Raw genomic sequence first — 56,959 nt, 5'->3', positions numbered from 1 at the left:
GGCGAGGATGCCGGTGAGCTGGCGGTGCACCTCGGTGCGGGTGAAGCGGGGGAGTTCGATGCGGCGGATGGTGCGGAGCCGGTCGAGTTCGGCGAGGAGCGGGCGCAGCGGGTGGCGGCGGTGGATGTCGTCGGCGCGGTAGCTGGCGACGACCACGATCCGGCCGCGCCGGAGGGTGCGCAGGAGGTAGGTGAGCAGGTGCCGGGTGGAGGTGTCGGCCCAGTGCAGGTCCTCCAGGACGAGCACGATCGTGCGGTCGGCGGCGAGCCGTTCCAGGAGCCGTACGGTCAGCTCGAAGAGGCGGGCGGTCGAGTCCTCGTCGGCGGGGTCGTGGCCGCCGGGGTCGCCCAGCTCCGGCAGCAGCCGGGCGAGTTCGCCGTGCTGGCCGTCGGCGGCGGCGGTCAGCTCGTCGGGGAGCCGGCGGCGGAGGGCGCGCAGGGCGGTGGAGAAGGGGGCGAAGGGCAGTCCGTCGGCGCCGAGTTCGACGCAGCCGCCGAGGGCGACGACGGCGCCCCGGTCGCGGGCCGTGCCGGTGAACTCCTCGATGAGCCGGGTCTTCCCGACGCCCGCCTCGCCGCCGATGAGCAGCGCCTGGGGCTCCCCCGCGGTCGCGCGGGAGAGCGCCTCGGTGAGGGCGGTGAGTTCGCCGGCCCGGCCGACGAAGACGGGGCTGACGGACCTGGTCTCCACGGATCCGAGCATCGCACAGGCACCGCCGGGGGCGCTCGTAAGGGGGCCGGGGGCCGGGCCCGGCTCGGGCGCCGTACCGAGGGCGGGTGGCACAGGGAGGGTCACGCGGCTCGGGTGAAGAGGGCCGGGCCGCTGTCGTCGTCCGTCGGTTCTTCCGCGGCCCGGTGGGCGGGGCGGGGCTTCCGGTTCGTGGACGCGGCGGCCTCGCGGGACAGGCGGCGGGCGGCGGCCTCGCGGACGAGCTGGGCGTGGTTCATGCGGTCGATCTCGTACTCGAACATCGGTGCTCCCGGGCGGGTCGGTAAAGGCGTCGCTTCTCGCGACGCCTCTACGGTCGTCTCCCAGGGGGCCCGGCCGCATCGGGCGAGTGCCGCATGTTCGGGGCGCGGGGGTCCTTAGGCCGCTCCCCGGAGGGGCCTTAGGAGCCGGCGGTCGGGAGGCTCAGGAACAGGTCGAAGTAGGTGCCGATCGACAGGAGCAGGCCGAGGCCGCCCAGGACGGCGCCCGCGACGGCGACGGCGCGGATCCAGGCGGGGCGCCGGGGAAGGAGCAGCACGGTGACGGCGACGATCAGGGCGAGCAGCGCGAAGACGCCGTTCACCAGGGCGGTGCTGTGCCAGGCGTCGCCGTAGATCTCGCTGATCTGCTGGGCGGGGGTGCCGGAGCCGGAGGTCTTGATCTGGCCGACGAGCGTCTCGCGCTCGGAGACGACCTTGCCGGTCCAGGTGCCGGTGAGCGCGACGGCGCCGAGGGCGGCGGAGACCACGGCGGCGGCACCGGCGCCGGTGCCGGCGTCCTTGCCGGCGGGGGTCTCCTCGTCGAGGTCGTCGTCGAGTTCCCCGGCCGAATCCTCCGCCGGCTCCGACGCCTCCATCGGCTCCGTCGGCTCCCCGGCGAGCGGGCCCGCGTCCTTCGCCGTCTCCGCCTCCCCGTCGACCTTCTCGGTCGTCTCGGCGGGCTCGGTCTTCTCGGTCGTCTTGATGTCCATGCGGCGCACGCTAGGGGTCCCGCATGAGAGCGGCCTTAACGCGCCCGCCCCGGGCTACTCCCCCGTCCGCTCCTCCTCCTTCGCCGCGCGCCACTCCGGGGCCAGGACCGACCAGAGCTCCGTGTCCGCGCGGGAGCCCCGGTGCGGGTAGTTCTCGCGCAGGACGCCCTCCCGCGTCATCCCGAGGCGGCGGGCGACGGCGACGCTGGAGCGGTTCTCCGTGGAGGCGTACCACTCGACGCGGTGGATGCCGCGCTCCTCGACCGCCCAGTCGATGATGATCCGGCAGGCCCGGGTGACCAGGCCCTTCCCGGCGGCGGACGGCTCCAGCCAGCAGCCCGCCTCGGCGGTGCCGTACGTCACGTCCATGGTCCGGAGCATGACGCCGCCGACGAGGGTGCCCCCGGTCCAGATGCCGAGGATCCGGCCCGCGTCGTTCGCGGCCTTCTCGGCGTACGAGCGGAGGAAGGAGCGGGCGGAGTCCAGGTCCGTGACGATGTCCGGGAGGCCGATGTGCCGTCCGATGTACTCCCGTCCCCGGTCCATGTGGGCCAGGAACTCCTCGGCCCGCCAGGGTTCCAGGGGCCGCAGCTCGGCGCCGTCGTCACCCAGCGATATCGCGAACATCCTCGTTCTCCTCCGTGGTCGGGACCGTCGGACCCTGTGCGGGGATCTTCGCACGCGCGTCGGCGGTGGCCCGGCACTCCGGCGGTTCGATGCTGATCCGGGGCAGCAGGCGGTCGAGACCCTTCGGCAGCCACCAGTTCGCGCCGCCGAGCAGGTGCATGAGGGCGGGGACCAGGAGGGTGCGCAGGACGAAGGCGTCGAGGGCGACGGCGGCCGCGAGCGCGATGCCGAACATCGCGACGACCCGGTCGCCGGAGAGCACGAACGCCAGGAAGACGGAGATCATGATGACGGCGGCGGAGTTGATCACCCGGCTGGTCTCGGCGAGGCCGATCCGGACCGCCCGCCGGTTGTCGCCGGTCTCCAGCCACTCCTCGTACATCCGGCTGACCAGGAAGACCTGGTAGTCCATGGAGAGTCCGAAGAGGACGGAGACCATGATCACGGGGAGGAAGGGCTCGATCGGCCCGGCGCTGCCGAGGCCGAGGAGCTCGCTCCCCCAGCCCCACTGGAAGACCGCCACGACGACGCCGAAGGCCCCGGCGACGGCCATGACGTTCATGGCGGCGGCCTTGAGCGGGATGCCGAGGGAGCGGAAGGCGAGCAGGAGCAGCAGACAGCCGAGGGCGACGACGACGCCGACGAAGAGCGGCAGCTTGCCGACGATGATCTCGGCGAAGTCGTCGTACGAGGCGGTGACGCCGCCCACGTTCACGTCGAGGGAGGTGCCCGCCCCGGCCCTCGGCAGGACGTCCTGGCGCAGCCGGTCGACCAGTTCGCTGGTGGCCTTGGACTGCGGCGAGGAGTCGGGGACGACGGTGAGAACGGCGGTGTCGCCGGAGCTGTTGTACGTGACCGGGGAGACGGCCGCGACGCCCTTGGTGGCGGAGAGCGCGGCCGGCAGTTGGTCCAGGGCGACCCGGTCGTCGGCGCCGTCGAGTCCGGCGACGAGGGTGAGGGGGCCGTTGACGCCGGGTCCGAAGCCCTCGGCGAGCAGGTCGTAGGCCTTGCGCGTGGTCGCGGTGGCCGGGCCGTTGCCCTGGTCGGAGGTGCCGAGGTGGAGCGAGAGGGTGGGCAGCGCCAGGACCGCCATGACGACGGCGGCGACGGCCCCGAGGAGCTTGGGGTGGCGCTCGACGAAGGCGGACCAGCGGGCGGCGAAGCCGGTGGGCAGCTCGGGCTGCGGCCCGTGCTCGGCGAGGGTGCGGCGCTCGCGCCGGGACAGGGCGCGCGGGCCGATCAGGGAGAGCAGCGCGGGGAGGAGGGTGACGGAGGCGGCGACCGTGAGGACGACGGTGAGGGAGGCGGCGACGGCGACGCCGTTGAGGAAGCTCAGCCGCAGGATCAGCATGCCGAGCAGGGCGATGCAGACGGTGGCCCCGGCGAAGACGACGGCGCGGCCGGTGGTGGCGACGGCGGTCTCGGCGGCCTCGGCGACGGACAGGCCGCGTTTGAGGCCCCTGCGGTGCCGGGTGACGATGAAGAGCGCGTAGTCGATGCCGACGCCGAGGCCCACGAGCATGCCGAGCATGGGGGCGAAGTCGGCGACGGTCATCAGGTGGCCGAGCAGCACGATCCCGGAGTACGCGATGCCGACGCCGACGAGCGCGGTGGCGATGGGGAGCGCGGAGGCGGCGAGCGAGCCGAAGGCGAGGAAGAGGACGACGGCCGCGACGGCGACGCCGACGACCTCCGCGACGTGTCCGCCGGGGGCCTCGGTGAGGGCGACGGCGGTGCCGCCCAGCTCCACCTGGAGGCCGTCGGTCGCGGCGGCCCGGGCGGTGTCGACGACGGCCTTCGCCTGCCCCTCGGGGACGTCGTCGGCCTGCGCGGCGAAGGTGACGGTGGCGTAGGCGGTGCGTCCGTCCTCGCTGATCCGTCCGGCCGTCTCCCCGTAGGGGGAGGTGACGGCGGCGACGCCGGGCAGGTCGGCGACCTCGCGGAGCACGCCGGTCATGCGCTCCTGGACGGCGTCGGCGCGGACGCTGCCCCGTTCGGTGTGCCAGACGATGGTGTCCTCGTCGCCGCCGAGGCCGTGGAAGCCGCGTTCGAGGAGGGCGGTGGCGCGGCCGGACTCGGTGCCGGGGACCTCGTAGTCGTTGGAGTACGCGTTCCCCGCGAGGATCGCCCCGGTGCCGGCCCCGCCGAGGGCGAGGAACCAGAGGAGGACGGCGACGAGGCGGTGCCTGATGCACCACCGGGCGATGGCTGCCAAAGGACGTGCTCCCTGGGTGGTTCGTGGATCTTTCCCGGGAACGGCCCGATAAAGAACGCATGACCTACGTGCGCCCACTCTCGCAGCCGAACGTGATCATTTGTCCCTTTCGTGTCAATGGTCACACGGGTGTGGTTCACCGGGGCGCGGGGGGGCGGCCCCGCGCCCCGGCTCGCCCTCCGCGCTCAGCCGGAGACGCTGGCGCGGCCGTTCTCGACGTGGCCCATGAGCCGGCGGCGGAAGCCTCCGGGGGCGGTCACCTCGACGTCGTACCAGCCGTGCGCGTCGGCGGCGGAGTGGACGACGGTACGGGTCCTCCCGGGCTTCACGGTGACGGTGCGGGTCCAGTCCGCGAGGTCGTCCTCGTCCACGTAGCCCAGCGGCCGGACGGTGAAGGAGACGGGGGCGCGGCCGGTGTTCCGTACGGTCAGGTGCAGGTCGCGGTCGTGGTGGTCGATCCGGGTGGCCAGCTCGGCGCCGCCCGTCGCGGGGCCCTCGAACTCGCGCCGGAAGCCGTTGGGGCCGGTGATCGTGAAGCGGTAGCGGTCGCCCGGGACGGGGACGGTCCACTCCCCCGTACCCCTGACGTCGCGGTGCTGCGGGACGGCGAACTCGCCCGCGTACGGGTAGAGGGCGACGTGCGCGCTCGCCTTCCCCCGGTTGCTCAGCGCGACCGTGACGGCGCCGGCGCGGACGGTGGCGGCGGCGTCCAACTGGTAGGGCAGGGGGCGGGCGGGGCGGACGCCGGGCTCCTGGACGGGCATCCGCTGCACGGCCGGGGGCTGGGGCCGCCAGCGGCCGGTGAACGGCGGGACCGGTCCCGGCCGCTCGACCTCCGGCCGCCTGCGGCCCCGGTGGAAGTCGAAGGCGGAGGTGAGGTCGCCGGTGACGGTCCGGCGCCAGGGGGTGATGTTCGGCTCGCGGACGCCGGTGAGCCTCTCCAGGAAGCGGATCACGGAGGTGTGGTCGAAGGTCTCGGAGCAGACGTAGCCGCCGACCGACCAGGGCGAGACGACCAGCAGCGGGACGCGGATGCCGAGGCCGGTGGGCTGCCCCTGCCAGCGCTCGTCCGTGTCGTCGGCGGGCGGGACGGGCGGCGGGACGTGGTCGAAGAAGCCGTCGTTCTCGTCGTAGTTGATCAGGACGACGGTGTGCCGCCAGACGTCCGGGTGGGAGCCGAGGGCGTCGAGCACCTTGTAGACGAGGGTGGCGGAGGCGATCGGGGAGGAGGAGCCGGGGTGCTCGGAGTCGATCGCGGAGGGCACGAGGTACGAGACCTCGGGGAGGGTCCCGGCGGCGACGTCGGCGCGGAAGGCGTCGGCGAGGGTGCCGCTCTCGACGCGGCGGAGGCCGCGCTCGAAGAGGGAGCGCTCGGCCTTCGTGAGCTCCGCGACGCCTTCTTCGAGAAGGCCGAGGAGCCGGGCCCGCTCGGCGGGGTCCTTCGTGCCGCGCACGGCGGCGTAGAAGGACTCCATGAAGGTGTGGCCGCCGGTGCGGGCGAGCGCCTTGCGGGCGATCTCCTTGAAGGTGGTGAAGAACTCGATGTTGTTGTCGGTGAAGTTCTCCCACTCGGTGTACGTCTTCCAGCTCCGCCCGGCGGCTTCGAGCCGCTCGGCGTAGGTGGACCAGCCGTAGCCGGGGTGGGTGGCCTCGGCGTAGGCGGCGTTGGTGACGGCCCGGCTGCCGTCGGCCTCGTGGCCGGTCCAGCCGGACCAGAGGTGGTTGCGGTTGGGGCTCGTCGAGGTGTGGATCGACGAGTGGTAGGCGTCGCAGACGGTGAAGGTGTCCGCCAGCTCGTAATGCAGGGGGATGTCACGGCGGTCGTAGTACGCCATGGTGGCGGCGGTCTTGGCCGAAACCCAGCCGTCCATCCAGCCGCCGTGCCAGGCCTTGGCGCCACCGCCCCAGGAATGGTCGAGGTCGCCGATGTACTGGAGGTCCTTCTTCTGCGTCTCGGCGGCGTCCCGGATCGGGAAGGGGAGGACGGTCTTGCCGGCTCCGGCGGGCTGCTCGAAGACCGGCCTGCCGGAGGGCAGCTCAATGGCATTGCGGTCGCCGAATCCGCGGACCCCGCGGAGGGTGCCGAAGTAGTGGTCGAAGGAACGGTTCTCCTGCATCAGGATCACCACGTGCCGAACCGCCGAAAGCCCCCCGGAGTGGGGCTCCGTGGCCATCGCGGCCTGCAGGGACGGCGGCAGCAGCGATCCGGCCGCGGCGGCGCCGAGGGCGCCTCCGCCCAGCGCGAGGAGCCTTCTGCGGGACATCTCGGACGACAAGACCGACCTCCAGTCGACGGCCAATGGTTCTCCTTCGAGCCATTGGGGGGTTCGTCGGGGACGGTAGTGAGACGGGGTGACGGCGAGAAGACCCGGCGGGGGCGCGGTGGTGAACGTCCAAGGGGACGCGAAGGGAATCCAAGCGATTTCCGGCCATCTCGCCGTGCCCCACCGGGGCCGCGGGAAGGCCGGGGAGCCCCGGCCGGACGGGGGCGCGGGACTGATCGGGCAGGTGGGCGGACCTGATCGGAGAGGGGGCGGACCCGGTCGGACGCGCGGACGAATCCGGCCGGGCGGGCGGCGGGGCGGGGGGATTCCGCGCCCGCGCAGTCGCGTTGACCCCGGGCCCACCGGAGCGGCAAGCTGAACGCCTGTCAATCACTGTGCCCTGGGGGAAACTTGAGCAAGACGGCACACCACATCGGCCCCGACTCCGCTCCCGACCGGTACCGGCTCCTGCGGTCCATCGGACGCGGTGGCGAGGCCGTGCTCTACCTGGCGGAGATCGAGCTGGCCGGCGGCACGGAGCCGGTCGTCGTCAAGGTCCTCGACTCGAAGACGACGATCACGCCCGAGATCTTCGAGCGGATCAGCCAGAAGTGGAACGAGCAGGCCGAACTGCTCCGCTTCGTGCACCGCCCCGGCGTCGTCGGCGTGCGGGAGCACTTCCAGGGCCCGCCGATCCACCGGCCCGGCGAGTCCGCGACGATCACCGGCCGGGCCCTGGTGCTCGTCATGAACCACGTCGACGGCCTCGACCTGCGCGACTGGCGGGCCGAGCGCACCCTCGCCTCCCCCGCCGAGCGGCGCGAGGTGATGCGGACCCTGGAGCAGCTCGCGGACGTCCTCGACTGGCTGCACTCCGGGAAGGCCACCCCGTCCGGGCGCACGGTCGTCCACGGCGACCTCTCGCCCGGCAACGTCATGGTGGACGAGTACGGACAGGCGACCCTCGTCGACTTCGGCCTCAGCAAGCTGACCGCCGACCACCAGACCGCCGAGGTGTGGTTCACCCCCGGCTACGCGGCCCCCGAGGTCTTCGACGGCAAGCGCACCCCGGCCACCGACCGGTACGCCTTCGGCGCCCTCGCCTACTTCCTGCTCAGCGGGCAGTCCCCGCCGACCGCGCCCGAGCAGTTGGTCTCCGCGTTCCGCGCGCTGCCGCAGATCGCCGGGCTGCCGGAGGAGCAGCGCGACCGGGTCCTGAGCATCGCCTCGGCCGACACCGGACGGCGCCCGATCTCCCTGTCGTCCTGGGTGAAGGACGTGCGGCACGGGGTGGTGTCCACCACGACGACCTCACGCCCGGCGACGGTCGCGGACGCGGTCCCGGCGGTCGCGGACGCGGTCCCGCCCGCCCCCACCGCCCCGCCGGTCCCGACCGCGCCGCCCACCGCGCCGCCGCGGCCCGCGACCCCGCCGCCGGCCGGCACGACGGACCCCGCGGCCGCCACGCCGGCGCCGGAGGACCGGCCGTCCGCGACGCCCCCGGCGCCCGTCGTGTCGCCGCCCCCGGTCGTGACCCCGCAGCCGGTGGTCGCCCCGCCCGTCGCCGCCCCGGCGTCCCCCGTCGCCCCGCAGCACGCCACGCACCACCTGTCCGCCGAGCCGCCCACCGTCGCCACGCCCGCCGCCGCCGGAGGGCCCGGCTTCGGGAGCCCCGGTTCCGGCCCCGGCCTCGGTGGCCCCGGTTCCGGACCCGGCTTCGGGGCGCCCGGCTTCGGTCCGCCGACGTCTCCCCCGGCGTCCGGCCCGGCCACCGCCCCCACCCCGGCCCCCGAGCCGCGCCGCCGCCGTCGCAAGGGCCCGCTGATCGGCGCCGTGGCCGGCGTCGTCGTGGTCGCCGCCCTCGCAGTGGCCGGCGTCCAGCTCCTCGGCGACAAGGAGGACGACGGCAAGAACGCCGCCGCCGGCCCGGTCGCCACCACGGAACCCACCCCGGACCCCGCCACCGAGAGCCCGTCGGAGGAGCCCACGAGCGAGGCGCCGACCGAGGAGTCCGCCCCGCCCTCGGAGTCGGCGAGCCCGACGGACGACCCCGGCTCGGTGCCGGACCTCCCCGTGGCCGATCTGACCACGCTCGCCTCCGTCAGCGATCCCGACGACTTCACCGTCGGCGCCGCCAAGATCAACACCAAGGAGTACGGCGCGGCCCTGATCGGCGACTGCTACAGCGGCGCCTACGTGGAGTACGACCTCAACCGGGAGTGGAAGAACTTCGAGTTCACCGCCGGGATCGACGACGGCTCGAAGATCGAGTCCGCCCGGGTCGTCGTCTCCGTCGACAACCAGCCCGCCCTCTTCAACGAGACGGTGGAGCTGGGCAAGCCGATCACGGAGAGCCTGAAGATCGACGGGGCCCTGCGGCTGCGCCTGAAGGTCGAGGCGACCTGCACCGACACCGGCAACGCCGTCATCGCCGCTCCGCTCCTCAAGCGATGACCGGGACGCACGACAGCGGCCCCGCACCGGAGTTCCGGTGCGGGGCCGCTGTCGTGTCCGTACGCGTACGGGACGGGGATCAGCCCTCGGAGACGCCCAGCTTCTCCAGGATCAGGTCCTTGACCTTCGCCGCGTCCGCCTGGCCGCGGGTGGCCTTCATGACCGCGCCCACCAGGGCGCCGACCGCCGCGACCTTGCCGCCGCGGATCTTGTCCGCGATCGCCGCGTTGCCCGCGATGGCCTCGTCGACCGCCGTGCCGAGCGCGCCGTCGTCGGAGACGACCTTCAGACCGCGCTTCTCGACGACCTCGTCCGGGGTGCCCTCGCCGGCGAGGACGCCCTCGATGACCTGGCGGGCCAGCTTGTCGTTGAGGTCGCCGGAGGCGACCAGGGCCGAGACCCGGGCCACGTCCGCCGGGGTGATCGCCAGCTCCTCCAGGGAGACGCCCTGCTCGTTGGCGTTCCGGGCGAGCTCGCCCAGCCACCACTTGCGGGCCGAGGCCGCGTCCGCGCCCGCCTCGATCGTGGCGACGATCGGGTCGACCGCGCCCGCGTTGAGGATCGACTGCATGTCCAGCTCGGACACGCCCCACTCCTCGCGCAGCCGGTTGCGGCGCACGCGCGGCAGCTCGGGCAGGCCGCCCCGCAGCTCCTCGACCCACTCGCGGGAGGGGGCCACCGGCACCAGGTCCGGCTCGGGGAAGTAGCGGTAGTCCTCGGCGTTGTCCTTGATGCGGCCGGAGGTGGTGGAGCCGTCGTCCTCGTGGAAGTGACGGGTCTCCTGCACGATCGTCCCGCCGGAGGACAGGACGGCCGCGTGCCGCTGGATCTCGAAGCGCGCCGCGCGCTCCACCGAACGGAGCGAGTTGACGTTCTTCGTCTCCGAGCGGGTGCCGAAGGTCTTCGTGCCGTGCGGGCGCAGCGACAGGTTCACGTCGCAGCGCATCTGGCCCTTGTCCATGCGCGCCTCGGAGACGCCCAGGGCGCGGATCAGCTCGCGCAGCTCGGCGACGTACGCCTTGGCGACCTCGGGGGCCCGCTCGCCCGCGCCCTCGATCGGCTTGGTGACGATCTCGATGAGCGGGATGCCGGCCCGGTTGTAGTCGAGCAGCGAGTGCGAGGCGCCGTGGATGCGGCCGGTCACGCCGCCGATGTGGGTGGACTTGCCGGTGTCCTCCTCCATGTGGGCGCGCTCGATCTCCACGCGGAAGACCTCGCCGTCCTCCAGTTGGACGTCCAGGTAGCCGTCGAAGGCGATCGGCTCGTCGTACTGGGAGGTCTGGAAGTTCTTCGGCATGTCCGGATAGAAGTAGTTCTTCCGGGCGAAGCGGCACCACTCGGCGATCTCGCAGTTCAGCGCGAGGCCGATCTTGATCGCGGACTCGACGCCGATCGCGTTGACGACCGGGAGCGAGCCGGGCAGGCCGAGGCAGGTCGGACAGGTCTGCGAGTTGGCGTCCGCGCCCAGCTCGGTGGAGCACCCGCAGAACATCTTGGTCCGGGTGCCGAGCTCGACATGGACCTCCAGGCCCATGACGGGGTCGTACTCGGCGAGCGCCGCCTCGTACGACAGCAGTTCAGTGACAGTCACGGTGAGACTTTCCCTCTCAGCCCAGCAGGACGTCGTCGTCGCCCAGGCGCTTCAGCTCCCGGTAGAGGATCGCCAGGCCGGTCGCGATGGCGGCGGCGGACACCGCGGCGTCGAGCAGCCGCAGGACGTCGTTGTCGGCGCGGGCCAGCTTGGCCTGCTTGGCGACGCTGACCGCGCCGAAGGCGGTGGTGGCCAGCGAGACGTACAGACCGGTCTTCGACTTCTTGAAGTTCTTGGCCTTCTTTGCCATGGCACTCACAGCGACGGAGCCTCCTCGAGCAGCGAATGTCCCCACTTTTCCACGAAGGCGGCCTCGACGGCTGCTCCGACCCTGTAGAGCCGGTCGTCCTTCAGGGCGGGGGCGATGATCTGCAGACCGACCGGCAGGCCGTCCTCGGGCGCGAGGCCGCAGGGCAGCGACATGGCGGCGTTGCCGGCCAGGTTGGTCGGGATGGTGCACAGGTCCGCGAGGTACATGGCCATCGGGTCGTCGGCGCGCTCGCCGATCGGGAAGGCGGTGGTGGGGGTCGTCGGGGAGACGATCACGTCCACCTCCTCGAAGGCCTTCTCGAACTCGCGGGTGATGAGGGTGCGGACCTTCTGGGCCGAGCCGTAGTACGCGTCGTAGTAGCCGGAGCTGAGCGCGTACGTGCCGAGGATGATGCGGCGCTTGACCTCGTCGCCGAAGCCGGCCTCGCGGGTGAGGGCGGTGACGTCCTCGGCCGAACGGGTGCCGTCGTCGCCGACGCGCAGGCCGTAGCGCATGGCGTCGAAGCGGGCCAGGTTCGAGGAGCACTCGGACGGCGCGATCAGGTAGTACGCCGAGAGGGCCAGGTCGAAGGTGGGGCAGTCCAGCTCGACGATCTCGGCGCCCAGCGACTTCAGCAGCTCGACGGACTCGTCGAAGCGCTGCACGACGCCGGCCTGGTAGCCCTCGCCGCGGAACTGCTTGACGACGCCGACGCGCATGCCGGCCACGGAGCCGTTGCGGGCGGCCTCGACGACCGGCGGGACCGGGGCGTCGATGGAGGTGGAGTCGAGCGGGTCGTGCCCGGCGATCGCCTCGTGCAGCAGGGCCGCGTCCAGGACCGTGCGGGCGCAGGGGCCGCCCTGGTCGAGGGAGGAGGAGAAGGCCACCATGCCGTAGCGGGAGACCGCGCCGTAGGTCGGCTTGACGCCGACGGTGCCGGTGACGGCGGCGGGCTGGCGGATGGAGCCGCCGGTGTCCGTGCCGATGGCGAGGGGGGCCTCGTACGCGGCGAGGGCGGCCGACGAACCGCCGCCGGAGCCGCCGGGGATCCGGGTGAGGTCCCAGGGGTTGCCGGTGGGGCCGTAGGCGCTGTTCTCGGTGGAGGAGCCCATCGCGAACTCGTCCATGTTGGTCTTGCCGAGGATGACGACGTCGGCGGCCTTCAGGTTCTTGACCAGGGTCGCGTCGTACGGCGGGATCCAGCCCTCCAGCATCTTCGAGCCCACGGTCGTCGGGATGCCGACGGTGGTGAAGATGTCCTTGAGCGCGAGCGGCACACCGGCGAGCGGGCCGAGCTTCTCGCCCCGGGCGCGCTTCTCGTCCACGGCGCGGGCCTGGGCGAGGGCGCCGTCGCGGTCGACGTGCAGGAAGGCGTGGACCTTCTCGTCGACGGCCTCGATGCGGGCGAGGTGGGCCTCGGTGACCTCGACGGCGGTCAGCTCGCCGGCGGCGATCTTCCCGGCGATCTCGGCCGCGGTGAGCTTGATGATGGTGTTGTCCGTCATGACTTCTTAGTCCTCCCCCAGGATCTGCGGCACCTTGAAACGCTGCTGCTCCTGGGCCGGGGCGCCGGAGAGCGCCTGCTCGGGGGTGAGCGACGGACGGACCTCGTCCGCGCGCATGACATTGGTCAGCGGCAGCGGGTGGGAGGTCGGCGGTACGTCTTGGTCGGCGACCTCGGAGACGCGGGCGACCGCGCCGATGATGTCGTCGAGCTGGCCGGCGAAGTGATCGAGTTCTTCGCCCTTCAGCTCCAGACGCGCCAGCCGTGCGAGGTGGGCGACCTCCTCGCGCGTGATGCCAGGCATGCGGATCCTCACGGGGTGAGCTTGATGTGTGGGTCCATCCTATGGGGCCGGTGCCCCGGCCCGTGAAACGGTTTCGCCGGACCGGGTCAGGCCCGGGGGACGACCTGGCCCGAGGGGTGGTCCAGGTCGGTCGGGGGCGCCAGGTCGGCGGGGCGGCGCCAGCCGTGCTCGCCGCGGGCCAGGAGCCAGGCGGTCGCCTCGTCGGGCGGCATGGCGGCGGCGACCAGCCAGCCCTGGACGGCGTCGCAGCCCAGGTCGCGCAGCCGCTCCCAGGTCTCGTCGTCCTCGACGCCCTCGGCGACGACGAGGAGGCCGAGGGAGTGGGCGAGGTCGACGGTGCAGCGGACGATCTCGGCGTCCTCGGTGTCGACGGCGAGCCGGGCGACGAAGGAGCGGTCGATCTTCAGTTCGCTGACCGGGAGCCGGCGCAGGTGGACGAGGGAGGAGTAGCCGGTGCCGAAGTCGTCGAGGGACATCTTGACGCCGTGGCCGGTGAGTCCGTTGAGCGTGTCGGCGGCCCGCTGGGGGTCCTCCAGGAGCACGTGTTCCGTTATCTCCAACTGGAGGGAGCCGGCCGGGACGCCGTGGCGGGCGAGCCGGGCGGCGACGGCGCCCGCGAAGCCGGGGGTGTGGACGTCGCGCGGCGAGACGTTGACGGCGACCGGGACGTCGAGGCCCTGGGCGCGCCAGCGGGCGACCTGGGCGAGGGCGGTCTCCAGGACGTACTCGGTGAGGTGGGGCATCAGGCCGGAGGACTCGGCGATGGCGATGAACTCGTCCGGGGGAACCTTTCCCCGCTCGGGGTGGACCCAGCGGACGAGCGCCTCCAGACCGGCGACCTGGCCGTCGAAGCGGACCTTGGGCTGGTAGTGGAGCTGGACCTCGTGGGCGTCGAGGGCGCGGCGCAGGTCGCCGAGGAGGCCGAGCCGGTCGGGGGTGTTGGAGTCGCGCTTGGACTCGTAGACCTCGACGCCGGTGCGGTCGCGCTTGGCCTGGTACATGGCGACGTCGGCGCGGCGCAGCAGCCCCTCGGCGTCGAGGGCGTGGTCGGGGAAGACGGCGACGCCGGCGCTGGCCTCCAGGACGAGGGTGAGACCGTCGAGGTCGAGCGGGGAGGAGAGCTCGGCGACGAGGTGGCGGGCGACGCGCTGGGCGCTGGTGGTGGAGTCGGCGGTGGGCAGCAGGACGGCGAACTCGTCGCCGCCGAGCCGGGCGGCCTCGGCGCCGCGGGGCAGGGCGAGGCGGAGCCGGTCGGCGATCTGGAGGAGCAGCCGGTCGCCCGCGAGGTGCCCGAGGGTGTCGTTGACCGAGCGGAAGCGGTCGAGGTCGATGAGGACGAGGGCGGCGCGGGCCCCCTGGCCCTCGGCGTCCTCCAGGGCGGTCCAGGCCCGCTCCAGGAGCCACTGGCGGTTGGGGAGCCCGGTGAGGGGGTCGCGCAGTTGCTCCTCGGCGCGGGCGCGGGCGATCCAGAGGGTGGAGTCGAGGGCGATGAGGGGGACGGCGAAGAGCGGCAGGAGGACCGGGCGGCTCGCGGCGACGGCGCAGATGAGCGGGGCGATGCCGAGGAGGGCGACGGCGACGAGGCCCTGCCGGAGGAGGGCGGTGCGGGCGGCGGTGGGCAGCCCGCGGCCCTGGGGGGCGAGCGTGTACCACAGGAGGAGCCGGGTCACCACGAGGTAGGTGGTCGCGGCGAGCACGACTTCCGGGAGGTCCCCGATCGTCCAGTCGAGGGGCTGCCAGGGCTGCTCGACGGTCGGCACGTCGCCGAAGAGGGCGAGGACGAGGGCGGCGCCGCCGACGCCGAGGACGTCGGCGGCGCCGTGCAGCAGGCCCTGTCGCCAGCGGTGGTGGCGGGCGGCGCCGACGAGGGTGACGACGGTCAGCGAGACGAGTCCGGCGGGCACCCAGCCGTACAGCAGGAGGACGGCGAGGGTGAGGGCGGCGCCGGAGCCGGTGCCGCCCCACCAGCGGTCGCGGCCGAGGGCGACCAGGTGGCCGACGATGAGGCCGGTGAGGACGGCGAGGGACCAGCCGGTGACCCCGCCGGGGAAGAGTCCGTGCCCGGTGGTGAGGGCCTGCTGGAGTCCGGCGGCGAGCAGGACGGCGGCGATGCCCACCACGATCGCGGGCAGCCGGGAGGTGGAGCCCCCGGGGGCCGTGCGGCCGTGTGGCCGGGGGACCGGGGCGGCGCTCTCGGTCGGTTCCATTTCCGTCCCTCTCACAGGCGGCGGTGCCGTCGGTGTGCCTTGGGCCGCGGTGGGGCGGCCGTCCGTCGTGCGGCCGCCGTCGTCCGGTGCGGGACCGCCGGCGGGCGGCCGCTCCTCGTGCCACGGGACCGTTGTCCTGACGCCACGACCGGCAGAGCCCTCGCGCGGTCGTGCAGGACGAGACGCACGGTCACCACACTAGGCCGCCGAGGGCTCCGACGGGCAGCGCTCTCCGTGTCTTGCCCGAATGAGACCCGGCCACCCCTCCCGGTCTGGTATGCGCCGAACGGGTGATGTTCTCCGGGACGGAAAGGGGCTATTGGGGAGTCTCGGGTACGGGGACCGCGGCCTCCCGGGCGGCGTCGGGCCCCTGTGCGAGCAGGATCGAGAAGCCCTCCTCGTCCAGAACCGGAACTTTGAGCTGCATCGCCTTGTCGTACTTCGAACCGGGGTTCTCCCCCACCACGACGAAGGAGGTCTTCTTCGAAACGGAACCGGTCACCTTCGCTCCGAGCCGCTGGAGCGACTCTTTTGCGCCATCCCTGGTGAACTTCTCCAGGGTGCCGGTCACCACGACCGTGAGCCCCTCCAGCGGACGCGGCCCCTCGTCCTCGCCGGCGCCCTCGTCCTCCAGGGCGACCCCGGCGGCCCGCCACCTGCGCACGATCTCGCGGTGCCACTCCTCGGCGAACCACTGCTTCACCGCCGCCGCGATGATCCCGCCGACCCCGTCGACGGCCGCCAGCTCCTCCTCGCTCGCCTGCTCGATCCGCTCCAGGGAGCGGAACTCGCGGGCGAGGGCCACGGCCGCGACCGGACCCACGTGCCGGATCGAGAGCCCGTTGATGAAGCGGGCCAGCGGGCGGGTCTTCGCCTCCTCGATGTTCTTCAGCATCGCCAGGGCGTTCTTCTTCGGCTCGCCCTTCTGGTTGGCGAAGACGGTGACGACCTTCTCCTCGCCGGTCTTCGGGTCCCGCTTGGGCAGCCCGCTGCTCTGGTCGAGGACGTACGCCTTGATCGGCAGGAGCTGCTCGATGGTGAGGTCGAAGAGGCCGCCCTCGTCCGCGAGCGGCGGCTCGGACGGCTCCAGGGGGCCGGTCAGCGCCGCGGCGGCCACCATGCCGAAGTGCTCGATGTCCAGGCACTGCCGCCCGGCCAGGAAGAAGAGCCGCTCGCGCAACTGGGCCGGGCAGGTCCGGGCGTTCGGACAGCGGAGGTCGATGTCGCCCTCCTTCATCGGCTTCAGCGGCGTCCCGCACTCGGGGCACTCGGCCGGCATCACGAACTCCCGCTCGCTGCCGTCCCGCAGGTCCGCGACCGGCCCGAGGATCTCCGGGATGACGTCGCCGGCCTTGCGCAGCACGACCGTGTCGCCGATCAGGACGCCCTTGGCCCTCACCACCTCCTGGTTGTGGAGGGTGGCGAACTCGACCTCGGAGCCGGCCACGGTCACCGGCTCCACCTGCGCGTACGGGGTGACGCGGCCGGTCCGGCCGACGCCGACCTTGATGTCGAGCAGCTTGGTGTTGACCTCCTCCGGCGCGTACTTCCAGGCGATGGCCCAGCGCGGGGCGCGGGCCGTGGAGCCCAGCCGGCCCTGGAGGGGGATCTCGTCGAGCTTGACGACGACGCCGTCGATCTCGTGCTCGACGGAGTGCCGGTTCTCGCCGAAGTACGCGATGAACTCCCGCACCTCGTCGAGCGTCTTCACCACCTTGTTGTGCCGGGCGGTGGGCAGGCCCCACTCGTGGAGCAGCTCGTACGCCTCCGAGAGCCGGGCGATGCCGAAGCCCTCGCGGGCGCCGATGCCGTGCACCACCATGTGGAGCGGGCGGGAGGCGGTGACCTTCGGGTCCTTCTGGCGGAGCGAACCGGCCGCCGCGTTGCGCGGGTTGGCGAAGGGCTTCTCGCCGGCCTCGACCAGGCGGGCGTTGAGCCCGAGGAAGGCCTCCATCGGGAAGTAGACCTCGCCGCGGACCTCTACGAGCTCCGGGATCCGGTCGCCGCTCAGCCGCTCCGGGACGTCCTCGATCGTGCGCACGTTGGGCGTGATGTCCTCGCCGGTGCGTCCGTCGCCGCGGGTCGCGGCGCGGGTCAGGCGTCCGTGCTCGTACGTCAGGTTCACGGCCAGGCCGTCGACCTTCAGCTCGCACAGGAAGTGGTGGTCGGGCGTGCCGACGTCCCGGGCGACGCGCTCGGCCCAGGCGGCCAGTTCCTCGTCGTCGAAGGCGTTGTCCAGGGAGAGCATGCGCTCCCGGTGCTCGACGGCCGTGAACTCGGTCTCGTACTGGCCCGCGACCTTCTGGGTCGGCGAGTCGGGGGTCCGCAGCTCCGGGTACTCCTCCTCCAGCGCCTCCAGGGAGCGCAGCAGCTTGTCGAACTCGCCGTCGCTGATGACCGGCTGGTCCTTCACGTAGTACCGGAAGCGGTGCTCCTCGATCCGCTCGGCCAGGTCCGCGTGCTTCTCCCGTGCCTCGGCGGGCAGGGCCCCCTCGTCGACTGCCACCTTCGTCCGTCCTCCCGTGCCTCGGTCCCCGGTCACTCCGGGTTGTCCGCGAGCGACTTCGCAGCCCGGACGCAGTGGGCGAGCGCCGCACGGGCGTGGGCGGGCGACGCGCCCGCGAGCCCGCACGTGGGGGTGATCACCACGGACTCCGCGAGGGTCCCCGGATTCAGCCCCAGCCTGCGCCACAGCGTCCTGACACCCATGACGCTACCGCCCGGGTCCGACAACGGGCCGTCGGTGGACGGCACCACACCGGCGAAGAGCTTCGTGCCGCCCTCCACGGCCTCCCCGATCGCCTCCTCGTCACGCTCGGTGAGCAGCCCGAAGTCGAACGAGATCCCGGCGACGCCGGCCCGGCGCAGCAGCGCGAAGGGGACGTCGGGGGCGCAGGAGTGGACGACCACCGGCCCGTCGTGGACCGCGGCCACGTCCCGCAGGGCGCCCTCCACGACCTGCCGGTCCACGGCCCGGTGGGTGCGGTAGCCGCTGGCGGTGCGGACCTGCCCGCGCAGCACGGCGGTGAGCGAGGGCTCGTCGAGCTGGAGGAGGACCCGGGCGCCGGGGACGCGCTTGCGCACCTCGGCCAGGTGCTGGTGGAGCCCCTCGGCGAGCGATCCCGCCAGGTCCCGGCAGGCGCCCGCGTCGCCGAGGGCGGCCTCGCCGCCGCGCAGCTCCAGGGCGGCGGCGAGCGTCCAGGGGCCCACCGCCTGCACCTTGAGCGCGCCCTCGTACCCCTGGGTGAACTCCTCCAGGGCGTCGAGGTCCTCGCCGAGCCAGGAACGGGCCCGCCGGGTGTCGCGGCCGGGCCGGTCGCTGATCCGCCAGCCGCTCGGCTCCACGTGCGCGTACAGGTCGACGAGCATCCCGATCGTCCGGCCGGTCATGTCGGCGCCGGGCCCGCGGGCGGGCAGCTCCGCGAGGAACGGGAAGTCCTCGAAGGAGCCGGTGACGGTCTTGGCGGCCTCGCGGGCGTCGCCGCCGGGCAGGGACCCGACGCCGGTGGCGGGGCCCCAGGGGAAGTCGTTCTTCTCGGTCGTGTCGCTCACCGGGGAAGCGTACGTCCCGGGGGCCCGGCCCTCTCCGTCAGCGTCCCGGGCGGACGGTGAGGTCGTTGATCTCGGCGTCGCCCGGCAGGTCGAGCGCGGTGAGGATCGCCGTCGCGACCGACTCGGGGTCGATCCACCGCGACGGGTCGTACTCCTTGCCCTCCTGCTGGTGCACCTTCGCCTGCATGGGGCTGGCGGTGCGGCCCGGGTAGACCGAGGTGACCCGGACGCCGTGGGCGTGCTCCTCGTGGCGCAGGGAGTCCGCGAGGGCCTTCAGGCCGTGCTTGGAGGCGGCGTACGCGCCCCACTCGGCGTGCGCGCTGAGCCCGGCGCCCGAGTTCACGAAGACGACGTGCCCCCGGGAGACGCGCAGTTGGGGCAGGAAGTGGCGGGTGAGCTCGGCCGGGGCGACCAGGTTCACGTTCAACTGGTGGTGCCAGGTCCTGGGGGTGAGCTCGCCGACCGGTCCGAGGTCGACGACGCCCGCGACGTGCAGCAGCCCGTCCACCCGCTCGGGCAGGCTCTGGTGCGAGAACGCCCAGGAGAGCCGGTCCGGGTCCGCGAGGTCCCCGACGAGGGTGCGCGCGCCGGGGAACCCGGCGGCGAGCTCCTTGGCCCGCCCCGCGTCGCGCGCGTGGAGCACGAGGTCGTCCCCGCGCGCGTGGAGGCGGCGCGCGACGGCCGCGCCGATGCCGGAACCGGCTCCGGTGATCACATGAGTAGCCATGGCTCCCATGCTCGCATCAGCGGGGGGCCGGGGAGGCGATCTCCTCCTCCAGGTAGGCGAGGGCCGCCGCGCCGTCGTCCGCGAAGAAGACGAGGTCGGCGAGGGGGAGCGGGAGGAAACCTTCCTCCTCCATGCGCCGGAACTGCTCCTTCAGGCCGTCGTAGAAGCCCTCCGTGTTGAGGAGGACCACCGGCTTGCGGTGCTTGCCGTGCTTCTTCAGCTCCAGGATCTCAGTGGCCTCGTCGAGGGTGCCGGTGCCGCCGACCATGACGACGATCGCGTCGGACTTGGCGAGGAGCAGGGCCTTGCGCCGCGCGAGGTCCTCGGTGACGACCATCTCGTCGGCGTTCGGGCGGGCCTTGTGGGCGAGGAAGTCGACGGAGACGCCGACGAGCCGGCCGCCCGCCTCCTGGACGCCGTCCGCGACGACCTTCATCAGGCCGGTGTCGGAGCCGCCCCAGACGAGGGTGTGCCCCGCCCTGCCGAGGAGCGTGGCGAAGTCACGGGCCGGCGCCGTGTACCGCTCGTCGAGCCGGGCGGCGGAGAGGAAGACGCAGATGTTCATGGCCTCCACCGTACGGCTCCCGGAAAAGTCCGGGCCGCGGCGATGAGTTCCGGTGACGGCCCCGGTCTGCCCTGCCATGGACGAGGTGAACAGGTTCGGGGGGCGCGTCACGTCACGGGACGGGACGACGGTCGCGTACGAGCGGTACGGGGAGGGGGGCGGGCCGCCGCTGGTCCTGGTGGGCGGGGCCCCGGGAGCGGCGGACGGGCGGGCGCTGGCCGGGCTGCTCGCCCGGCGCCTCCCGGTCGTGGCGTACGGCCGCCGGGAGCACGGGGGCGTCGAGCGGGAGGTCGAGGACCTGGCGGCCGTCCTGGCGGCGGTGGGTCCGGGGGCGGCCGTGCACGGCACGGGTACGGGGGGCGTCCTCGCGCTCGCCGTGGCGGCGGCCGGGCTGCCGGTGGACCCGGTCTCGGTGTACGAGCCGCCGCACGCGGACGTGCCCCTCGGGCGGGTCTCCGCGCGCGTGCTCGTGGTCGACGGGGGCTTCAGCCCGGCGGAGACCCGGCGCGCGGCCCGCGCGCTGGCGGCGGCCCTCCCCCGGGCCCGGCACCGCACCCTGACGGGCCAGACCCACGAGGTGGCCCCGCACGTCCTGGCCCCGGTCCTGGCGGAGTTCCTCGCGGAATCCCTCGCGGAGGGGCGGAGGTTCCCGGGCGGGTCCTAGGGGGCGCCGGTCACCGCGACGCCGCGGGCGCGTGCCGGACGCCCCCTAGCCTTGGCGCATGATCACATGCGTCGTGCGGTACACGATCGACCCGAGGAAGATCGCCGCCTTCGAGCGGTTCGGCCGCCGCTGGATGGAGCTGGTGCAGGCCCACGGCGGCACGCACCACGGCTACTTCCTTCCGGCGGAGGGGGCGAGCGACGAGGCCCTGGCCCTGTTCAGCTTTCCCGGCCTGGCCGCCTACGAGGAGTACCGGCGGCTCTTCGGACGGGACCCCGAGTTCATCGAGGCGGACCGCATCCGCGACGACAGCGGGTGCGTGCTGCGGTACGAGCGCACCTTCATGCGTCCGCTGCTGCCCGGCGACCTCGCCGCGTCCGGACCGGCGGCCGGGGAGCCGGAGGAGCCGCCCCGGGCCGGTTCCTAGGCGCCGGCCGGTTCCGTCGTCCGGCGGACCGTCGTGGCGATCGTCGCCGAGCCCACCACGCGCGTGCCGTCGTACAGCACGATCGCCTGGCCGGGGGCGACGCCCCGGACGGGCTCGTCGAAGGTGACCCGCAGTGCGCCGTCCTCCGTCTCCGCGCTCACCGGCGTCTCGCCGCCGTGGGCGCGGAGCTGGGCGGTGTAGCGGCCGGGGCCCTCCGGGGCCGTGCCGCACCAGCGGGGCTTGATCGCGGTGAGGGCGGTGACGTCGAGGGCCTCGACGGGGCCGACCGTGACGGTGTTGTTCACGGGCGAGATGTCGAGGACGTAGCGGGGCTTGCCGTCCGGCGCCGGGTGACCGATCCGCAGACCCTTGCGCTGGCCGATGGTGAAGCCGTACGCGCCCTCGTGGGTGCCGACCTTCGCGCCCGCCTCGTCGACGATGTCGCCCTCCGCCTTCCCCAGGCGGGTGGCGAGGAAGCCCTGGGTGTCGCCGTCGGCGATGAAGCAGATGTCGTGGCTGTCGGGCTTCTTCGCGACCGCGAGCCCGCGCCGCTCGGCCTCCGCCCGGATCTCGTCCTTGGTGGTGAGGGTGTCGCCCAGCGGGAACATCGCGTGCGCGAGCTGCTTCTCGTCGAGCACGCCGAGGACGTACGACTGGTCCTTGGCCATGTCGGAGGCGCGGTGCAGCTCGCGGGTGCCGTCCTCGCCCAGGACGACGGTGGCGTAGTGGCCGGTGCAGACCGCGTCGAAGCCGAGGGCGAGCGCCTTGTCGAGGAGCGCCGCGAACTTGATCTTCTCGTTGCAGCGCAGGCAGGGGTTGGGGGTGCGGCCGGCCTCGTACTCCGCGACGAAGTCGTCCACCACGTCCTCGCGGAACCGCTCGGCCAGGTCCCACACGTAGAAGGGGATGCCGATGACGTCGGCGGCCCGGCGCGCGTCGCGGGAGTCCTCGATCGTGCAGCAGCCGCGCGCTCCGGTGCGGAACGACTGGGGGTTCGCGGAGAGGGCGAGGTGGACGCCGGTGACGTCGTGGCCCGCCTCGGCGGCACGGGCGGCGGCGACGGCGGAGTCCACGCCGCCCGACATGGCGGCGAGGACCCGGAGGGGGCGGGCGTGGGGGCGCTGGGGCGGGGTCTGAGTCATAGCCCCACCAGGGTACGGGGCGCCGGGAACCACCGTCGCGGTAGTAGGCGTTCTCGAAGACATGGGGAGCAAGGGGAACGGGGCGGTGGGGCGGCGGGCCGTCCTGCTCGGCGGCGGGGCCGCGGTGGTGGGCACGGCCGTGCTCGCCCGGGAGGAGCTGGCGCGCTTCTGGTGGCGGCTGCCGGGGTCGCGGAGGAAGCGGGTGGAGGGGGAGCTGGACCACGCGGGCGCGGAGTGGACATCGGCGGCGCGGGCGAACTGGCGGCGGGCGGACCGGCCGGACGACTACACGATCGACCGGGTCGTGATCCACGTCGTGCAGGGCAGCTACGCGACCGCCCTGCGGGTCTTCAAGAACCCGGGGCACGGGGCCGCCGCGCACTACGTGGTCCGCAAGGACGGGCACGTGGCGCAGATGATCCGGGAGCTCGACGTGGCCTTCCACGCCGGGAACCGGAGCATGAACGAGCGGAGCATCGGCATCGAGCACGAGGGCTTCGTCGACCGGCCGAAGGACTTCACGGCGGCGATGTACGAGGGGTCGGCGCGGCTGACGGCCGACATCTGCGCCCGGTACGGGATACCCGTGGACCGGGAGCACGTCATCGGGCACGTCGAGGTCGAGGGCACCGACCACACCGATCCCGGTCCCCACTGGGACTGGGACCGGTACCTGAAGCTGGTGCGGGAGGCGTCGAAGAAGCCGGCGTGAGGCGGCGGGGCGGCGGGGCCGGGCTCAGGTGAGGCCGGCCGTGCGGGCCCGCTCCACGGCCGGGCCGATCGCGTCGGCGACCGCCGCCACGTCCTCCTCGGTGGAGGTGTGGCCGAGGGAGAAGCGCAGGGTGCCCCGGGCCAGGTCGGGGTCGGTGCCGGTGGCGAGCAGGACGTGGCTGGGCTGGGCGATGCCGGCGGTGCAGGCGGAGCCGGTGGAGCAGGCGATGCCGGCCGCGTCGAGCAGCAGGAGCAGCGAGTCGCCCTCGCAGCCGGGGAAGGTGAAGTGGGCGTTGGCGGGGAGCCGGTCGACCGGGTCGCCGCCGAGGATCGCGTCGGGGACGGACGTACGGACGGCGGTGACGAGTTCGTCGCGCAGGGCGCCGACCTCGCGGGCGAACTCCTCTCGGCGTTCGGCGGCGAGCCGGGCGGCGACGGCGAAGGCGGCGACGGCCGGGACGTCGAGGGTGCCGGAGCGGACGTGCCGCTCCTGGCCGCCGCCGTGCAGGACGGGTACGGGGGTGTGCTCGCGGCCCAGGAGCAGGGCGCCGATGCCGTAGGGGCCGCCGATCTTGTGGCCGGAGACGGTCATGGCGGCGAGCCCGGAGGCGGCGAAGTCGACCGGGACCTGCCCCACGGCCTGAACGGCGTCGGCGTGCAGGGGGACGCCGAACTCGGCGGCGACATCGGCGAGTTCGCGGATCGGCATGAGGGTGCCGATCTCGTTGTTGGCCCACATGACGGTGGCCAGGGCGACGGTCCCGGGGTCGCGGGCGATCGCCTCGCGCAGGGCCTCGGGGTGCACCCGGCCGTGGCGGTCGACGGGCAGGTACTCGACCCGCGCGCCCTCGTGGACGGCGAGCCAGTCGACGGCGTCGAGGACGGCGTGGTGCTCGACCGGGCTGGCCAGGACGCGGACGCGGCGGGGGTCGGCGTCGCGGCGGGACCAGTAGAGGCCCTTGACGGCGAGGTTGTCGGCCTCGGTGCCGCCGGAGGTGAGGACGACCTCGCTCGGCCGGGCGCCGAGGGCGGCGGCGAGGGTCTCGCGGCCTTCCTCGACGGTCCGCCGGGCCCGCCGTCCGGCGGCGTGGAGGGAGGAGGCGTTGCCCGTGACGGCGAGGTGGGCGGTCATCGCCTCGATCGCCTCGGGCAGCATGGGCGTGGTCGCGGCGTGGTCGAGGTAAGCCATGGTGGGTCGATTCTACGAGCCCGCCGCGGCGCTCCCCGCGCCCGGTCCGTCCGCGCCGCCGCACCCGGGTGTGCCGCCGCCCCGCCCCTGTGCGGCAAGGGCGGGGCGGTGGCGGTCCGGGCGTACGGACGTGCGTAAGGGGATACGGGCGTGCGTACGGGGACGGGCGTACGGGCTCAGCCGCGCGGGGCGCGGGCGAGCTGGCGGGACTGGGCGACCAGGCGGTCGGCGCTGTCCCAGACCTCGGCGTCCTCCTCCAGGAAGCCGCCGGCCAGGTTGCGGGTGGTGATGGAGACCCGCAGCGGGCCGGGGGCCGGGCGGCAGCGGACGTGGGTGGTGAGCTCGACGGTCGGGGTCCAGCCCTTGAGGCCCAGCTCGAAGGAGGTCGGCGGCAGGGCGTCGACGGTGAGCAGCAGGGACAGGGCGTCGGGCTCGCGCCCGTCGGCGAGGCCGAACCAGGCGCGCATCTCGCCCTTGCCCGAGGGGGCGCCGATCGCCCAGCCGACGCAGGCCGGGTCGAGGCGGATGTCGAGCCGCTCGGTGATGGCGGAAGAGCCGGGGATCTGCGGGGTGGGGCCGTCGGAGGCGCCGAAGCAGTTCTCGATCGGGGCCATCGCCGGGGGCGTCGCGCTGGTGCGGACGTCGTCGGGGAGGGCGTCGAGGTCGCCGTACGAGGCGAGGACGCGGATGCGCTCGACCTCGGTGCCGTCCTCGGCGTACTGGAAGAGCGAGGCCTGTCCGGTGGAGAGGGTCCGGCCGGTGCGGACGGTCTCGGTCCGGATCACCGCGGGACCGGGCACGGACGGCGTGAGGTAGTGCGCCGAGATCGTGAACGGGTCGGGGTGCGGGAGGTGGTGGCCGAGGGCGCGGCCGAGCAGGGCGAGGAGGTAGCCGCCGTTGACGGCGTGGATGATCGTCCAGCCGGCGGAGAGGTCGGCGTCGTAGACGCCGGGCTCCCGGAGGGTGACGGCGGTGTCGCGGTCGAACTCGTTCGCGACGACGGCGCTCGTCTCGGTGCTCGTCTCGGTGCTCGTGCTCATGGACCCGAAGGTACCGCAGGTTACTACTGAGCGGTAGCTTTCTCCGGCTCCTCGCTGGTGGAGGAGCGGCGGTTCCAGGCGCGGGGCGCGCGCCAGTGGTAGCGCATCGCGAGGAGGCGGAGCACGAAGGCGGTGAGGACGGCGGCGCCGCTCGTGAAGGCGTTGAGGGTGTCGAAGCGGATGCAGAGCACGACCGTCGTCGCGCCCACGATCGCCGGGACGGCGTACAGGTCCCGGTCCCAGCGCAGCAGCGAGGGCACCTCGTTGGCGAGCACGTCGCGCAGGACGCCGCCGCCGACGGCGGTGGCGAGGCCGAGGGCGGCGGAGGAGGTGAGGCCGAGGCCGTAGTCGTACGCCTTCGTCGTCCCCGTCACGCAGAAGAGGCCGAGCCCGGCGGCGTCGAACACGTTGACGGCGGCCTGGGTGCGCTCCACCTGGGGGTGCAGGAAGAAGACGAGGACCGTCGCGACCAGGGGCATGAGGAAGTAGCCGAGGTCGGTGAAGGCGGCGGGGGGTACGGCGCCGATGATCAGGTCGCGGAAGAGGCCGCCGCCGAGGGCGGTGACCTCGGCGAGGACGGCGATGCCGAAGACGTCGAAGTTCTTCCGGACGGCGAGGAGGGCGCCGGAGATGGCGAACACGAAGATGCCGACGAGATCGAGGGCGTGTTGGACGGAGGGGGTGAACAGGTCGTGGAGCACCGCCCAATTGTGCCGGTAGTTCCCGTGGGGGGGTGGGCGGGCGGTCTGCGGGTCCGGTGTCCCGGTGGCCTCGGCGGGACGGGAGCCGGTTCTCGTGTCCCGCCTCTTCCGGCGGGGCGGAGCCGTCTTGGCCCGGCCCCCTGGTGGGCGGGGAGGGGATCTCCCCCACCCCGCCCCTTCCCGAAACCCTGACGGGACCGGGGGCCGCGCCCCCGAACCCCCTGACGCGAGCGCTCCGCGAGCCGGCGCGGCCGGGGCGCCGTACGGGGCGCTCGGCCCCGCCGGGCGTGGAGTGCCGGGCGGGCGCCGCCCGCACACGCGAGAGACCCCCGGCCTGGCGGTACGGAACCGTTGGGCGAGGCACGCCGCCCGCACACGCGAGAGGTCCCCGTCGCCGGGCGGCGACGGGGACCTCTCGCGGTTCATGCCTTCGGCGTGTCGCCCTCGGCGGCGGGGCCGGCCGGCTTCGTCGTCCCGGCCGCGGGCTCGGCAGCGGCTTCGACCGCCCCGTCCGCCTCGGCGGGCGTCTCGGCAGGTGCCTCGGCCTTGGCCGCAGCCGCCCCGGTCGCTGGCTTCCCGGTCTTGGCCGGGTCCTCGGGCTCGGCAGGTGCCCCGCCCTCGGCCGCAGCCGCCCCGGCCGCGGGCTTCCCGGTCTCGGCCGGGTCCTCGGGCTCGGCAGGTGCCCCGCCCTCGGCCGCAGCCGCCCCGGCCGCGGGCTTCCCGGTCTCGGCCGGGGCCTCCGTTCCGGTGGTGACCGGCGCCGTCGGCTCCGGGCGCTTCGTGATCTCCACCGACTCCCGTGCGCCCGGCAGCGTCACGCCCTCCGCGTTCTCCGGGTGGTGGCAGGCCACGCGCTGGCCCGGGCGGAGTTCCAGGAGCGGGGGCTCCTGGGTCCTGCAGATCTCCGTGGCCTTCCAGCAGCGGGTGTGGAAGCGGCAGCCCGGCGGCGGGGCGATCGGGGAGGGGACGTCGCCGTTGAGGAGGATGCGCTCGCTCTTGACGCCCCGGCGGCGCGGGTCCGGGACCGGGACCGCCGACATCAGGGCCCGGGTGTACGGGTGCATCGGGGCCGTGTACAGGGACGTGCGGTCCGCGAGCTCGACGATCTTGCCGAGGTACATCACGGCGATGCGGTCCGAGACGTGCCGGACGACCGAGAGGTCGTGCGCGATGAACACGTAGGTGAGGCCCAGCTCGTCCTGGAGGTCGTCCAGGAGGTTGACCACCTGCGCCTGGATGGAGACGTCCAGGGCCGAGACCGGCTCGTCCGCCACGACCAGCTTCGGCTTGAGCGCGAGCGCGCGGGCGATGCCGATGCGCTGGCGCTGGCCGCCGGAGAACTCGTGCGGGTAGCGGTTGTAGTGCTCCGGGTTGAGGCCCACCAGGCCGAGGAGGCGCTGCACCTCCTTCTTCACGCCGCCCTCGGGCTCGACGCCCTGGAGCCGGAAGGGCGCGGAGACGATCGTGCCGACCGTGTGGCGCGGATTCAGCGAGCCGTACGGGTCCTGGAAGATCATCTGGATGTCCCGGCGGAAGGGCCGCATCCCGGACACCCCGAGGTGGGAGATGTCCTTGCCCTGGAACTCGACCGTGCCGCCGGTCGGTTCGAGCAGGCGGGTGATGAGCCGGCCCATCGTCGACTTGCCGCAGCCGGACTCGCCGACGACGCCGAGGGTCTCGCCGGGGTAGACCTCGAAGTCGAGGCCGTCGACCGCCTTGACCGCGCCGGTCTGGCGCTGGAGCAGGCCCTTCCGGATGGGGAAGTGCTTCTGCAGGCCGGTGACCTTGAGCAGGGGTTCCATGGTCTCGCTCACAGCTTCGGCGCAATCTCTTCGGTCCAGATGCGGGTGCGCTCCTCCTGCGGCATGTGGCAGGCGGAGTAGTGGCGCTCTCCGACGAGCTCCAGCTCGGGCCGCTGGGTGCGCGTGATGCCGCCCTTGGGGACGTCCGCGTACGGGCAGCGCGGGTTGAAGGCGCAGCCGCTCGGGATGTTGATGAGGCTGGGCGGATTGCCCTTGACCGGGATGAGGCGGTCGGTCTGCTCCCGGTCGATGCGGGGCATCGAGCCGAGCAGGCCCCAGGTGTAGGGGTGCTGCGGCTCGTAGAAGACCTGCTCGGCCGGGCCGCGCTCGACGCAGCGCCCGCCGTACATGACGAGGATGTCGTCGGCGAGCTCGGCGACGACGCCGAGGTCGTGGGTGATGATGACGACCGCGGAGCCGAACTCCTTCTGGAGGTCCCGCATCAGGTCGAGGATCTGTGCCTGCACGGTCACGTCGAGGGCCGTGGTCGGCTCGTCGGCGATGAGCAGCTCGGGGTTGTTGACGAGCGCCATGGCGATCATCGCGCGCTGCCGCATGCCGCCGGAGAACTCGTGCGGGTAGTTGTCGAACCGCTTGGCGGGCTCGGGGATGCCGACCCGGTCGAGGAGTTCGACGGCCCGGGTGCGCGCCGTCTTCTTGTTCACGTCGTGGTGGACGCGGTACGCCTCCACGATCTGGGCGCCCACCGTGTAGTACGGGTGCATCGCGGACAGCGGGTCCTGGAAGATCATGGCCATCTCGCGGCCGCGCATCCGGCGGACCTCTTCCGGGTCGGCCGAGAGCAGCTCGCGCCCATTCAACCAGATCTCGCCGGAGATCCGGGCCTTCTGCCGGCCGTACTGGCCGACCGTGTGCAGGCCCATGATGCCGAGCGAGGTCACCGACTTGCCGGAGCCGGACTCGCCGACGATGCCGAGGGTCTTGCCCTTCTCCAGTTGGAAGGAGAGGCCGTCGACCGACTTGACCAGGCCGTCGTCGGTCGGGAAGTGGATCTTCAGGTCGCGCACGTCGAGGAAGGCCTCGGAGGGGGCGGAGCCGCCCGCGGCGACGGCGGGCTCCTCCACCGCCGTTCCGGTCTTCGGCAGCTTGTCCGTCATGCGAGCCTCACTCGGGGGTCGATCACCGCGTACAGAAGGTCCACCACGAGGTTGGCGATGACCACGGAGGCGGCCGTGATGAGGGTGACCGCGAGGATCACCGGCAGGTCGCGGTCGCCGACCGCCTTGAAGGCGGCGTTGCCGAGACCCGACAGGTTGAACGCGGTCTCGGTCAGGACCGCGCCGCCGACGAGGGCGCCCAGGTCCATGCCGAAGATGGTCAGGATGGGGGTCATGGTGGAGCGCATCGCGTGCTTGCCGAGCACGACCGGCTCCGGCAGGCCCTTGGCGCGGGCGGTGCGGATGTAGTCCTCGCCGAGGACCTCCAGCATGGTGGCGCGGGTGAGGCGCGCGTACATCGCCGCGTAGAGGAAGGCGAGGGTGACCCAGGGCAGCAGGAGGCCGACGAACCACTCGCCCGGGGACTCGGCGAACGGCACGTACTTGGCGTCCAGCCAGCCGAGCTGGGTGCGGAAGAGGAACATCGCCAGCATGGCGGTGAAGTAGATGGGGAGCGAGACGCCGGCGAGCGCGGTGACCATCGCGGCCCGGTCGACCACGGTGCCGCGCTTCAGCGCGGAGACGACGCCGGTGGTGACGCCCATGAGGAGCCAGAGCACCGCCGCGCCGAGGACCATGGAGAGGGTGACCGGGATCCGGTCGACCAGCATGGTCCAGACGTCCTGCTCGGTCTTGAAGGAGTAGCCGAAGCACGGGGCCGCGCAGTGGATGCTGTCGCCGCCGCCGACGTAGTCGCGGCCGACGAAGATGCCGGAGACGAAGTGCCAGAACTGCACCAGGATCGGCTCGTCCAGGCCCAGCTTCTGCCGGATGCCCTCGATGGAGGCCGGGTCCGCCTGCTTGCCGACGAACATCGCGGCAGGATCGCTGCCGGTCAGCTTGGGAATGAGGAAGAAGATGCTGAGCGTCACGAGCGTGACGACGAGCAGCATCACGACGACCGCGAAGAGTCGCCGGACTATGTATGCAAGCATGCGGTCGGCCGGTCGGCGGCCGGGGCACCCGATCGGGTGCCCCGGCCGCCGCCCTCGGCCATCACCTGCCCTTCGGACCTGGCGGCGGGTGGTGCGCCGGTGGAGCGGGTCGGATTACTTGACGACGCCGAGCGACGCGTAGTCGTAGCGGCCGTTGTAGGCGTCCGCCGTGTAGACGTTGGTCAGCCGGGAGCTGCGCCAGATGATGTTCTTCTCGTGGGTGAAGGGCAGGTAGACCGCGGCCTCCGAGACCTTCGTGTTGATCTGCTTGTAGAGCTCGCCGGCCTTGACCGGGTCGGTCTCCTTCAGCGCCTGGTCGAACAGGCCGTTGACGGCCTTGTCGTTCAGCTCCGAGAAGTTGTTGTTGCCGCTCTGGAGGATGAAGCGGCCGTCGACCAGCGGCTGGAGGAAGCCCTGGCCCGACGGGAAGTCGGCGCCCCAGCCCATGATGATGATGCCGTAGCCCTTCTCCTTGACCACCTTCGGCGAACCGATGATGCCCGAGGTCTGGGCGCCGTCGAACTGGTCGATCTGGGCGTCGATGCCGACGGCCTTCAGCGACTGCTGGAGGGACTCGGCGGTGGCGATCTCGATCGGCTTGTTGTTGCGGACCGCGATGGTGGTCTTGAAGCCGTTCGGCTTGCCGCACTTGGCGAGGGCCGCCTTGGCCTTGGCCACGTCCGCCTTGCCCGCGAGCTTGCCGTACGGGTCGGCCTTCGGGTCGGCGCCCTTGATCGCCGGGGGCAGCATGTTGGAGGCGATGTCGCCACCGGCCTGCGGGCCGCCGCGGGCGGTCTGGAGGGACTTCGAGTCGGCCGCGTAGATGATGGCCTTGCGGCACTCGACGTTGTCGATGACCGTCTGCGGGAAGACCGCGTAGCGGATGAAGCCCGTCTGCGGGTTGTCGATGTTGCCCTTGTGCTGCTGGAGCACCTTCTGGCGGGCGGCGGCACCGACGCCGGTGGCGTTGATGTCGAGGTCGTACTCGCCCTCGATCAGGCGGTTGTCCATGTCGTCGGCGTTCGTGGTGAACGTGACGCTGATCTTGTCCGGCAGGGCCTTGCGGACGGTGTCCGACTTGGCGTCCCACTTGTCGTTGCGGACGAGCTTGATCGACTTGTTGGGGGTGTACGACTCCCACTTGTACGGGCCGGAGGAGAAGGGCTTCAGGCCGTACTTGGACTTGGTGTCCTTGTCCTGGCGGACCGGGGAGGCCGCGGGCATCGCCAGCATCTGCAGGAAGTCGCCGTTGGCGACCGGCAGCTTGAAGACGATGGTCTTGTCGTCCGGGGTCTCGATCGCCTTCAGGCCGAGCTTGTCCGCGGAGGTGTCCTTGTACGGGCCCTTGTACTCGCCCTTGGGGTCGAGGACCTGCTGGAGGTAGATCGGGCCGCCGGAGATGACGTCCTGGGCCCAGATGCGCTCGATGCCGTACTTGATGTCCTTGGAGGTGATCGGCTTGCCGTCCTCCCAGGTGATCCCGTCCTTCAGGGTGAAGGTGTAGGTGAGGCCGTCGGCCGAGACCTTGCCGGTGTCGGTGGCGAGGTCGGAGACCAGCTCGGTGGAGGCGGCGCCCGGCTCGGCCTTGAAGGTGACGAGCTGGCGCGTGTAGTAGCGGGCGAAGTCCCACACGAAACCGTAGTAGCCGCGCTGCGGGTCCCACGAGTCGGCCTCCTGCGAGCCGATGAACTTCAGCTCGCCGCCCTTCTTGTCGGAGGCGTTGAGGACCTTGTTGACGCCGCCGTTGAAGGCGAGGCCGTCCTTGCCCTTGTCGCCGCTGCCGCCGCCGTTGCCGCCGCCGCAGGCCGTGGTGACGACCATCGTGGCCGCCGCGAGCAGCGCGCCCGCGGCGATTCTGCGCCTCTGAGTGCTCATCAGGGTCATGGGTCTCGCAACCTCCGGGATAGTGGCGGCCGTCACGGCGGTCCGCCGGTGGGGATGGGCCTCCTGTCGCCAGCGGCAGGGGCGGGTCTTGCGGGTCGTCGGCGAACGGTCAGCGGGAGCCCTTCGGGTCCAGCGCGTCGCGCACGCCGTCGCCGAAGAGGTTGAACGCCAGGACGGTGATGAAGATCGCGAGGCCGGGGATCACCATGAACAGGGGGTCCGACTCGTAGGTGTTGACGGCCTTGGACAGCATCTGTCCCCAGGAGGCGGTGGGCGGCTTCACGCCGGCGCCGAGGAAGCTGAGGGCCGCTTCGGTGAGGATGTTGGTGGGGATCATGAGGGTCGCGTAGACCGTGATCGGGGCCACCAGGTTGGGCAGCAGCTCCTTGCGGAGGATGTAGAGCCGGCCGGCGCCCAGGCTGCGGGCGGCCTCCACGTACTCGCGCTCGCGCAGCGAGAGGGTCTGGCCGCGGACGATGCGGCCGACGTACGGCCAGCCGAAGAAGCCGATCACCATCACGAGGGCGCCGATGCGCACGCCCGAGCCCTCGATCCCGAACAGCTCGTTGGGCAGCACCGAGACGAGCGCGATCGTGAAGAGGAGCTGAGGGAAGGCGAGCATGACGTCCATGACCCGGCTGAGGGCCGCGTCGATCCAGCCGCCGAAGTAGCCCGCCACGATGCCGAGGACGGTGCCGAGGAGGACCGCGAAGACCGCCGCCAGGAAGGCGACGAGCAGCGAGATCCGCGCGCCGTAGACGATGCGGCTGAAGACGTCGCGGCCGTTGACCGGCTCGACGCCGAGGAGGAAGTCGGAGCTGATGCCGCCCCAGGAGCCGATCGGGGTGCCGAAGAGCGGGTCGATCTGGTCCTCGTGGAACTCGTCCGGCGGGTGGCCGAGGAGACCGACGATGAGCGGCGCGAAGATCGCGACCAGGATGAGGAAGACGACGACGCAGGCGCCGGCGAGGGCGAGCTTGTCGCGCTTGAGGCGGGTCCAGGCGATCTTCCAGGGCGAGCGGCCCTGGATCCCCTTCTCGGGGGTGCCGGGGGTGCCGGAGGAGCCGGGATCGGCGGGCACGCCGTCGACGGTGGCGGTCGACGCGCCCGCACTGGTCTCGTGCAGTGGTGCCGTCATCGTGGTGAGGACCCCTCTCGGCCGCCGGTAGCCGGCCCTTGCCCGCCGCGGGTAGCGGCTCGGTGGAACAACCTGCCGGGTACCTGCTCGAAAGGAGCGGAACACCCGGTGTTCCGGGGAGTCTTCAATGCGCTCGTGATCACCCGCCAGCCCTGACGGGGAATGTTTGCTCAAACGTGATGCGGTGCTGCGACTTCCGTTATCCGGACGTCGCGCGGGCGTGAGCGGACCATCTCGGCCCCTCTTCCCCCCAATCGGACATGTCACTCAACTGGGCGTTTGAGCTCTTCAATTGGGGCGAACGAAGGCTTCCGGCAGGACCCGTGGGGCGGACGGGGAGGAAGAGGCCGTCTCAGTATCCGGACGGTGCCGCCGGCGGGTATCCGTACCCCGGGGCGGGGGCCGGGCCGCGCCCCGCGTGCGCCTCGCGGTCGTAGAAGGGGCGCGCGTTCGCCCGCAGCCAGAGCGCCACCGGGTCGTACGGGTCGGAGAGGGCGACCGTCGAGACGGGCAGCCCGTCGGGGACGGAGCCGATGGACTGGCGCATCATCGACCGGACCGTGTCGACGGCCGCCGGGGAGGTGTCGTACAGGTCGAGCCCGATGACGAGGTACGGGGAGCCGAGCGCGGGCTGCACCCAGCCGCGGCGCAGCGCCCGGACGGCCGGGGTGCGGTGCGCGTTCTGCGTGATCAGGGCGTAGAACTGCGGGATCTCCAGGGCGGGCTCGGTGACGCGCAGCGGCCCGGCGGGCATCCGGTCGAGGCCGGTGGCGATCCGGCGCAGGTCGGCCCAGGGGATGCCGACGCCGCCGCCGGGGGCGTGCGGGTTCAGCCAGACGCCCCAGCGGTCGGGGTAGAGGGCGCGGGCGATCTCGCGGCCGGTGACGCGCTCGTGGCCGCGGTTCCAGCCGGAGGCGGCGAGCTCCTGGTCGGAGGTGACGCAGGGCGCGTAGCCGAAGCCGTCGACCTCCATGTTCCCGTACTGGGCGTCGGGCGAGCCGGGCGTGCCCTGCCAGAGCAGCATCCGCAGCTCGCCGTCGGCGAGGGCGTGCAGCAGCCGCTCGTACGCGTCGTAGCGTCCGGGTGCCACCTGGCGCAGCATGTGCTCGACCTGACCGGCCGCAGCGGTGCCTGACGCACTCACCCTGGGTCCCGCCCCTCTTCCGTCCACCGAATCAGTTCAGCTTAAACAGGGAGCCGCTCACACGGCGGCGCGCTGGTAGAAGGGGCGGACCCGCTCCGTCATCCAGTCCCCGACCGGGTCCTGCGCCATGTCGAGCAGGATGAGGTTGACCGGCCAGGCGACCTCGACGCGGCCGAGGGCCCGGCCGAGGGCGTCCAGGGGGGCGGTCCGGTCGGCGCCCTCCCAGTGGGAGAGCTGGACGCCGATGAAGAGGGCCGGCTCGGTGCCCTCGACGCTGGCGAGGGCGCGGCGGGCGGTGGCGACGACGCCGGTGGCCTCGAACTCGGCGGAGGCGGCGGCGAGGAAGTCGACGGGGTCGTCCTGCCAGTCGGGCTCGAAGAGCCGGACGCGGCCGCCGGACGCGGGGCCGTCGAGCGGGGTCCGGCCGGCGCGGCAGAGCTCGGCGACGGCGGGCGGGGGCAGCGGGACGCCGACGGTGCCGCCGGGGTTCACGGCGATGCCGAGCTGCGGGGGCAGGCCGCGGGCGAAGTCGCGGGCGGGCGCGACGGCGAAGGACATGTGGTCGCCCGCGCAGGCGCGGAGCTGCTGCTCGGAGCTGAAGACGGGGACGTAGGCCGCGCCCTCGATCTCCATGGTGGCGAGGTCCAGGTCGGGGCTGTCGGGGCCGCCGCCGTTGGGCAGGGGGACCCAGACCGGGCTGCGGCCCAGGACCTCCAGGAGGCGGCCGCCCGCCTCGGGGTTGCCGAGCGAGGCGGCAAGCACCTCTTCGAGCTCGTTGCCCGGCCACGTCACGTCCACGGTCCCGTTCCCCTTCTCGCGCGGCCTGCCGTACCCGGCCGCCCGGCAGCACCCTAACGCCGCCCGGGCGGCGCCGTGGCCGGAAGGGAGGGGTACGGGCGCCCGGGACGCGCGGGGGAAGGGGTCAGACCGCCTCCCCGAAGCCGATCGTCCGGAGGGCGTCCGCGGCGTCCCGGTCGAGCAGGGTCACCGAGGCGCAGCCGTGCGGGAGCCGGCCGTCCCCGGCGGCCCGCAGCAGCCGGCCGACCGCGCGGCGGTGCCGGGCGAAGGCGTACGCGGAGACGCCGCGGCCCCGGGCGTCCTGTCCGGCCCTGGCGGTGTCCGGGGTGACGTCGAGGAGGACCAGGTGCAGCTCGCTCCCCCGCCGGCGGGCCTCGCGGGCGAGCCAGCCGCGCACCCAGGACTGGGTGCCGCAGTCGTGCACGACCACGCTCGCGCCGGAGCGCAGGGCGCGGCGCAGCCCGGCGTAGTGCGCGATCCGGACCAGGGGGCGGTAGAGGGCGTACGGCAGGAGGCGGGGCATCCGGGCCTCCCAGCGCTCCCGGGCGTCCTGGGAGTCGATGCCCCGGTCCCCGGCCGCCCGCTTCATGAGGGTGGACTTGCCGCTGCCGGGCAGCCCGGAGACGACCACGAGGTCCCCGGCCGCGAAGGCCAGGGCGCGGGGGCCCCGGCCGCCGCGCTCGCGCAGGTCCCGCAGGATCCGGCCCCGTCCCCGGGACCGGGCGCGGGCCCGTGGGGACGGTATGCCGGTACTCGTCGCGTACGCGCCGGTGTGCTGGATCGTCATCGCCTTCTCCCCCTGCCGGGCCTCGGGAGACCCTTCCCAAGAAGTGTAAAGAAACGGTAATGGGGCACAAGCGATTTGCCGCGCCGACACCGCGTGCAATGATGTGCCCGCCAGGACCTGTCCGGCCCTGGGCGCGCACAGTCGCCGTACAACCGCATACCGGCCGTTCGAATCCGCGCGGGAGAGTTCCGGACCACGCACGTGACCACGCAGTCGTCACGGGGTGTGTCCGGGCGCCGAAGGAGCAAGACCCTCCCTTGAATCTCTCAGGCCCCGTACCGCGTGGATGAGGCAGATCTGAAAAGCGGGACACCGTCGTGTCCCCACCCAAGGTGCAAGCCGGGCTCTCGGTGACGAGGTGCCCCCGGTGAACCTCTCAGGTTCCATGACAGATGGGGAGGACGTCCTCGCCCGTCATGTCTTCGTCACCGAACGCCCTTGGGACCCGGGAGCCACCCCATGACCTCTGCCCCCCGCCTGACCGCCCTCGATGCGCTGCATCGTTCGCTGGGCGCGACCATGACCGACTTCGCGGGCTGGGACATGCCCCTGCGGTACGGCAGCGAGCGCGACGAGCACAACGCCGTCCGCACCCGGGCCGGTCTCTTCGACCTCTCCCACATGGGCGAGATCACCGTCACCGGGCCGCAGGCCGTCGAGCTCCTCGACTTCGCCCTGGTCGGCAACATCTCCACGGTGGGCACCGGCCGCGCGCGGTACACCATGATCTGTCGCGAGGACGGCGGCATCCTGGACGACCTGATCGTCTACCGCCTGGGTGAGACCGAGTACATGGTGGTCGCCAACGCCTCCAATGCCCGGACCGTCCTGGACGCCCTCACCGAGCGCGCGGCCGGCTTCGACGCCGAGGTCCGCGACGACCACGACGCGTACGCCCTGATCGCGGTCCAGGGCCCGGAGTCCCCCGGCATCCTGAAGTCGGTCACCGACGCCGACCTGGACGGCCTGAAGTACTACGCCGGCCTGCCGGGCACGGTCGCGGGCGTGCCCGCCCTGATCGCCCGCACCGGCTACACCGGCGAGGACGGCTTCGAGCTCTTCCTGAAGCCGGAGCACGCCGAGGGCGTGTGGAAGGCGCTGACCGAGGCGGGCGAGGGCGTCGGCCTGATCCCCTGCGGCCTGTCCTGCCGCGACACGCTCCGCCTGGAGGCGGGCATGCCGCTGTACGGCCACGAGCTGACCACCTCCCTCACCCCCTTCGACGCCGGCCTCGGCCGGGTCGTGAAGTTCGAGAAGACGACCAACGAGGGCCGCTTCGTCGGCCGCGAGGCCCTGGAGAAGGCCGCCGAGCGCGCCGAGACCGCCCCGCCGCGCCGACTGGTCGGCCTGGTCGCCGAGGGCCGCCGGGTCCCGCGCGCCGGGTTCTCCGTCGTCAAGGACGGCCAGGTCGTCGGCGAGGTCACCTCCGGCGCCCCGTCCCCGACCCTCGGGAAGCCGATCGCCATGGCGTACGTGGACGCGGCGCACGCGGAGCCCGGCACCCCGGGCGTGGGCGTGGACGTCCGGGGCACCCACGAGCCGTACGAGGTCGTGGCGCTGCCCTTCTACAAGCGCCGGAAGTGACGCGTCCGTCCCACCCGGCGTCTCACCCCGCAAGACCGACGTTCATCAGCACTCCCCCGATCCAGGAGAATCAGGTCATGAGCAACCCCCAGCAGCTTCGGTACACCAAGGAGCACGAGTGGCTGTCGGACGCCGTGGACGGCGTCGCGACCGTCGGCATCACGGAGTTCGCGGCCAACGCGCTCGGTGACGTCGTCTACGCCCAGCTCCCCGAGGTCGGCGACACGGTCACCGCGGGCGAGACCTGCGGCGAGCTGGAGTCGACGAAGTCCGTGAGCGACCTGTACTCGCCCGTCTCGGGTGAGATCGTCGCCGCCAACCAGGACGTGGTGGACGACCCGTCCCTGGTGAACACGGCTCCGTTCGAGGGTGGCTGGCTGTTCAAGGTGCGCGTCGCGGGTGAGCCGGACGACCTGCTCACCGCCGACGAGTACGCCGCGTTCTCCGCCGGGAACTGAGACCGGGCCCGAGACCCCTAGGGATCGATTCATGTCGCTTCTGAACACTCCCCTCCACGAGCTGGACCCCGACGTCGCCGCCGCCGTCGACGCCGAGCTCCGCCGTCAGCAGTCCACCCTCGAGATGATCGCCTCGGAGAACTTCGCTCCGGTTGCGGTCATGGAGGCCCAGGGCTCCGTCCTCACCAACAAGTACGCCGAGGGCTACCCGGGCCGCCGCTACTACGGCGGCTGCGAGCACGTCGACGTGGCCGAGCAGATCGCGATCGACCGGATCAAGGACCTGTTCGGCGCCGAGTACGCCAACGTCCAGCCGCACTCCGGTGCCTCCGCGAACCAGGCCGCCCTCTTCGCGATCGCCCAGCCGGGCGACACGATCCTGGGCCTGGACCTGGCGCACGGCGGCCACCTCACCCACGGCATGCGCCTGAACTTCTCCGGCAAGCAGTTCGACGTGGTCGCGTACCACGTGGACGGGGCCGGTCTGGTCGACATGGCCGAGGTCGAGAGCCTCGCCAAGGAGCACCGCCCGAAGGTGATCATCGCGGGCTGGTCGGCGTACCCGCGTCAGCTCGACTTCGCGGAGTTCCGCCGGATCGCGGACGAGGTCGGCGCCTACCTGTGGGTCGACATGGCCCACTTCGCGGGCCTGGTCGCCGCCGGTCTGCACCCGAACCCGGTCGAGCACGCGGACGTGGTGACCTCCACCACGCACAAGACGCTCGGCGGCCCGCGCGGCGGCATCATCCTGGCGAAGAAGGAGTTCGCGAAGAAGCTGAACTCCTCCGTCTTCCCGGGCTTCCAGGGCGGCCCCCTGGAGCACGTGATCGCGGCCAAGGCCGTCTCCTTCAAGGTCGCGGCCTCGGAGGAGTTCAAGGAGCGCCAGGAGCGCACCCTGGAGGGCGCCCGGATCATCGCCGAGCGCCTGGTCCAGGACGACGTGACCGCCCACGGCGTCTCGGTCCTGTCCGGCGGCACGGACGTGCACCTGCTCCTGGTCGACCTGCGCGACTCGGAGCTGGACGGCCAGCAGGCCGAGGACCGCCTCCACGAGGTCGGCATCACGGTCAACCGGAACGCGGTCCCGAACGACCCGCGTCCCCCGATGGTCACCTCGGGCCTGCGCATCGGCACGCCGGCGCTCGCGACCCGCGGTTTCGGGGCCGAGGACTTCCGCGAGGTCGCGGACGTCATCGCCGAGACCCTCAAGCCGGGCTTCGACGCCGAGAAGGCCGAGGCCCTCAAGGCCCGGGTGACCGCCCTCGCGGACAGGCACCCGCTGTACCCCGGCCTGAAGTGACACCTTAGTAATTTCGTACGCTTTTGTTCGTACGGACATCCGGGGCACCGCGCACACTGGAACGACGGGCGCGGTGCCCCGACCCGTGTCCCCCCGCCCCGCTCGCTCTCTGCACCACCCCGGCAGACAACGACGTCCAGCCCCCCACAAGGAGTCATCCCGTGGCCATCTCGGTCTTCGACCTGTTCTCGATCGGCATCGGCCCGTCGAGCTCCCACACGGTGGGCCCCATGCGCGCGGCCCGGATGTTCGCCCGCCGACTGAAGAACGAGGGCCTGCTGGCCCACACCGCGAAGGTGCGGGCGGAGCTGTACGGCTCCCTCGGCGCCACCGGCCACGGCCACGGCACCCCCAAGGCCGTCCTGCTCGGCCTGGAGGGGAACTCGCCCCGCACGGTCGACGTGGAGCACGCGGACGAGGAGTTCGAGCGGATCAGGGCGAGTGGCCGGATCAACCTGCTCGGCGCCCACGCGATCCCCTTCGACTTCGACGCCGACCTGGTCCTGCACCGGCGCAAGGCGCTCCCGTACCACGCCAACGGCATGACGGTCTCCGCGTACGACGCGGAGGGCGGGCTCGTCCTGGAGAAGACGTACTACTCGGTCGGCGGCGGCTTCGTGGTCGACGAGGACGCCGTGGCCGGCGAGAACCCGATCGTCCCGGACGACACGGTCCTGAAGTACCCCTTCCGCACCGGCGACGAGCTGCTCCGCCTCGCGAAGGAGACCGGCCTGTCGATCTCCGCGATGATGCTGGAGAACGAGAAGGCCTGGCGCACCGAGGACGAGATCCGCGCGGGCCTCCTGGAGATCTGGCGGGTCATGCAGTCCTGCGTCTCGCGCGGCATGTCCCGCGAGGGCATCCTGCCCGGCGGCCTGAAGGTCCGCCGGCGCGCGGCGAACTCGGCCCGCAAGCTGCGCTCCGAGGGCAACCCCGAGGCCCACGCGATGGAGTGGATCACCCTGTACGCGATGGCGGTGAACGAGGAGAACGCGGCGGGCGGCCGGGTGGTCACGGCCCCGACGAACGGCGCGGCCGGCATCATCCCCGCCGTCCTGCACTACTACATGAACTTCGTCCCCGGCGCGGACGAGGACGGCGTGGTCCGCTTCCTCCTCGCGGCCGGCGCGGTCGGCATGCTCTTCAAGGAGAACGCCTCGATCTCCGGCGCCGAGGTCGGCTGCCAGGGCGAGGTCGGCTCGGCCTGCTCGATGGCGGCCGGCGCCCTCGCCGAGGTCCTGGGCGGCTCCCCGGAGCAGGTGGAGAACGCCGCCGAGATCGGCATGGAGCACAACCTGGGCCTGACCTGCGACCCGGTCGGCGGCCTGGTCCAGATCCCCTGCATCGAGCGCAACGGCATGGCGGCGGTCAAGGCCGTCACGGCCGCGAAGATGTCGATGCGCGGCGACGGCAGCCACCTGGTCTCCCTCGACAAGGTCATCAAGACCATGAAGGAGACGGGCGCCGACATGAGCGTCAAGTACAAGGAGACGGCCCGCGGCGGGCTCGCGGTGAACATCATCGAGTGCTGAGCCCCCGGGCCTCCGGGGGCCGGGCCGGCCCCGGACGGGCGGGCGACCGGGGTCGCGCGGCCCGTCCGGGCGGGCGGGTCAGGCCTTGCTGAGGTGGGACCAGAACTCGTCCCACGACAGCTTGCCGTCGCCGTTGTCGTCGCGCTGCTTGATGAGCGCCTCGGCGACCGTCTCCGTGACGTGGAAGTCGCCCAACTGGGCCATCACGCTCTTGTACTCCGCGGCGGTGATGAAGCCGTCCCCGTCCACGTCGTACCGGTTGAATGCCGTGCGTGCCGACTCGATGTCCGCCACTGTTTCCGCCCCTTCATGGTGCTTGTCCGACGGGGTCAGATTAGCCGCCCCGGCCCGGCGGCCCGACGGGGGTCAGCGGAAGACGCCGGTGTGGCCGAGCGAGTAGCGGCCCGGCTGCGGGTAGACGGCGAGGCCGTGGGGGCCGTTGCCGACGGGGACGCGGGCGAGCTGCTTCCCGGTGCCGGTGTCGATCGCGTACACCTCGGAGTCGTAGCGCCCGGAGAGCCACAGGACCTTGCCGTCGGCGGAGACGCCGCCCATGTCGGGGGAGCCGCCGCCCGGGAGCCGCCACTTCTTCGTCAGCCGGTTCTGCCGGAAGTCGAAGACGGAGACCGTGCCCTCGCCCCGGTTGGAGACGTACATCTCGCGCGAGTCCCGGCCGACGTAGAGGCCGTGGCAGCCCTTGCCGGTGGGCAGCAGGGTGGGGGTGGTGAACTTCTCGCCGTCGAGGACCCACATGCCGTGGGCCGCCATGTCGGCGACGTAGAAGGTCCTGCCGTCCGGGGAGATCTTCACGTCCTGGGGCATGGCGCCCTCGAAGGGCAGCTTCTGCTGTCCGATCACCTCCATCCGCTCCGTGTCGACCTTGAGCAGCTCGCCGGAGAACTCGCAGGAGACGACGAAGTAGCGCCCGTCCGCGGAGAAGTCGGCGTGGTTGACGCCGTAGCAGTCGACGGGGACGGACTTCTTCCGCTCCATGGTGTGCGGGTCGCGGAAGACGAGCTCGCGGTCGAGCGAGGCCATGACGATCGCGTACCTGCCGTCGGGCGTGAAGTAGAGGTTGTACGGGTCGTGGACCTCGACGGGCTTGCCCGCCCTGCCGGTGGCCGGGTCGATGGGGGTGAGGGTGTGGCCCCGGTTGTTGTTGACCCACAGGGTCTTCAGGTCCCAGGACGGCACGACGTGCTGGGGCTGGTCGCCGACGGGGACGGTCGCGACGACCCGGTAGGTGGCGGGGTCGATGACCGAGACGGTGTTGGAGCCGGTGTTGGGGACGTAGATCCGGGAGGGGAAGTCCTTCACCACCGGGGAGAGCGTGCCGGGCCGGTCGGCGGCGTAGACGTCGTGCGGGTCGAGGAGCGGCGGCATCCCGGGCAGTCCGGCGGGGGCGGTCGCCCTGGGTACGGCGGGGGCCGCGGCCTTCTTCACGGGGGCGGCACCCTCGTCCGGGCCGCCGCCGCAGCCGGCGAGGAGGATCCCGGCGAGGACGGCGGCCGCACCCGCCCGGAGGGCCCGGCGGCGATCGGTCTGCTTCACCCGGCCATTCAAAGGGAGATCGGCGCCCTTTGTAACGATTGGGCCGATTCAGGACGTTTGTGGCCCTTCGTCGGCCGTCCAGTATGCGGACTACCCCGGGAAACAACCAATGAACCGCATAGCCATTCACTGTTTACAAGGCAGGTGCCACACGTCACCAACGATTCACAGTTAAAGTGTGAGCGTTTGCCCGTTTTTGTCACTCTAAGGACTTTTGGCGATGAGGGTACTCGTCTGACATAGTCGATGACACGACCCCCATTGACCCGGGCCAGGTCGACACAGCGGCCGTGGATACACCCCCCCGTCCACGGCGCATCACACGGAAGCCCCCAGCACGCCCCACCACGGCGCACGGGGGCTTCCGTGCGTCCGGGTCCGGGCCGGCGGGGGACTCAGGAGCGGTCCGTGACCCGCATCTCGAACCAGGTCGTCTTGCCGCGCGGCGCCAGGTCCACGCCCCAGCGGTCCGCCAGCTTGTCGACCAGGAAGAGCCCCCGGCCGCTCGTGTCCAGCTCGTGCACCGGCATCAGACAGGGCAGCCCGCGCGAGGGGTCGCGCACCTCGATCCGGATCCAGCCCCGGCGCCGCTGCAACCGCAGCGCGAAGGACCGGGCGCCGGTGTGCCGGACGGCGTTCCCCACCAGTTCCGAGACCAGGAGGACCGCGTGCTCGGCGATCTGCGGCCCCAGCGCCCACTGGCGCATCACGACGTGCTGCGTGAGCCTGCGGGCCACCCACGCGGACTCGGGACGGGACGGCAGCCGCACGTCGTCCTCGGCCGGGTTGCCGTACAACTCCACTGCTTCGGCGGCCTGTTCGTCGTCCGCGGCCAATGACCACCGCCCTGCGGCGGCGCTCGCGCGCTGCCGTGGTTGTTCTCTGCCCTCCAGGCCCGCCATGCCCCCCATCATGGCCGCACGGGGCGGACCGCGGGGGCCGTTCCGCGGGAAACGGCCCCCTACGGGCCCCGGAGAGGCGCCTTACGGGCTCCGGGCAGGTGCCTTACGGACACCTGGCCGACACCCGACGGCCCCCTTTCGGTCAGCTCAGCCGAATTTCGCCTTCCCGGGGCCCTCCTCGACGAAGCTGCGCATCCCGCGCTCGCGGTCCTCGGTGGCGAACAGGCCGGCGAACCAGGTGCGCTCGATGGCCAGACCGGTGTCGATGTCGGTCTCCAGGCCCTGGTCGATCGCCTCCTTGGCGGCCCGCAGGGCGACGGCCGGGCCCTGCGCCAGCTTCGCGGCCCACGCGTGCGCCTGCTCGTACACCTCGGCGGCCGGGACGACCCGGTCGACCAGGCCGAGGGAGAGGGCCTCGTCCGCCTTCACCATCCGGCCGGTGAAGATGAGGTCCTTGGCCTTGGAGGGGCCGACGAGGCGGGAGAGGCGCTGGGTGCCGCCCGCGCCCGGGATCAGGCCGAGCAGGATCTCGGGCTGGCCGAGCTTGGCGTTGTCGGCGGCGATCCGGAAGTCGGCGCAGAGCGCCAGCTCGCAGCCGCCGCCGAGGGCGTAGCCGGTGACGGCGGCGACGACCGGCTTGGGGATGCGGGCCACGGCGGTGAAGGCGTCCTGGAGGGCGCGCGAGCGCTTGACCATGGCCACGTGGTCCATGACCTGCATCTCCTTGATGTCCGCGCCGGCCGCGAACACCTTCTCGCCGCCGTAGAGGACCACGGCCCGCACGTCGTCGCGGTCGGTCGCCTCCTGGGCGAGCTCGCGCAGCCGGTCCTGGGTGGCGACGTCCAGGGCGTTCATCGGGGGGCGGTCGAGGCGGATCGTTCCGACGCCGTCGGCGACTTCGAGGTTCACAGTCATGGGAGAAGGTTAGAACTCGTCAACAGAAGAGGACCCGGTGCTGTTGCTCACAGCACCGGGTCCCGCCGAAAGGCTGGGGAACGCCTAGGCGGTCCACTCCGACCACGGCATGTTCCAGCCGTTGAGGCCGTTCTCCGGCTTGATCTGCTTGTCCTTGGAGTTCTTCACGACGACCACGTCACCGATGATCGAGCTGTCGTAGAACCAGGCGGCCGGGGTCGAGCTGTCCCCCGCGCCCCGCGCGTCCTGGAGGCCGACGCAGCCGTGGCTGACGTTCTCCGAGCCGAAGGTGCTCGCCGGGGCCCAGTAGTTGCCGTGCACGAAGGTGCCCGACTGGGACAGGCGCATCGCGTGCGGCACGTCCTTGATGTCGTACTCGCCGCCGAAGCCGACCGTGGCGCCGTTCATCCGCGTCACCTCGTACTTCTCGCTGATGACCATCTGACCGTTGTACGTGGTCGTGGAGGGCGCACCGGCGGTGATCGGCAGCGTCTTGACGGTCTTCCCGTCGCGCTCGACCCTCATGGTCTTCGCGCTCGCGTCGACGGTGGAGACCTGGCGGCGGCCGATGGTGAAGGTGACGGTCTTCTTCTGCTTGCCGTAGACGCCGGGGCGGCCCTCGACGCCGTCCAGGTTGAGGTGGACCGTCACCTTGGTGCCGGCGGCCCAGTACTGCTCGGGACGGAAGTCCAGGCGGTCGTTGCCGAACCAGTGGCCCTCGATCGGGACGGACGGCACGGCCGTCACCTTGATGGCCCTCTCGACGGCCTCGGGGTCGGTGATGCCCCGGGTGAAGTTGATGGAGACCGGCATGCCGACGCCGACGGTCGAGCCGTCCTCCGGCGTGTAGTGGCCGATGAAGGTGTTCTTCGGGACCAGGGTCGTGAAGGTGGTGTCCTTCGCCGACTCGCGGCCCGCGGCGTCCTTCGCGACGGCGTGGACCTTGTACTGGGTGCCCCCGGCCAGGTGGGCGGTCGGCTGCCAGCTCGTGCCGTCCGCCGCGATCCGGCCCTCGACCGCGGTGCCCTTGGAGTCGGCGACCGTGACCGTGGTGAGCTTGCCCTGCTGGGCGGTCACCTTGAGGACGCCGCTGGTGGCGACCGAGTCGGCGCCGTCCTTCGGAAGGATCGTCACGACGGCCTGGGAGGCCGCGTTCTCCTGCTTGGCGCCGCCCTGGGCCTCGGGGCCCTTCGCGCCGTCGGCGGAACCCCCGCCGCCGCAGGCGGTGAGCACCAGGAGCAGCGCCCCCGCCGCCAGGGCCTGGAACCGGACGCCCCCGCGTCGCCGGCCCCGTCCCGTGGTCCCTACCGATGCCCCCGATATCGGCTGCCCGTTCACTGTGGTCGTCTCCCCTCGCACGGCCCGGCACCGCCGCGGCCCCACCCCCGTGCGCATTCACTCGCGCACACGGCGCTAGATAATCACACCGCAGGACACGAAAGATCCTCGTGCATGTCACCGTTCCGTCCCGATCGACGTGCGAGGACGACGGAAGCGGCGGGGGTGGCGGAGGACGACGGGAGCGACGGGGGGCGGCGGGGGACGGACGGGAGCGACGGGGGGTGGCGGGGGACGGACGGGAGCGACGGGGGGTCAGCGCAGCGCGGAGCCCGCCCTCCAGCTCTTCCAGTCCGTGTTCCAGCCGCCGAGCCCGTTGTCCGGGGCGACCTGCCGGTCCCGGGAGTTGACCACCTCCACCACGTCGCCGACCAGGGTCCGGTCGAAGAACCAGCCGGCGGGCGAGCGCTCGCTGCCGCCCTTCTCGTCCCGGAGCCCCACGCAGCCGTGGCTGACGTTGGCGGTGCCGAAGGTCTCGGACGGGGCCCAGTAGTTGCCGTGGAGGAAGGTCCCGGACTCGGTGAGCCGCATCGCGTGCGGCACGTCCTCGATGTCGTACTCGCCGCCGAAGCCGACCGTGGCGCCGTTCATCCGCGTCACGTCGTACAGCTCGGTGACGACCATCTTCCCGTTGTACGTGGTGGTCTTCGGCGCTCCCGCGGTGACCGGCAGGGTGGCCAGGACCTCGCCGTCCCTGCGGACCTCCATGGTGTGCGCGGCGGCGTCCACGACGGAGACCTGGGAGCGGCCGACGGTGAAGCCGACCCTCTTGCGCTGGATGCCGTACACGCCGGGCGCCCCCTCGACGTCCCGCAGGCCGATGTCGACGGTGACCCGGGTGCCGGCGGCCCAGTACCGCTCGGGGCGGAAGTCGAGCCGCTCCCTGCCGAACCAGTGGCCGACGACCTCGACCGGCGGGTCGGAGGTGATCCGGACGGCGCGCTCGACCGCGGCCCGGTTCTCGACGGGGCGGTTGAAGGAGAAGGAGACGATCATGCCGGTGCCGACCGTGGAGCGGTTCTCCGGCGTGAAGTAGCCGATGAAGCGGGACTCGGGCACCACGGTGGTGAAGGCGGTGTGGCGGGCCGAGCGGCGCCCGTGCGCGTCGAGGGCGACGGCGTCCACGCTGTACTTGGCGGCCGGTGCGAGCCGGCCCGGGGCCAGCGGCCGCCAGCGCAGCCCGTCGGCGGAGACCTCCCCGGCGACCTCGGTCCGCCGGCCGTCCTCGATCCGGGCGACGGTCACCCGTTCGAGCCGTCCGCCGTCCACCCCCACCTCGACCGTCCGCCCGGTCGGGACCGCGCGGCTGCCGTCCTCCGGGGTGACCCGGATGACGTCGCCGGGGGCCCGTCCCTTGCCCGGCAGGGAGAGGTCGAAGCCCCCGCCGCCGTCCGTTCCGGTGCAGCCCGCGAGGCCCGCCACCAGTCCCGCCACCGCGAGGGCGCGTCCCGCCCGCTTCCATACAGATCTCACGCCCGGCCCAACGACGGCCACCCTCCAGGGGAAACGTGCGTGCGGGTCATGTTGGGAGCACGGCCGTACGGGAAGAACAGGAGGAGAACCGCGCCCGGGGACCGGTGGCAGGGACGCCACCGGTCCCCGGGCGCGGGCCCGACGGAGCCGCGGGAGGCCGGACGGTGGCGAGCGCAGCCGAGCAGGAGGCGGTACAGCAGCGTGCCCTGGAGCGGGCGGGGCCGCCCGTGTGGCCGGGGGCGCCGACGCCCCTCGGCGCCCGCTGCCGGGTCGGGCCCGGCGGGGTCGCGGGCACCAACTTCGCCCTGTGGGCGGGCGGGGCGGAGGCCGTCGAGCTGTGTCTGTTCGACGAGGACGGGACGGAGGCGCGGCTGCCGCTGACCGAGCTGACCCACGAGATCTGGCACGGCTTCGTGCCCGGGATCGGCCCGGGGCAGCGGTACGGCTACCGGGTGCACGGCCGCTGGGACCCGTGGACGGGCGCCCGGTGGAACCCGGCGAAGCTGCTCCTCGACCCGTACGCGCGGGCCGTCGACGGCGAGTTCTCCCTCCCGCCCGAGGTGTACGGGCACGTGCGGGACTGGCCGCAGCAGCACGTGGCCGACACCGTCCGCGACGAGCGGGACTCCGCCCCGCACGTCCCGAAGGGGGTCGTCGTCCACGACGACGACGACTGGTCCGACGACCGCAGGCCCAAGACGCCCTGGCAGGACTCGGTCATCTACGAGGTGCACGTCAAGGGCTTCACCAAGCTGCACCCGGGCATCCCCGAGCACCTGCGCGGCACGTACGCGGGGCTCGCGCACCCGGCGGCGGTCGACCACCTCGTACGGCTCGGGGTGACGGCGGTGGAGCTGCTGCCGGTGCACCAGTTCGCGCACGAGGACCACCTGCTGCGGCGGGGCCTGCGCAACTACTGGGGATACAACTCCGTCGGCTACTTCGCGCCGCACGCCGGCTACTCCTCCTCGGGGACGGCCGGACAGCAGGTCGGCGAGTTCAAGAAGATGGTGCGGGCGCTGCACGCGGCCGGCATCGAGGTCATCCTCGACGTGGTCTACAACCACACGGCGGAGGCGGGCGAGCTGGGCCCGACCCTCTCCCTGAAGGGCATCGACAACCGGGGCTACTACCGGCTCCAGTCCGACGCCCGCCGGTACGCCGACTACACGGGCTGCGGCAACACCCTGCACGTGGTGCAGCCGCAGGTGCTGCGGCTCATCACCGACAGCCTGCGCTACTGGGTGACCGAGATGGGGGTGGACGGCTTCCGCTTCGACCTGGCGGCGGCCCTCGCCCGCTCCTTCCACGACGTCGACATGCTCTCCCCCTTCCTCGCGGTCATCGCCCAGGACCCGGTCCTGCGCCGGGTGAAGCTGATCGCGGAGCCCTGGGACGTGGGCAACGGCGGCTACCAGGTGGGGGCCTTCCCGCCGCTGTGGACCGAGTGGAACGACCGCTACCGGGACGCGGTGCGGGACTTCTGGCGCGGGGCGCTGCCGGACGTGCGGGACCTCGGCTACCGGCTGTCCGGCTCCAGCGACCTGTACGCCTGGGGCGGGCGCCGGCCGTACGCCTCGGTCAACTTCGTCACCGCCCACGACGGCTTCACGCTGCGGGACCTCGTCACGTACGAGCGGAAGCACAACGAGGCCAACGGCGAGGGGAACCGGGACGGCACCCACGACAACCGCTCCTGGAACTGCGGGACGGAGGGCGAGACCGACGACCCGGAGACCGGGGCGCTGCGGCTGCGCCAGCAGCGCAACCTGCTCACCACCCTGCTCCTGTCGACCGGGGTGCCGATGCTGGTCTCCGGCGACGAGATGGGCCGCACCCAGGGCGGCAACAACAACGCGTACTGCCAGGACAACGAGATCGGCTGGCTCGACTGGTCGCTGCCCGAGGACCCCGGCCGGGCCGAGCTCCTCGCCCTGTCCCGGCGGCTGCTCGCGCTGCGCCACCGGCATCCGGTGCTGCGCCGCCGGGCCTTCTTCTCCGGCCGGCCGCAGCGCGCGGACGGGCTGCGGGACCTGGCCTGGTTCACGGCCGGGGGGACGGAGATGACGGAGGGCGACTGGTACGCGCGGACGGGGACGCTCGGCCTCTACCTGTCGGGCCGGGACATCCCGGGCCGGGACGCGCGGGGCGAGCGGATCACCGACGACAGCTTCCTCGCCGTCCTGCACTCCGGCCACCGCCCCCTGGACTTCCGGCTGCCGGGCCCGCCGTGGGCGGAGACGTACGAACTGGTCGTGGACACCGCCCGCGAGGACCAGTCCGGGCCGCCGGGCACGGTCCACCGGGGCGGCGAGGTGCTCCCGGTGGGGGCCCGGTCGGTGGTGCTGCTGCGGGTGTCCAGGTAGGGGGACGCGGGGGGGGATCCGGGCGCTCAGGAGCGGCCCAGGATCCCCCGGTCGTACCCGGCGGCGACGGCGGCCGCCCGGTCCTTCACGCCCAGCTTGCCGTAGATGTGGGTGAGGTGGGTCTTGACGGTGGCCTCGCTGATGAACAGCTCGGCGGCGATGGCGCGGTTGGCGGTGCCCCGGGCGACGAGGGCGAGGATCTCGGCCTCGCGCGCGGAGAGGGTGGTGTCGGCGGGCGGGGCGGCGGGGGCGCGGACGGCGGTGACGAGCCGGGAGGCCACGGCCGGGGAGAGGACGGTACGGCCCTCGGCGGCGGCCCGCACGGCCGCGAACAGCTCCTCGCGCGGGGCGTCCTTGAGGAGGTAGCCGGTGGCGCCGGCCTCGATCGCCGGGAGGGTGTCGGTGTCCGTGTCGTACGTGGTGAGGACGAGGACCCGGGCGCGGGCGCCGTGCCGGGCGAGCGCGGCGATGGCGTCGACGCCGCCGCCGCCCGGCATCCGCAGGTCCATGAGGACCACGTCGGGGTCGAGTTCCAGGGCGAGGGCGACGCCCCGGACGCCGTCGGGGGCCTCGCCGAGGACGCGGAAGCCGGAGCCCTCGGCGGCGAACATGCCGCGCAGGCCGTCCCGTACGACGGGGTGGTCGTCGACGATCAGCAGGGTGATGTCGGTCATGGTGTGGCCAACGGTACGCGGGCGGAGACCGCCGTGCCCTCGCCGGGGGCGGTCTCGACGGTGACGGTGCCGGTGAGGCGCTCGGCGCGGGCCCGCATGCCGTCGAGCCCGAACCCGCCGCCCTCGCCGTCCCGTTCGGGCCGGGCGAGCGGGTCGAAGCCGCGGCCGTCGTCCCGTACGTCCAGGGTGATCTCGTCGTCCATGTAGGAGAGGGTGACGCCGGCCCGGGCGGCCCCGGCGTGGCGGGCGGTGTTGGACAGGGCCTCCTGGGCGATCCGCAGCAGGGTGGCGGCGACCTCGCCGTGGAGCGGTGCCTCGGTGCCGGTGACGGTGAAGCGGGTGGCGACGCCGGTGCGTTCGGCCCACTCCTCGACGGTCTTGCGCAGGGCCTCGGGGAGGGCGTCGTGCTCCAGGGCGACCGGGCTCAGGTTCCGCACGGAGCGCCGGGCCTCGCCGAGACCGTGCCGGGCGAGGTCGGCGGCGCGCCGCAGGTGGGTCTCGGCGCGCTCCCGGTCGGGGGCGGCGGAGGCGGCCTGGAGCTGGGTGACGACCCCGGTGAGGCCCTGGGCGATGGTGTCGTGGATCTCGGCGGCGAGCCGGCGCCGCTCGTCGGCGACCCCGGCCTCCCGCGCCTGGAGCAGGAGTTGGGCCTGGAGGGCGGCGTTCTCGGCGAGGGCCTGTTCGAGGCGGCTGTTGGCGCGGGCGAGCTCCGCGATGGTGGCGGCGCGCTCGGCCGCCTTCTCCGCCTCCTTCGTGCCGAGGTGGGAGAGGCCGACGACGAGGCAGGCGTTCAGGGCGAACAGTCCGCCGAAGGCGAGCCACTGCACGAGGGAGGCGGGCGGCAGTCCGCCGGACTGGGACCCGGCCATGGTGACGGCGACGAGGAGGAGCCCGGCCCGGGAGAGGCGGCGGGGCAGCAGGTGGACGGCGTCGAAGTAGCCCGCGCAGGCGTAGACCGCGAAGAAGGGGTTGAGCCAGGTCAGCACGAAGGCGAGGGCGGTGCGGAGGACGAAGTACGCGGTGGAGGCGGGGCCGGGGGCACCGGGGACGAGGAGGGGGACGGGGACGGGGACGTCGGGGACGGGGGCGGGGTCTTCCGTCGGGGGGTTGCCTGCGGGCTCTTCCCGTAGGGGGCCGGACTCTTCCCTTACGGGGCCCGGTCCTTCCCGTACGGGATCCGGTCCTTCCCGTACGGGATCCGGTCCTTCCCGTACGGGATCCGGTCCTTCCCGTACGGGCTCCGGCTCGTCCCGTACGGGCTCCGGCTCGTCCCGTACGGGATCCGTCCCCTCCCGTACGGGCTCCGGGTCTTCCCCTGAAGGCCCGGAGCAGGGGCGGCCGGTCGTCCAGCCGTGGGCCGCGACGAAGCGGACACAGCGGCGGTCCCACACCGCGTGGAGGAGGAGGGCCATCGGCACCAGGAACCCGGCGGTCACCGTCTCCGCGCGGTCCGACAGCGTCCCCGCCGACGCCCCGGCGATCGCGGTGGCGATGCCGAGCAGGCCGTACGGCCCCCAGCGGAAGAACTGGCGCCAGCGTTCCTCGACGGTGGTGGCCGGCATCGGCCCCCCTCCCCTCACTCCCCGCGTCGCCCCCGACGTCACTCCCAGCGGAACCAGCGCACCGAGGCGCCGGTCAGGACGACCGCCCACAGGGCCATGACCCCGAGCGCGGCCCATTCGGGCCGGCCGCCCGACGCGGCCGCGTCGAGGGCCTCGGAGGCGGCGCCGAAGGGGGTGAGCCCGACGATCCGCTGAAGGGTATCCGGCATGGCCTGGACCGGGACCCAGACCCCGGCGGTGAACATGGTGGGGAAGAAGACGGCCGAACCGACGGCGGTGGCGACCTTCTGCGTGCGCGCGACGGCGCACACGGCCGCGCCGAGCGCGAGTCCGCACGCGACGGCGAGCAGCAGGGCGATCAGGTACCCCGCCGGGTCCTCCGGCAGGGCGACGCCGAAGGCGAGGCGGCCGACCGCGACCACGAGCAGCGCGGAGACGAGCGCGGCGGCGGCGTGCAGGACGAGCTGCGCGGTGAGCAGGGTCCCGGGCCGTACGGGAGTGGTGGACATCCGGCGCAGGATGCCGCGCTCGCGGTAACCGGAGAGGACCGGGGGCATGGCCTGGAGCCCGGACATGATGAGGGCGAAGAGGACGGAGACGGGGACGTAGAGGTCGATGACCCGGCGTCCGCCGAGGTCCTCGGACGCCTCCCGGAAGGAGGGGATCAGGCCGAGGATCACGAGGAGCAGGGCCGGCGAGAGCATCACCCAGAACAGGCTTCCGGGCTCGCGGCCGAAGAGCCGCGCCTCGGTCTTCAGGACGGTCGTGGTGGCGGTGCTCATCGGTGATCGGTTCCCGTCAGGTCGAGGTAGGCGTCGTCGAGGGTGGCGTCGGCGACCCGGAGGCGGGAGGCGGTGACGCCGTGGCGGGCGAGGAGGGAGACGAAGGCGGTGACGGTCTCGTCGCTGCCGCCGACGACCGTGCGCCCGTCGGCGGTCGTGACGGAGACGGCCCCGGGGAGCGCCCGCAGCGCGGCCGGGTCGAGCGGGGTGTCGGCGGCGAAGGAGATCTCCTTGGCTCCGGCGGCGCGCCCGATCAGCCCGTCGGGGGTGTCGAGGGCGGCGATCCGGCCGCGGTCGAGGACGGCGATCCGGTCGCAGAGGCGCCGGGCCTCCTCCATGAAGTGGGTGACGAGCAGGACGGTCACCCCGGTGTCCCGGACGGCCTCGACGAGCTCCCAGACCTCGCGGCGGGCGCGCGGGTCGAGGCCGGTGGTGAGTTCGTCGAGGACGACGACCCGGGGGTCCCCGATCAGGGCGAGGGCGATGAACAGCCGCTGCTTCTGGCCGCCCGACAGCTTCCCGAACCGCACCTTCAGGTGGGGCAGGAGGCCGAGCCGCTCGGCGAGCGCGTGCGGGTCGGCGGGCCGCTCGTGGAAGGAGGCGTACAGGGCGAGCGCCTCGCGGACGGTCAGTTTGGGCTGGAGCCCGCTCTCCTGGAGCTGGACGCCGAGGACCCGGGTGGTCTCGGCGCGCCGAACGGCCGGGTCGTGTCCGCAGACGCGGACCAGGCCCTCGTCGGGGGTCCGCAGCCCTTCGACGCACTCGACGGTGGTGGTCTTGCCGGCGCCGTTGGGCCCGAGGATCCCGAAGACCTCCCCCTCGCCGACCTCGAAGGAGACCCCGTCGACGACCTTCCGGCCGTCGTAGGACTTGTGCAGTCCCCGCACTTCGATCGCTGCTGTCGTCATGCCCCGAGCCTCCTGCTCCGGGCGGCCCTCCGGCATCGGCCGATCCGCTCGTACCCACCGTCAACCGATCGGAGGATGGCGGGTACGACCTCTCGGTACGGCCCCTCCGTACGGCCCCGGGGCCCGGTCGGCTCGGTCCCCGGCCGGCTCGGTCCCGGCCGGCTCAGTCCCGGCCGGCGAGCGTCGCTTCGAGCCGGGTCACGTACCGGGCCTCGGCCTCCTTGCGCACGGCGGCGAAGCGGCGGTCGACGAGGAGGACCGGCAGCATCCAGAGGTAGCCCCACGGGCTGAAGGCCCCGGCGATCCCCGCCTGCCGGAGCAGTTGGTTGGTGACCAGGGCGAGGCAGCCGGAGAGCACCCAGATCGCCCCGCGGTGGCGCCCGAGGAAGCGCACCGGAGCGTTCCGGGGGCCCGCGAGCGCCTCGGCGGTCGCGGCCCGCACGGCCGCCGCGCGGTCGGTGGGGTCGGCGGCCTCGGCGGCGCGGACGGCGGCGGCGCCGTCGGCGAGGTCGTCGGCGAGGGCCCGGGCCTGCTCCTGCGTCCGCCCGGCGGCGAGTCTCCCCTCGGCGGCGGCCATCCGCAGGTCCTCCCAGTAGCCCCGGCGGGCCCAGCGCTCGGCGGCGGCGAGCCGGTCGGCCTCGGCGGAGTCGGGGGCCAGTTCCTTCAGGCGCCGGGAGAGCTCGACGGCGCGGGCGGCACGGCCCGGGTGGTCGAAACCGTCGGCGCGCAGGCACAGTTCGGCGTAGCCGGCGAGGAGCCCGAGGTGGTCGCGTTCGAGGGCGAGACCGGCGCGGAAGGCCTCCTCGGCGAGGTCGTCGTGGTCGTCCTCGGCGGCGTGCCCGAGGGCGAGCCAGCAGTAGAGGTCGGCCTGCGGGCCGAGGGCGTCGAGCCCCTCCTGCGCGGCCCGGCGCACGGCCGCGTTGCCGCCCGCCAGGAAGAGCTGTTCGCAGCGGGTCCCATAGGTGTCGAGCGTGGTCATGCGGTCCCCTCCGTGCACACCCCGGTGCGGGGCCGGGAAAGTCTCCGGCCTGCGGCTTCGTCCGGTCAAGGCGGTTCCGGGAAGCGGTCCGGAGGAGCGGCCGGAGACGGGCCGGAGACGCAGTCGGAGAAGGGCCGGAGGCGCGGCCGGAAGCGGGCCGGAGGAACAGCCGGCGGGAGGCCGGAGGCGCGGCCGGAAAACCGGGTGAACGGTGTCAGTGGTGAACCGTAAGGTCGGACCTGATGCCCGAGAACCCCGTACCCCCAGCAAGCGCCCCCGACCGGTCGGCGGTGCGCGTCCTGCTCCGCCTGTGGCCGTACGTACGTCCCGTGCGGGGGCGGCTGTTCACGGCCGCCTTCGTCGCGATAGTGGCCTCCTGTCTGTCGCTCGTCATCCCGCTCGTCCTGAAGTGGCTGGTGGACGGGCCCGTCGCGGACCGGGACCCCGGGGGCGTGTGGCTCGGGGCGCTGTACCTGCTGCTGCTCGGGATCGCGGAGGCGGTGCTCTTCGGCTTCCGGCGCTGGCTGGTGGCGCGGCCGCTCGCCGGGGTGGAGGCGCGGATGCGGTCGGACCTGTACGGCAGGCTCCAGCGGCTGCCGATCGCCTTCCACGACCGGTGGGCGTCGGGTCAGCTCCTGTCGCGCGGGACGACGGACCTGATGCTGGTGCGGATGTTCCTCGCCTTCCCGCTGACCTTCCTCCTGGTCAACGGCGTGACGATCCTCGCCGGGTACGTGCTGCTGCTCTCCCAGGACTGGTCCCTCGGCCTGGTGCTGCTGACCCCGGTGCTGCCGCTCGTGGTCGTCTGCTCGCTCTTCGAGGGCCGGTACGGCCGGGTGGCGCGCAGGGCCCAGGACCAGGTGGGCGACCTGACGACGGTCGTGGAGGAGAGCGTCCTCGGCATCCGGATCGTCAAGGGCTTCGGCCGGCACCGCAGCCAGGCGCGGGCCTTCCGCGAGCTCTCCGAGCACCTGCGGGGCACGGAACTGGTCAAGGCGCGGCTCCTCGCCATGATCTGGGCGGTCATCACGGTCGTACCGGAACTGGCCATCGGGGCGGCGCTCGTCCTCGGCACGGTGCAGGTCGCGGACGGGGACCTGTCGGCGGGCACGCTCGTCGCGTTCCTGTCGACGGCGCTGGCGCTGCGCTGGCCGGTCGAGTCGATCGGCTTCCTGCTCGCGATGAGCCAGGAGGCGGCGACGGCGACGGAGCGGTACTTCGAGGTGATGGACGCCGAGGAGGAACCGGAGACGGCCGCCGCCCCGGAGGCGCCGCGGACCGGCGGCCCGGACGGGGTCCGCTTCGAGAACGTCACCTTCCGCTACCCGGACGCCCCGGAGGGCGTCCCTCCGGTCCTGGACGGCGTCGACCTGCACATCCGCCCCGGCGAGACGCTGGCCCTGGTCGGCGGGACGGGCTCCGGGAAGACGACGCTCACCGCCCTCGTACCGCGCCTGCACGAGACGACGGGCGGCCGGATCCTCCTCGACGGCGAGGACATCGCGCGGATGGAGCGCCGCCGCCTGCGCTCCCTGGTGTCGGTGGCCTTCGAGGAACCCACCCTGTTCTCGGCCTCCGTCGGCGAGAACGTGCTGATGGGGGCCGACGACGCGGCGGGCGGGCCGGAGCTGCGGCGCGCCCTCGCCGTGGCCCAGGCGGACGGCTTCGTGGAGCGGTTGCCCGAGGCCGCCGCGACCCAGGTCGGCGAGCAGGGCCTGAGCCTGTCGGGCGGCCAGCGGCAGCGGCTCGCCCTGGCCCGCGCGGTGGTCGGCCGCCCCCGCTTCCTGGTCCTGGACGACCCCCTCTCGGCCCTCGACGTGCACACGGAGGCGCGGGTGGAGGCGGCCCTGCGGGAGGTGCTGCGGGAGACGACGGCCCTGGTGGTGGCGCACCGCCCGTCGACGGTGATGCTGGCCGACCGGGTCGCGCTGCTGTCCGGGGGCCGGATCGCCGCCGTGGGCACCCACCAGGAACTGCTGCGGAGCAACGAGGAGTACGCCTGGCTGATGTCGGGCGAGAAGGAACGGCGATGACGGACACCACGCTCACGAAACCGCCCGTCCCCGCGCCGGACGAGCCGGACCCCTTCGACCGCGACGACCTGCCCGCTCCCCCGGGGGCGACGGGCGCCCTGCTCCGCTCCCTCCTGTCCGCGCACCGCGCGCGGGTCGCGGTCGCCGCGCTCGTCCTCCTGGTCAAGGAGGCCGCGGTCCAGGCGGGCCCGCTGCTCGTGGCGTACGCCATCGACCGCGGCGTCCCGGCCTTTCGCGCGGGCGACCACGGCCCGGTGATCGCCGTGGGCCTCGGCTACCTCCTCTGCGCGGCCCTCTCGGGCATCCTCCAGTACGCCTTCGTCCGGGGAGCGGCCCGGATCAACCAGGACGTCCTCCTGGACCTGCGCGGCCGGATCTTCCGCCACGCGCAGATCCTCAGCGTCGACTTCCACGAGCGCTACACCTCGGGCCGGCTGATCTCCCGCTCCACCACGGACGTGGAGTCCTTGCGCGAGCTGCTCTCGGAGGGCCTCCAGGAGCTGATCGGCGTGGTCCTCTCCTTCCTTTCGATCACCCTGGTCCTGCTCTGGCTGGACCTGGGCATCGGCGCGGTGGCGACGGCGTCCTTCGTCCCCCTCTACCTCCTGGTGCAGCTCTACCGCCGCCGGGCGGGCCGGGTGTACGGCGAGCGCTCCACCGCGATCGCGGGCGTGATCGTGAAGTTCGCGGAGACGATGAACGGCATCCGCCCGGTCAGGGCGTTCCGCCGGGAGAAGACCAACGACGCGGAGTTCGGCACGCTCAACCGCCGCCACGAACGAAGCAACGGCGACGCGCTCCTCGAAATGGCCCGCTACGTCGTGGGCTCGCGTCTGGTGGCGAACACGGCGGTGGCCGGAATGTGCCTCTGGGGCGCGTACCGGGTCGCGGAGGGCTCCCTGGAACTGGGCGTCCTGGCGGCGGCCGTCCTCTACATGCGGCGCCTGTACGACCCGATCGACCGCCTGGGCATGTTCCTCAACTCGTACGAGTCGGCGGCGGCGTCCCTCACCAAGATCGCGGGCCTCCTGGCCCAGGAACCGGGCGTCCCGGAGACGACGGCGCCCCGGGAACTCCCCCACCGCGAGGGCTCTCCGGGCCGGGAGGTGGTCTTCGACGCCGTG

General features: G+C 72.9%; 47 protein-coding genes, 1 pseudogene and 1 riboswitch (2 of these 49 cut by a window edge). Of the genes and pseudogenes, 10 read left to right on the top strand and 38 right to left on the bottom strand.

The genetic code is table 11. The annotated features are described in order from the left end of the window. The 6 genes from ACFYNX_RS04205 to ACFYNX_RS04180 all read right to left on the bottom strand — a co-directional run. A protein-coding gene (locus tag ACFYNX_RS04205; protein ID WP_388657445.1) for an ATP-binding protein crosses the window boundary here: on the bottom strand, positions 1 to 702 show its start. It extends 2,340 nt beyond the left edge of the window; only the first 702 of its 3,042 coding nucleotides appear in the window; the start codon lies at positions 700 to 702; the stop codon falls past the left edge of the window. A gap of 89 nt (positions 703 to 791) precedes the next feature. Beyond that, a complete protein-coding gene (locus tag ACFYNX_RS04200) occupies positions 792 to 971 on the bottom strand; it encodes a hypothetical protein (protein WP_388657442.1) in 180 nt (59 codons plus the stop codon). 137 nt (positions 972 to 1,108) lie between these two features. Further along, positions 1,109 to 1,678 (bottom strand): hypothetical protein, encoded by a 570-nt coding sequence (locus ACFYNX_RS04195; protein ID WP_365549195.1) that lies wholly within the window; start codon positions 1,676 to 1,678, stop codon positions 1,109 to 1,111. 54 nt (positions 1,679 to 1,732) lie between these two features. Continuing rightward, positions 1,733 to 2,305: a GNAT family protein gene (locus ACFYNX_RS04190; protein WP_365549192.1), complete on the bottom strand. Its 573-nt coding sequence runs from the start codon at positions 2,303 to 2,305 to the stop codon at positions 1,733 to 1,735. After that, complete coding sequence (locus ACFYNX_RS04185; protein WP_388657437.1) at positions 2,283 to 4,520, bottom strand: MMPL family transporter; 2,238 nt, start codon at positions 4,518 to 4,520, stop codon at positions 2,283 to 2,285. The genes ACFYNX_RS04190 and ACFYNX_RS04185 overlap by 23 nt, the downstream gene beginning before the upstream one ends. Positions 4,521 to 4,705: 185 nt before the next feature. Beyond that, positions 4,706 to 6,796: a phosphocholine-specific phospholipase C gene (locus tag ACFYNX_RS04180; protein ID WP_388657434.1), complete on the bottom strand. Its 2,091-nt coding sequence runs from the start codon at positions 6,794 to 6,796 to the stop codon at positions 4,706 to 4,708. A gap of 399 nt (positions 6,797 to 7,195) precedes the next feature. Here ACFYNX_RS04180 and ACFYNX_RS04175 point away from each other — a divergent pair, with 399 nt between their 5' ends. After that, positions 7,196 to 9,238: a protein kinase gene (locus ACFYNX_RS04175; protein WP_388657431.1), complete on the top strand. Its 2,043-nt coding sequence runs from the start codon at positions 7,196 to 7,198 to the stop codon at positions 9,236 to 9,238. 79 nt (positions 9,239 to 9,317) lie between these two features. On the opposite strand, the gene gatB is transcribed toward ACFYNX_RS04175, so the two are convergent. The 9 genes from gatB to ACFYNX_RS04130 form a co-directional block, all read right to left on the bottom strand. Further along, positions 9,318 to 10,829 (bottom strand): Asp-tRNA(Asn)/Glu-tRNA(Gln) amidotransferase subunit GatB, encoded by a 1,512-nt coding sequence (gene gatB, locus ACFYNX_RS04170; RefSeq protein WP_388657428.1) that lies wholly within the window; start codon positions 10,827 to 10,829, stop codon positions 9,318 to 9,320. Positions 10,830 to 10,845: 16 nt separating this feature from the next. Continuing rightward, positions 10,846 to 11,079, bottom strand: a complete 234-nt coding sequence (locus ACFYNX_RS04165) for a hypothetical protein (RefSeq protein ID WP_185893491.1) — start codon at positions 11,077 to 11,079, stop codon at positions 10,846 to 10,848. Between the two features lie 5 nt (positions 11,080 to 11,084). After that, complete coding sequence (gene gatA / locus ACFYNX_RS04160) at positions 11,085 to 12,584, bottom strand: Asp-tRNA(Asn)/Glu-tRNA(Gln) amidotransferase subunit GatA (RefSeq protein ID WP_365549178.1); 1,500 nt, start codon at positions 12,582 to 12,584, stop codon at positions 11,085 to 11,087. Between the two features lie 6 nt (positions 12,585 to 12,590). Continuing rightward, complete coding sequence (gene gatC / locus ACFYNX_RS04155; RefSeq protein WP_015036350.1) at positions 12,591 to 12,887, bottom strand: Asp-tRNA(Asn)/Glu-tRNA(Gln) amidotransferase subunit GatC; 297 nt, start codon at positions 12,885 to 12,887, stop codon at positions 12,591 to 12,593. An 86-nt stretch (positions 12,888 to 12,973) separates the two neighbouring features. Next, a complete protein-coding gene (locus tag ACFYNX_RS04150) occupies positions 12,974 to 15,094 on the bottom strand; it encodes a putative bifunctional diguanylate cyclase/phosphodiesterase (RefSeq protein WP_388657425.1) in 2,121 nt (706 codons plus the stop codon). Between the two features lie 316 nt (positions 15,095 to 15,410). Continuing rightward, the gene (gene ligA / locus ACFYNX_RS04145) at positions 15,411 to 17,600 is read right to left on the bottom strand and encodes an NAD-dependent DNA ligase LigA (protein WP_388657423.1); all 2,190 of its coding nucleotides are present in this window, start codon (positions 17,598 to 17,600) and stop codon (positions 15,411 to 15,413) included. 32 nt (positions 17,601 to 17,632) lie between these two features. Beyond that, positions 17,633 to 18,646 carry a methionine synthase gene (locus tag ACFYNX_RS04140; protein ID WP_125666390.1) on the bottom strand — a complete coding sequence of 338 codons (1,014 nt, stop codon included), beginning with the start codon at positions 18,644 to 18,646 and terminating at the stop codon, positions 17,633 to 17,635. 37 nt (positions 18,647 to 18,683) lie between these two features. Next, positions 18,684 to 19,382 (bottom strand): SDR family oxidoreductase, encoded by a 699-nt coding sequence (locus ACFYNX_RS04135; protein WP_388657421.1) that lies wholly within the window; start codon positions 19,380 to 19,382, stop codon positions 18,684 to 18,686. Positions 19,383 to 19,389: 7 nt separating this feature from the next. Continuing rightward, positions 19,390 to 19,938, bottom strand: coding sequence for a TIGR00730 family Rossman fold protein (locus ACFYNX_RS04130; protein ID WP_388657418.1), 549 nt, complete (start codon positions 19,936 to 19,938; stop codon positions 19,390 to 19,392). Positions 19,939 to 20,014: 76 nt separating this feature from the next. Between ACFYNX_RS04130 and ACFYNX_RS04125 the strand changes: the two genes are divergently transcribed. Both ACFYNX_RS04125 and ACFYNX_RS04120 read left to right on the top strand, forming a co-directional pair. After that, on the top strand, positions 20,015 to 20,602 hold the full coding sequence (locus ACFYNX_RS04125) for a hypothetical protein (protein WP_388657416.1): 588 nt from the start codon (positions 20,015 to 20,017) through the stop codon (positions 20,600 to 20,602). Positions 20,603 to 20,660: 58 nt separating this feature from the next. Beyond that, positions 20,661 to 21,029: an NIPSNAP family protein gene (locus ACFYNX_RS04120; RefSeq protein WP_388657413.1), complete on the top strand. Its 369-nt coding sequence runs from the start codon at positions 20,661 to 20,663 to the stop codon at positions 21,027 to 21,029. On the opposite strand, the gene mnmA is transcribed toward ACFYNX_RS04120, so the two are convergent. After that, positions 21,026 to 22,171: a tRNA 2-thiouridine(34) synthase MnmA gene (gene mnmA, locus ACFYNX_RS04115; protein WP_388657410.1), complete on the bottom strand. Its 1,146-nt coding sequence runs from the start codon at positions 22,169 to 22,171 to the stop codon at positions 21,026 to 21,028. The genes ACFYNX_RS04120 and mnmA overlap by 4 nt on opposite strands. Positions 22,172 to 22,232: 61 nt before the next feature. Here mnmA and ACFYNX_RS04110 point away from each other — a divergent pair, with 61 nt between their 5' ends. Then, positions 22,233 to 22,883: an N-acetylmuramoyl-L-alanine amidase gene (locus tag ACFYNX_RS04110; RefSeq protein WP_388657408.1), complete on the top strand. Its 651-nt coding sequence runs from the start codon at positions 22,233 to 22,235 to the stop codon at positions 22,881 to 22,883. 24 nt (positions 22,884 to 22,907) lie between these two features. On the opposite strand, the gene ACFYNX_RS04105 is transcribed toward ACFYNX_RS04110, so the two are convergent. The 11 genes from ACFYNX_RS04105 to ACFYNX_RS04055 form a co-directional block, all read right to left on the bottom strand. Continuing rightward, the gene (locus ACFYNX_RS04105; RefSeq protein ID WP_388657404.1) at positions 22,908 to 24,071 is read right to left on the bottom strand and encodes a cysteine desulfurase family protein; all 1,164 of its coding nucleotides are present in this window, start codon (positions 24,069 to 24,071) and stop codon (positions 22,908 to 22,910) included. Between the two features lie 176 nt (positions 24,072 to 24,247). Then, positions 24,248 to 25,111: a thioesterase family protein gene (locus ACFYNX_RS04100; protein WP_388657401.1), complete on the bottom strand. Its 864-nt coding sequence runs from the start codon at positions 25,109 to 25,111 to the stop codon at positions 24,248 to 24,250. A 23-nt stretch (positions 25,112 to 25,134) separates the two neighbouring features. Beyond that, a complete protein-coding gene (locus ACFYNX_RS04095) occupies positions 25,135 to 25,812 on the bottom strand; it encodes a trimeric intracellular cation channel family protein (protein WP_125663640.1) in 678 nt (225 codons plus the stop codon). A gap of 422 nt (positions 25,813 to 26,234) precedes the next feature. Continuing rightward, positions 26,235 to 27,614, bottom strand: coding sequence for an ABC transporter ATP-binding protein (locus ACFYNX_RS04090; RefSeq protein ID WP_388657837.1), 1,380 nt, complete (start codon positions 27,612 to 27,614; stop codon positions 26,235 to 26,237). An 8-nt stretch (positions 27,615 to 27,622) separates the two neighbouring features. Then, positions 27,623 to 28,732 (bottom strand): ABC transporter ATP-binding protein, encoded by a 1,110-nt coding sequence (locus tag ACFYNX_RS04085; RefSeq protein WP_365549148.1) that lies wholly within the window; start codon positions 28,730 to 28,732, stop codon positions 27,623 to 27,625. Next, on the bottom strand, positions 28,729 to 29,727 hold the full coding sequence (locus ACFYNX_RS04080; RefSeq protein ID WP_365549145.1) for an ABC transporter permease: 999 nt from the start codon (positions 29,725 to 29,727) through the stop codon (positions 28,729 to 28,731). Before ACFYNX_RS04080 ends, ACFYNX_RS04085 begins: the two co-directional genes overlap by 4 nt. Positions 29,728 to 29,841: 114 nt before the next feature. Beyond that, positions 29,842 to 31,611: an ABC transporter substrate-binding protein gene (locus ACFYNX_RS04075; RefSeq protein ID WP_365551241.1), complete on the bottom strand. Its 1,770-nt coding sequence runs from the start codon at positions 31,609 to 31,611 to the stop codon at positions 29,842 to 29,844. Between the two features lie 109 nt (positions 31,612 to 31,720). Next, on the bottom strand, positions 31,721 to 32,749 hold the full coding sequence (locus ACFYNX_RS04070) for an ABC transporter permease (protein WP_125663630.1): 1,029 nt from the start codon (positions 32,747 to 32,749) through the stop codon (positions 31,721 to 31,723). Positions 32,750 to 33,101: 352 nt separating this feature from the next. Next, the gene (locus ACFYNX_RS04065) at positions 33,102 to 33,893 is read right to left on the bottom strand and encodes an enhanced serine sensitivity protein SseB C-terminal domain-containing protein (RefSeq protein WP_365551239.1); all 792 of its coding nucleotides are present in this window, start codon (positions 33,891 to 33,893) and stop codon (positions 33,102 to 33,104) included. 57 nt (positions 33,894 to 33,950) lie between these two features. Then, complete coding sequence (locus ACFYNX_RS04060; protein ID WP_125663626.1) at positions 33,951 to 34,691, bottom strand: enhanced serine sensitivity protein SseB; 741 nt, start codon at positions 34,689 to 34,691, stop codon at positions 33,951 to 33,953. Between the two features lie 124 nt (positions 34,692 to 34,815). Then, positions 34,816 to 35,478, bottom strand: a complete 663-nt coding sequence (locus ACFYNX_RS04055; RefSeq protein WP_365551237.1) for an AAA family ATPase — start codon at positions 35,476 to 35,478, stop codon at positions 34,816 to 34,818. Between the two features lie 168 nt (positions 35,479 to 35,646). Continuing rightward, a riboswitch (glycine riboswitch) is annotated at positions 35,647 to 35,769 on the top strand. A gap of 168 nt (positions 35,770 to 35,937) precedes the next feature. Here ACFYNX_RS04055 and gcvT point away from each other — a divergent pair. The 4 genes from gcvT (at position 35,938) to ACFYNX_RS04035 (ending at position 40,352) form a co-directional block, all read left to right on the top strand. Next, a complete protein-coding gene (gene gcvT / locus ACFYNX_RS04050) occupies positions 35,938 to 37,062 on the top strand; it encodes a glycine cleavage system aminomethyltransferase GcvT (RefSeq protein WP_365551235.1) in 1,125 nt (374 codons plus the stop codon). A gap of 77 nt (positions 37,063 to 37,139) precedes the next feature. Next, the gene (gene gcvH / locus ACFYNX_RS04045) at positions 37,140 to 37,520 is read left to right on the top strand and encodes a glycine cleavage system protein GcvH (protein WP_125663620.1); all 381 of its coding nucleotides are present in this window, start codon (positions 37,140 to 37,142) and stop codon (positions 37,518 to 37,520) included. 31 nt (positions 37,521 to 37,551) lie between these two features. Then, entirely contained in the window at positions 37,552 to 38,820 is a 1,269-nt protein-coding gene (glyA, locus tag ACFYNX_RS04040) for a serine hydroxymethyltransferase (RefSeq protein WP_365551231.1), read from the top strand. Positions 38,821 to 38,981: 161 nt separating this feature from the next. After that, a complete protein-coding gene (locus ACFYNX_RS04035; protein WP_388657392.1) occupies positions 38,982 to 40,352 on the top strand; it encodes an L-serine ammonia-lyase in 1,371 nt (456 codons plus the stop codon). Between the two features lie 78 nt (positions 40,353 to 40,430). Here ACFYNX_RS04035 and ACFYNX_RS04030 read toward each other — a convergent pair whose 3' ends face one another. The 6 genes from ACFYNX_RS04030 to ACFYNX_RS04005 all read right to left on the bottom strand — a co-directional run bounded on the left by ACFYNX_RS04030 (position 40,431) and on the right by ACFYNX_RS04005 (position 46,531). Continuing rightward, on the bottom strand, positions 40,431 to 40,646 hold the full coding sequence (locus tag ACFYNX_RS04030; RefSeq protein ID WP_365551224.1) for an EF-hand domain-containing protein: 216 nt from the start codon (positions 40,644 to 40,646) through the stop codon (positions 40,431 to 40,433). 72 nt (positions 40,647 to 40,718) lie between these two features. Then, complete coding sequence (locus ACFYNX_RS04025; RefSeq protein WP_388657390.1) at positions 40,719 to 41,903, bottom strand: YncE family protein; 1,185 nt, start codon at positions 41,901 to 41,903, stop codon at positions 40,719 to 40,721. 395 nt (positions 41,904 to 42,298) lie between these two features. Then, a complete protein-coding gene (locus tag ACFYNX_RS04020; protein WP_388657387.1) occupies positions 42,299 to 42,805 on the bottom strand; it encodes an ATP-binding protein in 507 nt (168 codons plus the stop codon). A gap of 147 nt (positions 42,806 to 42,952) precedes the next feature. After that, on the bottom strand, positions 42,953 to 43,720 hold the full coding sequence (locus ACFYNX_RS04015) for an enoyl-CoA hydratase-related protein (RefSeq protein WP_365551215.1): 768 nt from the start codon (positions 43,718 to 43,720) through the stop codon (positions 42,953 to 42,955). A gap of 84 nt (positions 43,721 to 43,804) precedes the next feature. Next, complete coding sequence (locus tag ACFYNX_RS04010) at positions 43,805 to 45,058, bottom strand: Ig-like domain-containing protein (protein WP_388657384.1); 1,254 nt, start codon at positions 45,056 to 45,058, stop codon at positions 43,805 to 43,807. Between the two features lie 255 nt (positions 45,059 to 45,313). Next, a complete protein-coding gene (locus ACFYNX_RS04005) occupies positions 45,314 to 46,531 on the bottom strand; it encodes an Ig-like domain-containing protein (RefSeq protein ID WP_388657381.1) in 1,218 nt (405 codons plus the stop codon). Positions 46,532 to 46,695: 164 nt separating this feature from the next. Here ACFYNX_RS04005 and glgX point away from each other — a divergent pair, with 164 nt between their 5' ends. After that, positions 46,696 to 48,897, top strand: a complete 2,202-nt coding sequence (gene glgX / locus ACFYNX_RS04000) for a glycogen debranching protein GlgX (RefSeq protein ID WP_388657378.1) — start codon at positions 46,696 to 46,698, stop codon at positions 48,895 to 48,897. Positions 48,898 to 48,923: 26 nt separating this feature from the next. On the opposite strand, the gene ACFYNX_RS03995 is transcribed toward glgX, so the two are convergent. The 5 genes from ACFYNX_RS03995 to ACFYNX_RS03975 form a co-directional block, all read right to left on the bottom strand. Continuing rightward, positions 48,924 to 49,571, bottom strand: a complete 648-nt coding sequence (locus ACFYNX_RS03995; RefSeq protein ID WP_365551204.1) for a response regulator transcription factor — start codon at positions 49,569 to 49,571, stop codon at positions 48,924 to 48,926. Next, entirely contained in the window at positions 49,568 to 51,133 is a 1,566-nt protein-coding gene (locus tag ACFYNX_RS03990) for an ATP-binding protein (RefSeq protein WP_388657374.1), read from the bottom strand. Before ACFYNX_RS03990 ends, ACFYNX_RS03995 begins: the two co-directional genes overlap by 4 nt. Before the next feature lie 38 nt (positions 51,134 to 51,171). Then, on the bottom strand, positions 51,172 to 51,915 hold the full coding sequence (locus ACFYNX_RS03985) for an ABC transporter permease (protein ID WP_388657371.1): 744 nt from the start codon (positions 51,913 to 51,915) through the stop codon (positions 51,172 to 51,174). Further along, complete coding sequence (locus tag ACFYNX_RS03980; RefSeq protein WP_388657368.1) at positions 51,912 to 52,823, bottom strand: ABC transporter ATP-binding protein; 912 nt, start codon at positions 52,821 to 52,823, stop codon at positions 51,912 to 51,914. The genes ACFYNX_RS03985 and ACFYNX_RS03980 overlap by 4 nt, the downstream gene beginning before the upstream one ends. A 163-nt stretch (positions 52,824 to 52,986) precedes the next feature. Next, positions 52,987 to 53,802: a hypothetical protein gene (locus tag ACFYNX_RS03975; RefSeq protein ID WP_388657365.1), complete on the bottom strand. Its 816-nt coding sequence runs from the start codon at positions 53,800 to 53,802 to the stop codon at positions 52,987 to 52,989. A 310-nt stretch (positions 53,803 to 54,112) separates the two neighbouring features. Between ACFYNX_RS03975 and ACFYNX_RS03970 the strand changes: the two are divergent. Then, positions 54,113 to 56,959 (top strand): annotated as a pseudogene (locus ACFYNX_RS03970) (ABC transporter ATP-binding protein); its annotated part runs 711 nt beyond the window's last position; the annotation flags it as partial.

The sequence above is a fragment of the Streptomyces sp. NPDC007872 genome, assembly GCF_042868165.1.
Taxonomy (GTDB): Bacteria; Actinomycetota; Actinomycetes; order Streptomycetales; family Streptomycetaceae; genus Streptomyces.
Note: the sequence above shows the minus strand (reverse complement) of the source record. Positions and strands in the feature narration are given on the sequence as shown.

What these genes read in the sequence shown, in the direction of transcription:
- ACFYNX_RS04090 (WP_388657837.1), bottom strand. Translation starts at nt 27,614, where the DNA reads ATGGAACCCCTGCTCAAGGTCACCGGCCTGCAGAAGCACTTCCCCATC.
- ACFYNX_RS04085 (WP_365549148.1), bottom strand. Translation starts at nt 28,732, where the DNA reads ATGACGGACAAGCTGCCGAAGACCGGAACGGCGGTGGAGGAGCCCGCC.
- ACFYNX_RS04105 (WP_388657404.1), bottom strand. Translation starts at nt 24,071, where the DNA reads ATGGCTTACCTCGACCACGCCGCGACCACGCCCATGCTGCCCGAGGCG.
- ACFYNX_RS04195 (WP_365549195.1), bottom strand. Translation starts at nt 1,678, where the DNA reads ATGGACATCAAGACGACCGAGAAGACCGAGCCCGCCGAGACGACCGAG.
- ACFYNX_RS03980 (WP_388657368.1), bottom strand. Translation starts at nt 52,823, where the DNA reads ATGACGACAGCAGCGATCGAAGTGCGGGGACTGCACAAGTCCTACGAC.
- gatA (WP_365549178.1), bottom strand. Translation starts at nt 12,584, where the DNA reads ATGACGGACAACACCATCATCAAGCTCACCGCGGCCGAGATCGCCGGG.
- ACFYNX_RS04110 (WP_388657408.1), top strand. Translation starts at nt 22,233, where the DNA reads ATGGGGAGCAAGGGGAACGGGGCGGTGGGGCGGCGGGCCGTCCTGCTC.
- gcvT (WP_365551235.1), top strand. Translation starts at nt 35,938, where the DNA reads ATGACCTCTGCCCCCCGCCTGACCGCCCTCGATGCGCTGCATCGTTCG.
- ACFYNX_RS04135 (WP_388657421.1), bottom strand. Translation starts at nt 19,382, where the DNA reads ATGGGAGCCATGGCTACTCATGTGATCACCGGAGCCGGTTCCGGCATC.
- ACFYNX_RS04015 (WP_365551215.1), bottom strand. Translation starts at nt 43,720, where the DNA reads ATGACTGTGAACCTCGAAGTCGCCGACGGCGTCGGAACGATCCGCCTC.
- ACFYNX_RS03985 (WP_388657371.1), bottom strand. Translation starts at nt 51,915, where the DNA reads ATGAGCACCGCCACCACGACCGTCCTGAAGACCGAGGCGCGGCTCTTC.
- ACFYNX_RS04075 (WP_365551241.1), bottom strand. Translation starts at nt 31,611, where the DNA reads ATGACCCTGATGAGCACTCAGAGGCGCAGAATCGCCGCGGGCGCGCTG.
- ACFYNX_RS04150 (WP_388657425.1), bottom strand. Translation starts at nt 15,094, where the DNA reads ATGGAACCGACCGAGAGCGCCGCCCCGGTCCCCCGGCCACACGGCCGC.
- gatC (WP_015036350.1), bottom strand. Translation starts at nt 12,887, where the DNA reads ATGCCTGGCATCACGCGCGAGGAGGTCGCCCACCTCGCACGGCTGGCG.
- ACFYNX_RS03995 (WP_365551204.1), bottom strand. Translation starts at nt 49,571, where the DNA reads ATGACCGACATCACCCTGCTGATCGTCGACGACCACCCCGTCGTACGG.
- mnmA (WP_388657410.1), bottom strand. Translation starts at nt 22,171, where the DNA reads ATGACTCAGACCCCGCCCCAGCGCCCCCACGCCCGCCCCCTCCGGGTC.
- gcvH (WP_125663620.1), top strand. Translation starts at nt 37,140, where the DNA reads ATGAGCAACCCCCAGCAGCTTCGGTACACCAAGGAGCACGAGTGGCTG.
- ACFYNX_RS04200 (WP_388657442.1), bottom strand. Translation starts at nt 971, where the DNA reads ATGTTCGAGTACGAGATCGACCGCATGAACCACGCCCAGCTCGTCCGC.
- ACFYNX_RS04165 (WP_185893491.1), bottom strand. Translation starts at nt 11,079, where the DNA reads ATGGCAAAGAAGGCCAAGAACTTCAAGAAGTCGAAGACCGGTCTGTAC.
- ACFYNX_RS04055 (WP_365551237.1), bottom strand. Translation starts at nt 35,478, where the DNA reads ATGACGATCCAGCACACCGGCGCGTACGCGACGAGTACCGGCATACCG.
- ACFYNX_RS03990 (WP_388657374.1), bottom strand. Translation starts at nt 51,133, where the DNA reads ATGCCGGCCACCACCGTCGAGGAACGCTGGCGCCAGTTCTTCCGCTGG.
- ACFYNX_RS04100 (WP_388657401.1), bottom strand. Translation starts at nt 25,111, where the DNA reads ATGAGCACGAGCACCGAGACGAGCACCGAGACGAGCGCCGTCGTCGCG.
- ACFYNX_RS04080 (WP_365549145.1), bottom strand. Translation starts at nt 29,727, where the DNA reads ATGCTTGCATACATAGTCCGGCGACTCTTCGCGGTCGTCGTGATGCTG.
- ACFYNX_RS04130 (WP_388657418.1), bottom strand. Translation starts at nt 19,938, where the DNA reads ATGAACATCTGCGTCTTCCTCTCCGCCGCCCGGCTCGACGAGCGGTAC.
- ACFYNX_RS03975 (WP_388657365.1), bottom strand. Translation starts at nt 53,802, where the DNA reads ATGACCACGCTCGACACCTATGGGACCCGCTGCGAACAGCTCTTCCTG.
- ACFYNX_RS04020 (WP_388657387.1), bottom strand. Translation starts at nt 42,805, where the DNA reads ATGGCGGGCCTGGAGGGCAGAGAACAACCACGGCAGCGCGCGAGCGCC.
- ACFYNX_RS04125 (WP_388657416.1), top strand. Translation starts at nt 20,015, where the DNA reads ATGGACGAGGTGAACAGGTTCGGGGGGCGCGTCACGTCACGGGACGGG.
- ACFYNX_RS04120 (WP_388657413.1), top strand. Translation starts at nt 20,661, where the DNA reads ATGATCACATGCGTCGTGCGGTACACGATCGACCCGAGGAAGATCGCC.
- ACFYNX_RS04190 (WP_365549192.1), bottom strand. Translation starts at nt 2,305, where the DNA reads ATGTTCGCGATATCGCTGGGTGACGACGGCGCCGAGCTGCGGCCCCTG.
- glyA (WP_365551231.1), top strand. Translation starts at nt 37,552, where the DNA reads ATGTCGCTTCTGAACACTCCCCTCCACGAGCTGGACCCCGACGTCGCC.
- ACFYNX_RS04070 (WP_125663630.1), bottom strand. Translation starts at nt 32,749, where the DNA reads ATGACGGCACCACTGCACGAGACCAGTGCGGGCGCGTCGACCGCCACC.